We start from the raw sequence: 57,671 nt of genomic DNA, 5'->3' as shown, positions 1-57,671 counted from the left end.
GCTGGCAACGCTGGTTCTTTGCCGGCATTGCGATTGCTATTGTGGTTGCACTGCTGGTGATGATGTACCGTGGCAGCGTCAAGCAGAGGCTAAATAACATTGCGTATTCGCTGATTATCGGCGGCGCATTGGGCAATCTATTCGACCGGACATGGCACGGATTCGTCGTCGATTTCATCGACTTCTATGTCGGTAACTGGCACTTCGCCACCTTTAACCTGGCCGATACCGCTATCTGTATTGGTGCGGCGCTCATCGTACTGGAAGGGTTTTTCAGTACGCATGATGATACTGATACCGTTAAGCAGAAGGGTCACTGATGTCCGAGACTGTGCAGCACAACAGCGCGCTGCTGGTGCATTTTATACTGACGCTGGAGGATGGCTCTGTGGCCGAATCCACGCGTGAGCGCGGCAAGCCAGCGCTGTTTCGCCTCGGCGACAGTAGCCTGTCTGACGCGCTGGAACAAAATCTGTTGGGATTAAAGCGTGGCGATAAACGCAAGTTTACGCTGCCAGCTGAGTCGGCCTTTGGGCCGACTAACCCGAACTTGATCCAGTTCTTCTTGCGTCGTGATTTCGCCCAGACCGGCGTGCCGGATGTGGGCACGATCATGCTCTTCAGCGGCGTTGCCGGGAACGATATGCCGGGGATTATCCGCGATGTGACCGAAGAGTCAGTCACCGTGGATTTCAACCATCCTCTCTCTGGTCAGGCAATTACCTTCGATCTCGACGTGTTGGATATCGATCCCGTACAACAGGAGGTGTCCCATGCAGATCCTGCTGGCTAATCCGCGCGGCTTCTGTGCGGGTGTCGATCGTGCTATCAGCATAGTAGAACGTGCACTGGAGCTGTTTGGTACGCCGATCTATGTCCGTCATGAAGTGGTACATAATCGCTATGTGGTTAACGGATTACGCGAACGTGGCGCGATTTTTATTGAGCAGATTGAAGATGTACCGGATGGTGCGATTCTGATTTTTTCTGCACATGGCGTTTCGCAAGCGGTACGTAATGAAGCAAAAAATCGTGACCTGACGGTGTTTGATGCCACCTGCCCTCTGGTAACCAAAGTGCATATGGAAGTGGCCAGAGCCAGTAAGAAGGGCGTGGAAGCGATTCTTATTGGGCATGCCGGACACCCTGAAGTTGAAGGAACGATGGGGCAGTACAGCAATGCGGATGGCGGCATGTATCTGGTGGAGTCCCCTGATGATGTCTGGCAGCTACAGGTAAAAGATGAAAACAACCTGTGCTTTATGACGCAAACCACGCTTTCTGTTGATGATACCTATGCGGTGATTGATGCGTTGCGTGAGCGTTTCCCGCAGATTGTTGGCCCGCGTAAAGATGATATCTGCTATGCAACGACCAATCGTCAGGAAGCGGTTCGCCATTTGTCGGATAAGGCAGATGTCGTCTTTGTTGTGGGCTCTAAAAACTCCTCAAACTCCAACCGTCTTGCTGAATTGGCACAAAGAGCAGGGAAAGCCGCTTATCTGATTGATTCCGCGGACGATATTCAGGAGTCATGGTTAACGGGCGCTTCGCATGTTGGCGTTACTGCTGGCGCATCGGCACCGGATATTTTGGTACAACAGGTGATTCAGCGCCTGAAAGAATTAGGCGGCAAGGTTGCGGTTGAAATGCAAGGCCGTGAAGAAAACATCGTCTTTGAAGTGCCTAAAGAGCTGCGTGTTGAAGTCAAACAGATCGATTAGTCTGTTTCTGCGGTAGGGCTTCGGCCCTATCACTGCTATTCCCGTTCATCTTCCCCGCTGTATTCACCCATAAAAATGTTAATGCATAAAAATGAATTTTTATGCGTTACTCCATGTGGTTTATTTTTGACCTTTTTTGCTTGCCTTTAAATACCTTACGGTTTTTCATCGATTTCAGGTGTGATTCTAATGCCTGTGCTTAGACAGTTTTGCTGATTTTCTGCGGCTTCAAACAGTATTTTCTAATCTGGCCGTAAATCCACTGGCGATAGTGCTCAGTGCCCGTTAACCTGATGTTATTTTTATGTCGTCAGAATCAAAAAGAGAGAGACCTTATGAAGGATTCATCCATCCGTATTGCGGTTGTAGGCGCGGGCGGCCGTATGGGACGCCAGCTGATTCAGGCTATTGATCAAATGGACGGTGTGGTATTGGGCGCAGCGCTGGAGCGTTCTGGCTCATCCCTGCTAGGAAGCGATGCTGGTGAACTCGCCGGACTGGGTAAAAACGGTATTACCGTGAATGAAAGCCTGGATGCAGTACAGAATGATTTCGACATTTTGATCGACTTCACCCGCCCGGAAGGCACATTAGCGCATTTGGAATTTTGTCGTCAGCATCGTAAAGGCATGATTATTGGGACAACCGGCTTTGATGATGCAGGCAAAGCGGCGATTAAGCAGGCTGCGCAAGATATCGGAATTGTGTTTGCGGCGAACTTCAGCGTCGGTGTCAATGTCATGCTGAAGCTGCTGGAAAAAGCCGCCAAGGTCATGGGCGACTATACTGATATCGAAATCATTGAAGCACACCACCGCCACAAAGTGGATGCGCCGTCTGGCACCGCGCTGGCAATGGGCGAAGCGATTGCTGATGCGCTGGGACGCGATCTGAAGTCCTGTGCCGTGTACGCGCGTGAAGGTCATACAGGCGAACGCGATCCGAAAAGTATTGGTTTTGCTACCGTACGAGCGGGTGATATTGTCGGCGAACATACGGCGATGTTTGTTGATATTGGTGAACGCGTTGAGATTACCCACAAGGCATCCAGCCGTATGACGTTTGCCAATGGTGCAGTAAGAGCCGCAATATGGATTAACACGAAGGAAGCTGGTCTTTTTGATATGAGAGATGTGCTTTCTTTGGATGATTTGTAGTATTTTATTTTTTAATAAAAATCACATCTAGCTGAAAAAGGTGGATATTTTAACGTTCACCTTTGTTTTTATCTTGTTTGTTTCTATTTTGTTTTATCATGCCTTTTTATTTGTATTTTATTCCATTTTTTAGTGATGATTGACTCCTCTTACTCCTTAAATGCCTTTTACTGGTGATTCTCTAGCCTTATTTTAACAATATGGCTTCGCAACCGTTTACTTATCTGAGTTGATAGAGCTTTTTACGTCAGTGGGCGGTTATTTATTCCGGAAAGCATAAAAATAAGAGAAAAAAAGCGGTTTGGGTAGACAATTGGGAATACCATCATTAAAATGCGCCCAATTTGCCAAAAATTGGCCTTACAGGTAGTTTTTGCATTGATTTAGTTGCTCGAATCTGAATTAATATGCAAATAACGTGATTGTTTATTCCTTGGAGGGTGTTTTGATTAAGTCAGCGCTATTGGTTCTGGAAGACGGAACCCAATTCCACGGTCGGGCCATTGGGGCAGAAGGATCGGCAGTGGGGGAAGTGGTCTTCAATACGTCGATGACCGGTTATCAAGAAATCCTTACTGATCCTTCCTATTCCCGCCAGATTGTCACTCTCACTTATCCCCATATCGGTAATGTCGGCGCTAATGCCAACGATGAAGAATCCCCCTCAGTACAGGCTCAAGGTCTGGTTATTCGCGATTTACCTCTGATTGCCAGCAACTACCGTAGTGAAGAAAGCCTGTCTGAATACCTCAAACGCAACAACATCGTCGCCATCGCCGACATCGACACCCGTAAATTGACCCGCCTGCTGCGTGAAAAAGGCGCACAGAATGGCTGCATCATCGCTGGTGATGCGCCTGATGCTGTTGTGGCACTGGAGAAAGCGAAAGCCTTCCCTGGGCTTAAGGGGATGGATCTGGCAAAAGAAGTGACGACGGCAGAAAGCTATAGCTGGTTACAGGGAAGCTGGACGCTGGAAGGCGAATTGCCTGCGGCGAAAAACGAAAGCGAACTGCCTTACCACGTGGTGGCTTATGACTACGGTGTGAAACGCAACATTTTGCGTATGCTGGTGGATCGCGGCTGCCGCCTGACAGTTGTTCCTGCGCAGACACCTGCTGAGGACGTACTGAAGCTTAATCCAGACGGTATTTTCCTCTCTAACGGCCCAGGCGATCCAGAGCCGTGTGACTACGCGATTCGCGCGATCAAAACCTTCCTGGAAACGGATATTCCGGTATTCGGCATCTGTCTGGGTCACCAACTGCTGGCACTGGCGAGCGGTGCGAAGACCATCAAGATGAAACTGGGTCACCACGGCGGTAACCATCCGGTCAAAGATCTGGATAACAACTGTGTGATGATCACCGCGCAGAACCACGGCTTTGCGGTTGATGAAGATAATCTGCCTGACACGCTGCGCGTCACGCATAAATCCTTGTTTGACCATACGGTTCAGGGGATTCACCGCACGGATAAGCCAGCGTTCAGCTTCCAGGGGCACCCAGAAGCTAGCCCCGGCCCGCATGATGCCGCGCCGCTGTTCGACCACTTTATTGACTTGATTCAGACTTACCGTTCTTCAGCTAAATAATCAGGAGCGAGAAAATGCCAAAACGTACAGATATTAAAAGCATCCTGATTCTGGGCGCAGGCCCGATTGTCATCGGCCAGGCGTGTGAGTTTGACTACTCGGGTGCACAGGCGTGTAAAGCGCTGCGTGAAGAGGGTTACCGCGTTATTCTGGTGAACTCCAACCCAGCAACCATCATGACCGACCCGGAAATGGCCGATGCGACCTACATCGAGCCGATTCACTGGGAAGTGGTGCGTAAAATTATTGAAAAAGAGCGTCCAGATGCGGTGCTGCCGACAATGGGCGGCCAGACGGCGTTGAACTGTGCGCTGGAACTGGAACGCAAAGGCGTGCTGGCGGAATTCGGCGTGACCATGATTGGTGCAACGGCGGATGCGATTGATAAAGCAGAAGATCGCCGCCGTTTCGATGTGGCAATGAAGAAAATCGGTCTGGATACCGCACGTTCCGGTATTGCACACAATATGGAAGAAGCGCTGGCTGTCGCAGCTGACCTCGGCTTCCCGTGCATTATCCGTCCTTCCTTTACGATGGGCGGCACCGGTGGCGGTATCGCTTATAACCGTGAAGAGTTCGAAGAGATCTGTGAACGCGGACTGGATCTTTCTCCAACCAAAGAGCTGTTGATCGATGAATCACTGATCGGTTGGAAAGAGTATGAGATGGAAGTGGTGCGTGATAAGAACGACAACTGCATCATCGTCTGCTCAATCGAAAACTTCGATGCGATGGGTATCCACACCGGTGACTCCATCACCGTTGCGCCAGCGCAAACGCTGACAGATAAAGAATATCAAATCATGCGTAACGCCTCGATGGCGGTACTGCGTGAAATCGGTGTAGAAACTGGCGGCTCTAACGTTCAGTTCTCGGTAAACCCGAAAACCGGTCGCCTGATCGTTATCGAAATGAACCCACGTGTATCACGTTCTTCTGCGCTGGCGTCCAAAGCGACGGGCTTCCCGATTGCGAAAATCGCGGCCAAACTGGCCGTCGGTTATACGCTTGATGAGCTGATGAATGACATCACTGGCGGTCGTACGCCAGCGTCCTTCGAACCCGCTATCGACTATGTTGTTACCAAGATTCCACGTTTTAACTTCGAAAAATTTGCCGGTGCCAATGACCGTCTGACCACACAGATGAAATCTGTCGGTGAAGTGATGGCGATTGGTCGCACACAGCAAGAATCTTTGCAAAAAGCACTGCGTGGTCTGGAAGTGGGCGCAACGGGCTTCGATCCGAAAGTCGATTTGGATGACCCTGAAGCGTTGACCAAGATCCGCCGCGAGCTGAAAGATGCCGGTGCCGAGCGTATCTGGTACATCGCGGATGCTTTCCGCGCGGGTATGTCTGTCGATGGTGTATTTAACCTGACCAACGTTGATCGCTGGTTCCTGGTGCAGATTGAAGAACTCGTGCGTCTGGAAGAGCAGGTTGCAGAAAAAGGTATCACCTCGCTGGATGCGGATTTCTTACGTGCGCTGAAGCGTAAAGGCTTTGCCGATGCGCGTCTGGCAAAACTGGCTGGCGTGGCGGAAAGTGAAATTCGCAAGCTACGCGATAAATTCGACCTGCATCCGGTCTATAAGCGTGTCGATACCTGTGCGGCTGAATTCTCGACCGATACGGCGTATATGTACTCCACGTATGAAGAAGAGTGTGAAGCCAACCCGACTCAGGATCGTGACAAAATCATGGTACTGGGCGGCGGGCCTAACCGTATTGGACAGGGGATCGAGTTTGACTACTGCTGCGTCCATGCTTCTCTGGCGCTGCGCGAAGATGGTTATGAAACCATCATGGTCAACTGCAACCCTGAAACGGTTTCAACAGACTACGATACATCTGACCGCTTGTACTTCGAACCCGTAACGTTTGAAGATGTACTGGAAATCGTCCGTATCGAGAAGCCAAAGGGCGTTATCGTGCAGTACGGTGGCCAGACGCCGCTGAAACTGGCTCGCGAGCTAGAAGCCGCTGGAGTACCGGTTATCGGAACTAGCCCAGACGCGATTGACCGTGCAGAAGACCGCGAGCGCTTCCAGCAGGCCGTCAATCGTCTGGGGCTGAAGCAACCGTCTAACGCCACGGTAGCGACGATTGAGCAGGCGGTAGAAAAAGCGCGTGGCATCGGCTACCCGTTGGTCGTCCGTCCTTCTTATGTTCTGGGCGGTCGCGCGATGGAAATCGTGTATGACGAAATCGACCTTAAGCGTTATTTCCAAAACGCGGTTAGCGTATCCAACGATGCCCCCGTTCTGTTAGACCGCTTCCTTGACGATGCTATCGAAGTTGACGTTGATGCCATTTGCGACGGCGAACGTGTACTGATTGGCGGCATTATGGAACACATCGAGCAGGCAGGGGTTCACTCTGGTGACTCGGCTTGTTCACTGCCAGCTTACACGCTGAGCAAAGAAATTCAGGACGTGATGCGTCAGCAGGTTGAGAAACTGGCATTTGAACTTTGCGTTCGCGGTCTGATGAACGTGCAGTTTGCGGTGAAGGATAACGAAGTTTATCTGATTGAAGTGAACCCACGTGCTGCGCGTACCGTACCGTTTGTCTCGAAAGCGACGGGTGTCCCGTTAGCGAAAGTTGCCGCGCGAGTGATGGCAGGCAAAACGCTGGCTGAGCAGGGCGTCACCAAAGAAATCATCCCGCCGTATTACTCGGTGAAAGAAGTGGTGCTGCCGTTCAACAAATTCCCTGGCGTTGACCCGATTCTGGGGCCAGAAATGCGTTCGACCGGTGAAGTGATGGGCGTTGGCCGCACGTTTGCTGAAGCGTTTGCCAAGGCGATGCTGGGCAGCAGTTCACACATGAAGAAAACCGGACGTGCACTCCTGTCGGTACGTGAAGGTGATAAGGCTCGCGTGGTGGATTTGGCGGCCAAGCTGCTGAAGCACGGTTTTGAACTGGATGCGACGCACGGCACGGCGATTGAACTGGGTGAGGCTGGCATTAATCCGCGTCTGGTGAACAAGGTGCATGAAGGCCGTCCGCACATTCAGGACCGTATCAAGAATGGCGAGTACACTTACATCGTTAACACCACCGCAGGGCGTCAGGCGATTGAAGACTCTAAGCTGATTCGCCGCAGCGCGCTACAATACAAGGTGCACTACGACACGACGCTGAACGGCGGTTTCGCCACAGCCATGTCGTTGACGGCAGATCCGACGGAGAAGGTCACTTCCGTACAGGAAATGCATGCGATGATTAAGGGCTGATACCTTACTTCGATAGGGTTATAAGCTGAAAAATGAAGCCAGCGTTGGTAACAGCGCTGGCTTTTTTGTATTTTTTGTTTAGCCTGAAATCTTTTCTCCATCACTATGTTTCAACCCGATATTGAACAGATTTTTCATGCCCGAAGCGAAGGTAAGGTGATGTCCAGAACGCAGCGTTTACTCGATCTTTTACAGATATTACGCCATCACCGTTTTCCTGTAACGGGTGCGTATCTGGCTGAAAAATTAGGTGTGAGCCAGAGGACCCTCTATCGTGATATTGCCACGCTGCAATTGCAGGGAGCGCATATTGAGGGAGAAGCTGGATTGGGATATATCTTGCGTCCGGGGTTCATGCTCCCCCCGCTGATGTTTTCAGAAGAGGAAATTGAAGCGTTGGTGTTGGGTATGCGCTGGGTAGCTAGAAGGACGGATGAGCGTTTGGGGGAAGCGGCCCGTGATGCGCTGATGAAAATTGCTGCGGTATTGCCATCGGAACTGCGTGACGCGCTCGACTCTTCTGGATTATTAGTGGGTAAGGCGGAATTTACTCCATCTGTTGTGATCGATTTATCAGCCTTGCGCCATGCTATTCGGGCAGAGCGTCGCACGGAGATTGCTTATTGCGACCTTCAGGGCAATGAGTCTCTCCGCATTATCTGGCCGTTTGCATTGGGTTTTTTCGATCAAACGCATGTGATTGCTGCCTGGTGCGAACATCGCCAGCAATTCCGCCATTTCAGAACAGAGCGTATCCGTGGCATGACGGTTTTGGAGCAACGCTATCCTCGTCGTCGTCAGCAACTGCTAAAAGAATGGCATGAAAAAGAAGAGATTCCTCGGCAGTAATGACTACTGACAAAAATTGGCAGTAGTGCGTACTACGATGCATTCAGGCAAGCAGAAGCCTTCTGCTTATTACTCACCTGATTCAAGGGAATCTCTGATGAACGCACCAAATCTTGTCCTTTTATATGTAGAAGATGCCGTTACCAGTGAATGTTTCTATCGTGAACTCTTTGATTTTCAGCCCGTTGAGAAGTCGGAGAACTTTGCGATGTTCGCTTTTGACTCTGGGTTGCTATTGGGATTGTGGTCTAAGCATGAGGTTAAGCCGGTAACCCAACTGGCGGGCGGCGGTAGCGAATTAGCCATTCGTGTCGAGAGTGAGGATGCATTGAACACGATTTATGAAAGCTGGAAGGAACGGGGTATTACTATCGCTCAGGACATCATCCAAATGGATTTTGGCCTGACGTTCGTGGCACTCGATCCCGATCACCATCGGCTACGTGTTTATTATGCCAGCTACTGAGCTAGCGTAAGAATAAAATCAGCAACACCTTTCCAGTGAGAATTGGGAAGGTGTTTTTACATTAAGCCAAGTGGTTGTATATTAACCAGTACTTTACAGATATCAGCCCAACGCCACTTTGATACCTAACGCGATCAACACCGTTCCCAGTAGCTTATCGACCAGTTTCTGCACTTTAGCCAGTCCGCGGCGTACCGGTTCGCTTTGGAAAAGTACCACCAACAGCGGCCACCAGACGAGAGAGAGCAGCCAGATAATCATGGCGTACCACAGTTTTTCACCGATGCCTGAGTGAATATTCAGAACCTGGGTGAACATCGCCAGAAAGAAGAGTGTGGCTTTCGGGTTAAGCAGGTTACAGAGATAGCCTTGTAGGAACGCTTTTTTCAGGCTGACGCTTTGCTGTGTGAGGTTCGATACGTCCATTTTGCTTCCGCCGCGCGCGAATAGCGCTTGAATACCGATCCAGATCAGATAGGCGGCACCCGCATATTTCAGTACATTAAACAGCCACGGCGTAGTGGTGATGACGACAGCTAGCCCGGCGACGCAGTACGCCATGTGGGTTGCTACGCCGCAGATGACGCCAAAGGCGGTCATCATTGCAGCAGCACGTGGGTAGCGCGCCGCATTCCTGATGACGAGGAAAAAGTCGGGGCCGGGAGAGAGCATCCCCAGCGTGGCGATGGTCGCGACAAACAGTGATGTTTCTAACATGGTCATTCCAGGCAGTGAAAAAAGAGAGGGGCCGAGGGAAATCATAGCGCCAGAATAATGAATTAGCATCACACTTATTGGTTATTCGGCGGCGATATGTTAACAATTGTCCTTTAATTTTTTGTGGTTAATTTCAGGGGCGGGTTGAGATAACAACATGGTCAGTGAACGTGAGAACCGTGAACCATTATGTGGCGAAAAACGGATGGGTGAAGCGCCACAGCAGCGGGAAATAACCCGACTGTGCATCCAGTGTGCGCTGCTGCTGTTACAGCATGGCGCAGAAAGTATGGTCGTAGAGCAGTTGTCTTCAAGGCTTGGTGTGGCATTGGGGGCTGATAGCGTTGAGAGTTCAATCTCGGCAAATTCAATTGTCCTAACCACCATCATGCAAGGGCATTGCCTGACGTCGACGCGAAAGAACGTGGATCGCGGCATTAATATGCACGTTGTGATTGAAGTGCAGCATGCGGTCATCATGGCCGAGCATAAACTGCTGGATGTGGCGGGTGTGGAGAAGCGTCTGGGAAATATTAAGCCACTGCGTTACCCGCGTTGGCTGATGGTTTCCGTTGTCGCGCTCTCCTGCGGCTGCTTCAGCCGTTTGAACGGCGGTGGGTGGGATGCCTTTATTGTCACTCTGATTGCCAGCGGTCTGGCAATGTATGTCCGTCAGGTCTTTACCGGACGACATCTGAATCCGTTGATCAACTTTTGTATTACGGCATTTGTCGCCACGTCGGCGTCAGGGCTGTTGATGCGCTTGCCTGCTTTTTCTCAGACGTCGACGGTGGCGATGGCGGCAAGTGTGCTGCTGCTGGTCCCCGGTTTTCCTCTGATCAACGCCGTGGCGGATATGTTTAAAGGGCACGTGAATACCGGTCTGGCACGCTGGACGGTGGCTAGCTTACTGACGCTGGCAACCTGTATTGGTGTCGTGATGGCGATGTCGCTGTGGGGGTTACGCGGATGGGCTTAAGTTTACTGTGGGCACTTTTGCAAGATATGGTGCTGGCTGCGGTCCCTGCGTTGGGATTTGCGATGGTCTTCAACGTGCCGCTGAAAGTGCTGCCTTACTGTGCACTGTTGGGGGGCGTCGGGCACGGCGTACGATTTCTGGCGATACATTTCGGCATGAATATCGAATGGGCGTCATTTCTGGCGGCGATCCTGATTGGTATCACCGGCATCCGCTGGTCACGCTGGCTGCTGGCGCATCCGAAAGTCTTTACCGTGGCGGCTGTGATCCCGATGTTTCCCGGTATTTCTGCCTATACGGCGATGATTTCGGTGGTGGAAATTTCGCATCTTGGCTACAGCGAGGCGTTGATGAGCGTCATGATGACCAATTTCCTGAAGGCCAGCTTTATCGTCGGAGCGTTGTCTATCGGTTTGTCTTTACCGGGAATCTGGCTCTACCGTAAACGGCCGGGGGTATAAATCACGTCGGAGCACTCTTATATTACGTTTCGGTCTCGTCTCCATATCGACGAGTGAAAGGGCTTTCCGTATAGTGTCAGCAATTTTCTGACCTACAGGGTTTTTCACCATGGTTATTAGTTTGATTGCTGCACTGGCAGTGGATCGCGTGATTGGCATGGAAAACGCGATGCCGTGGCATTTGCCCGCCGATCTGGCATGGTTTAAGCGTAATACGCTTAATAAGCCGATTATTATGGGGCGTAATACTTTCCGCTCTATCGGTCAGCCGCTGCCCGGCAGACTGAACATTGTCGTCAGCAATCATCCAGGTGATGACGAGCGCGTGACCTGGGTCTCTTCGCTGGACGCCGCGCTGGCGGCAGCCGGTGAGGTTGAGGAAGTGATGGTGATTGGCGGTGGTAGTGTCTATCAGCAGATGCTGTCGCAGGCTAACCGTCTCTACCTGACGCATATTGATGCTGAAGTGGAAGGCGACACGCATTTCCCTGACTACGAGCCGGATGAATGGCAGTCTGTTTTCAGCGAATTTCATGATGCTGACGAGCGTAACTCACACAGTTACTGCTTCGAAATTCTGGAACGCCGCTAGGAGCACTTTCCTGCGATAACGTTCCGTCGGTAATACGACGAATAGCCCAAACCCGCCTCGCTGCGGGTTTTTTCGTTTTCTGGCTAGGTGTTAATCCACTACCTGACAGCTCTCCCAAATGGCTTTTCTCAGCCAGCGATGTGCAGGATCGCTCTCGCGACGCGTATGCCATACCTGCTGGAAGGCAAAATTGGGGATCGTGAACGGCGGCGGAAAAATGTGCAAATCTGGCGTATTTATTTGGGCCATGCTACGCCGCGCTGCGGTCAAAACCAGATCGGTACCGGCAATAAGATTGATGGCGGCATGCCAGTGGGGCAATGTCAGCACAACATTGCGCGTTCGGCCGCTTGCTGCCAGCGTGCTGTCAATTTCATTAGCCGAATCAGGATGCATTGTGACCAGAATATGTGGCCGCTCCAGCCACGCGTCAAACGACAGCATACCATTTTCCGGCAGTGTGGCACGGTCGGCCAGACAGGCAAAATGCTCTTCAAAAAGAACCTCGGCGTGTACCTCAGGCGGGCGCTCAGGGAATACGCCGAGGCTCAAGTCGATTTCTCCATCGATCAACTGTGCCAGCATCATTTCACGACCTGCATGGCTAACAGCCAGTGAAATGCCGGGAGCCTGCACGCGCAAATGCCGCATGAGCGTTGGCAACACTGCATTGGTACCGTAATCAGAGAGAGCCAAACGGAAATGTCGTGTGCTATGGCGCGGATCGAATGATGGGGTTTGTATCAGCACATTCAGCTGTTCAAGCGCGTGTTCCAGCGGGCCGAGTAGCGCCTGAGCTCGGGTCGTTAGCGTCAAACCAACCTCATGCCGGACTAATAGCGGATCGTTAAAAATCTGACGCAGCTGTGATAATGAATGGCTGACGGCAGGCTGGCTGCGGTGCAGGCGCAGCGCTGCTCGCGTGACGTGTTTTTCCGTCAGCAAAGCATGAAGCGTTAGCAGCAGATTCATGTCGATACGACGCAAATCATCCATTCTATGAATGCCTTCTGTATGAATTACGAATTTCCATCAGTTTAATGGATGCTTGAGTATTGGAACATCTCAATGACGTTGTGCATTTCATATTGTGAGCCAGGGGGTTCCATGTCGTTATTTTCTTCTTTTTCTCTCTCACTGCTATTACCGCTGGGTATTGCTGTGCTTGCTGGGAGCATTGTGCCTTTTCAGGCCGCTAGCAATGCGGCGCTGGGGCGTTCGTTAGGCCATCCGCTGTGGGCAACGCTGGTATCCCTGCTGGTTAGCATCTGCGTGCTGTTGCCGATCTTGTTTGCTGCTCGGGTACCCGTTCCAGCGGTTGGTACTGCCTTACAGGGATCGTGGTGGATCTGGCTGGGTGGGGTGGCTGGCGTTGTTTATATCACCGCCGCGCTATTGCTGACGCCAAAGCTCGGTGCTTCTGGTTTTATTGTCTGCGTGATTGTCGGTCAGGTTGTGGCATCGCTGATTATCGATCACTTCGGTTTGATGGGGCTGGCAGTCAAGCCCGCGACGCTGGGACGAATAGTCGGTGTCGCGTTAATTATCATGGGTATGCTGGTGGTGCAATGCTCCGCGACTTCTCAACCGCGGGTGACACAGGCTGTTGAATCTCAGAAGCCTCCATATTGAGGGGTACCTCCGAATGTGGGTCCATTTAGGCTCTTTTTTAGGGGAAAAACAGGGGGAGGTTCCCGTAGGGAGACCTCATCCCTGTGGTCACCCGTGTATCTCGTTCTTTAAACGACTGGCGTTAGGGCATATCTTCACTTTCCAACGCTTGCTGGTCACATTTCCGTCACCTGCCATCGTTAGTATAGAAACACGCTGTCGCTCGCGTAGTTAAATCGAAATATACCCGTAATACTTCAAGCTGCATGTGCGTTGGCCGCGCTCACTCACCCGAATCACTTACCTGAGTAAGCTCATCGGGATTCCTTCCCTTGCCGCCTTCCTGCAACTCGAATTATTTGGGGTATATAATTAAATTGAAATGTGGTTAATTCGAAATACATGTAAATCACTGTGTTTGATAGATGGAGGCAGTACATATGACAAACAGAAACAGCAATCTGAATACTGACCGTTTGAACGATCCACGCCGCCGCGAATTACCGTCAGGCGGTGTAGAGGCCGTTGGTCTGGCAGGGTTTCTTGGTGGCGGCATCTGGTCGATTCCCGCCGAGGCGTTAGCCGTTCCGTCATCCAAAAAGAGTCAGTCTGGGACGACCTTCCCCTTTCTATGACACTTTCCTCTTTCTGTGAGAATAGTACGGCTGGCGATGAGGTAAATGCATCCGTGCATCTACTTACTGAGTTAGAGCGTGATATCACCTGAGAGTTCGGTGTTTGATGAGAGTGACGGTTGCGTGAAATAACGCTTATCGTCCCAACGCAGCATGGTTAGTTCTCCCCCCCAACAGCACCCGGTATCCAGCGCATAAATGTTTTCCGGCGTGCCTTTCCCTTCCAATGATGCCCAGTGGCCGAACACAATAGCGTATTCCCCAGCGATCTGGCTTGGTAAATCAAACCACGGTTTTAGCAGAGAAGGTGCCTGATTAGGCGGCTCTTTGCAGAGCATATCCAACTGTCCGCCGGAGAAGCAGTAGCGCATACGGGTAAAGACGTTGGTGCTAAAACGCAGACGCGCCAGACCGCTAAGCTCTGGGCTCCAGTGGTTCGGCATATCGCCATACATGGCATCGAGGAAAAGCGGGTAGCTATCGCTGCTCAGGATCGATTCGACTTCGCGCGCGCACATGAGTGCTGTCGGCAGATCCCACTGTGGTGTGATGCCCGCATGCGCCATGACTAGCTTCAGATCGTCATCAACCTGCAAGATCGGCTGGCGACGTAGCCAGTTGATTAGCTCATCTGCGTCCGGTGCGGTGAGAAGGTCGTTGAGACGATCTTTCGGTTTATTACGGCTGATACCTGCATAAACGGCTAGCAGGTGCAGATCGTGATTGCCCAGCACCATACGGACAGATGAACCAAGAGAACGAACGAAGCGCAGAACCTGAAGTGAATCCGGCCCGCGTGCGACTAAATCGCCAGTTAACCAAAGCGTATCTTGCTCAGGATTAAAGGAAACTTGCGCCAATAGCGCTTTGAGTTCAACTAAACAGCCGTGAACATCGCCAACTAAATAAGTAGACATAATTAATGTATCAGTGAAGGAATTGCCAGTCGGAAGACGGGGATTGGAACCTGAAACGCTTTACCCTGATGGTCAACCATGTGGTAGTGGCCTTCCATCGTGCCGAGAGGCGTTTCTATGACTGCACCGCTGGTATATTGGAACTCGCCGCCAGGCTGGATAATCGGCTGTTCACCGACTACGCCTTCACCTTGAACTTCGGTCTGGCGGCCGTTACCGTTGGTTATTAGCCAATAACGCCCCAAAAGCTGGACTTCATGACGCCCCAGATTGCGAACCGTAATCGTGTAAGCAAACACGAAACGCTCTTCATCAGGCTCCGATTGTGATTCCACATAGAAGCTCTGAACCTGTAAACAAACACGGGGCGCATTAATCATGATGAACTCCAGTTATTCCTGTTTTGCCGGATGCTCGCTTAACCAGTTTGCCAATCGGCAGTATTGCTCAACGGTCACATTCTCGGCGCGGCTGGTGACATTGATACCCAGCTCGGTGAGCGTTTCTGGGGTGAACAGGTTGCCGAGACTGTTACGCAATGTTTTACGGCGCTGGTTAAACGCTTCCGTGGTGATGCGGCTCAGCACACGAATATCACTGACCGGGTGGGGGATTACGGCATGAGGTACAAGCCGCACTACGGCAGAATCGACTTTAGGCGCAGGCTTGAATGCCTCCGGTGGCACTTCAAGCACCGGAATTATCTGACAATAATACTGTGCCATAACGCTCAGGCGTCCGAAGGCTTTGCTGTTCGGCCCTGCCACCAAACGGTTAACCACTTCTTTCTGCAACATAAAGTGCATGTCGCGGATAGATTGAGTATAGGTGAACAGATGGAACATGAGCGGTGTGGAAATATTATACGGCAGGTTGCCAAAAACACGCAGTGGCTGCCCGGCCTGTTCAGCGAGCGCGGCGAAATCGATCGTCATGGCGTCTTGCTGAATAATCGTCAGCTTATCTTTTAGCGTCGGATGCTTTTCCAACCGTGCTGCCAGATCCCTGTCCAGCTCAATGACAGTAAAACGATCCATTCTGTCGCCGATCGGCGCCGTCAACGCGCCGAGCCCCGGACCGATTTCTACCACAGCCTGACCTGGCTGAGGATGGATGGCCGAAACGATGCTATCGATCACGAAATGATCGTTTAAAAAGTTTTGCCCAAAACGTTTACGGGCGAAGTGACCTTGGTGTACGCGATTATTCATTACTATTCTTTATCATTTTAATGGCAAGATTTAATGCCGTGATGAAGCTACCAGGCTCTGCGCTACCGGTTGCGGCCAGCTCTAGTGCTGTACCGTGATCGACCGACGTGCGGATAAACGGTAGCCCCAGTGTGATATTAACAGCGCGCCCGAAGCCCTGATATTTCAGAACCGGGAGCCCTTGATCGTGATACATCGCCAAAACGGCGTCAGCGTGTTGCAGATACTTTGGCTGGAAAAGCGTGTCGGCAGGCAACGGCCCAATCAGCGTGATGCCTTGTTGCCGAAGCTCGTCCAGTGCCGGATTAATCACATCCAGCTCTTCACGGCCCATATGACCGCCTTCACCGGCATGAGGATTCAATCCACAAACATAGATCTGTGGTTGAACGATGCCGAATTTTGTCTGCAAATCATGATGTAAGATCGTGATGACTTCATGCAGGCTCTGGCGGGTAATTGCCGCAGAAACGGCAGCAAGCGGTAAGTGCGTGGTCGCTAAAGCGACGCGCAACTCTTCCGTCGCCAGCATCATGACGACACGGTCACAGCTGCTGCGATCGGCGAAAAACTCAGTGTGCCCGCTGAAAGGGACACCAGCATCGTTGATAATGCCTTTATGTACCGGGCCGGTAATCAATGCGGCGAACTCGCCGTTCAAGCAACCATCACAAGCACGGGCTAATGTTTCAACGACATAAGCGCTGTTAGCCACATTCAATTGACCCGCAATGACGGTTGCTGGTGCGGCGATCGGCAGGATGGTGAGACTACCTGCCTGTTGTGGCTGTGCGGGCTGGCCAGATTGATAGTCACGCAGCGTCAGCGGCATAGACAGCTGCAATGCGCGAGTTAATAACAGGTCAGGATCCGCACAGATCACAAGCTCTACAGGCCAGGCCTGCTGCGCCAGAGCAATCACCAGATCGGGGCCAATCCCGGCGGGTTCGCCGGGGGTGATCACAACGCGTGGTGTATTGCTCTTAGTCTGCATTAGTTAGTGGCGCCATTAATCACTTTGACATAAGCCGCTGCACGCTGTTCCTGCATCCAGGTTTGCGCTTCTTCAGCGAATTTACGATTAAAGATCATACGGTACGCTTGCTCTTTTTGTGCCGCGTCAGTTTTATCAACCTGACGGGTGTCCAGCAACTGAATCAGGTGCCAGCCAAAAGAGGAGTGAACGGGTTGGCTGATTTCGCCTTTCTTCAGTTTCAGCAACGCATCACGGAAGGCCGGATCGTACATATCTGGAGAAGCCCAGCCAAGGTCGCCGCCCTGATTGGCCGATCCCGGATCCTGAGACAGCAGTTTGGCTTGTGCCGCGAAATCGGTGCTGCCGTTTTTGATCTGCTGTGCAACGTCGGCCAGTTTGGCTTGCGCCTGGCTGTCCGTCATCACGACAGACGGTTTGATCAAAATATGGCGAGCATGCGTTTCAGTTACCGAGACGCTTTTGTTACCGCCGCGAATATCGTTAACTTTCAGAATGTGGAAACCCACACCAGAACGGATCGGGCCGACGACTTGGCCCTTCTGCACCTGTGTTAAGCGTTCAGCAAACAGCGTTGGAATTTCCTGCAACTTGCCCCAACCCATTTGGCCGCCTTTCAGCGCCTGAGAATCAGATGAATAGGTGATGGCCAGCTTACCGAAATCTGCCCCTTCACTGATTTGTTTCACCAGTGACGTAGCCAGATTTTCCGCCTCATCAACCTGCTGTTGAGTCGGGTTTTCCGGTAATGGGATCAGAATGTGGCTTAGATTCAACTCATCATTCTCGCCTGTCTGGTTAGCAATTTGCTTCGCTAACGTATCGACTTCCTGCGGCAGCACGGTAACGCGACGGCGGACTTCGTTGTTGCGCACTTCCGAAATCAGCATTTCTTTGCGAATCTGGCTACGGTAAGTGTTGTAGTTCAGACCTTCATAAGCCAACTGACTCTTTAACTGGTCGATAGACATGCGGTTCTGACCGGCAATATTAGTGATTGCCTGATCCAACTGCTCATCCGTCACCTGGATACCCATCTTCTGCGCCATTTGCAGGATGATATTATCCATGATCAGGCGATCGGTAATCTGATGACGCAACGTGGCATCATCCGGTAACTGTTGCCCGGCCTGCTGGGCGTTCAGTTTCACCGACTGCAAAAGACTGTTTACATCACTTTCCAGTACGACGCTGTTATCGACGACTGCTGCGACTTTATCAACCACCTGTGGTGCTGCGAACGCGGTAGAGGCACTCAGTGCCAATCCGAGAATAAGCGTTCTCCAGTTCTTCATACCTTTCCCATTATTTCATCCGCAAGGCGGGTTAAAGTTCCAACATTTCCGTAAGACAGACTGTTTGTGTTTATCGGCTCAGCACTCTGGATGACATCAGAACGCGCGCTGGTAAGGCAAAATACCCGAGCGCAGCATTTTGTCGGAACCCAGGCTGTAATTACTGCTTAAACCACGTAATTCGATATTAAATGACACTTTGTTGTCGTATTCGCTGCTGCGGCTGGCGCTGTTCCAGTCGGTAATTTTACGTTCATAACCGACGCTCACCGCCCAGCAGCAGGTATTGTACTGTAAGCCAATAAGCTGGTTTGCTGGCTGATTGGCCTTGGTGTCGTAATAATAAGCACCCACAACAGCCCAACGTTCGACGATCGGCCAGCTAGCGGTAACACCTACCTGAGAAATACCTTGCTGAGAACCCTGATTGGTCACGTTCGGCAGCATGTCGCGAATATATTCAGGGCTGGCGTAACGGTAGTTTAACTGCACCAGCCGTTCCGCATCGCGACGGTATTCTAACACGACGTCGCCCAGTGCGACTTCGTTCAGGCGATTGTCATATTGCAGACCGCCGCGAACGCCCCAACTGTCATCGATTTTCAGGAAGGAATCACCGGCCCACACCTGGCTGCCGTTGTTATCACTTTTATCGAGTGACGTGTTGCGGTCACCCGTGCGTGGACGATCGAAGTAATAGATTTGACCAATAGAAGCGTTAAAACGTTCAACTAACGCATCATCATAAATACGCGTGGTGACACCGGTCGCAATCTGATTCGCGGACGCGATGCGATCCAGGCCGCTGTAGCTGCGATCGCGGAACAGGCCAGAATAGTCGGTCTGCATCAATGTCGAGTCATAGGTATGAATGCTGCTTTGATCGCGATAAGGCACGTACAGGTATTGCGCGCGAGGCTCCAACGTCTGGGTATAGGCCTGTGACCAGTCCATTTCGCGTTCAAAGACCATTTTGCCATCGACTTTATATTGCGGCATAACGCGGTTAACTGAACTTTTGAGCGCATTTTTATTCACGTCACTGACATTCGGATCTGCACGGTAACGTTCCAGATTATCCTGTTGGTAGTGCGTTGCTAATAGCTTGGCTTCGGTGTTCAGGCTGGCCCAGCGGTTTGCCAGCGGAAGATTCAGCGTAGGTTCAACGTGCAGACGCGTCGCTTCTGGCCGATTGTCGTTGACGTTGGTAAATTTTACCGCCTGACCATAAAGGTGCATATCAACCGGGCCGATATCATTCTGGTAATAATTGATATCAAGCTGGGGCTCTGCGCGGTACACATCACGGCTGGTCACATTGGAAAAGACCTGAAACTGTCTGGTGGACAGTGTGGTATTCCAGTTTTGGTTCGCATAGCCCGCACTGAGTTTTTGGGTAACGTAACCATCGGTGGTTGAACCGTAATGCGAATCCAGATCGGTAAAGTAGCGGTCGTCGCTGACTTTTGTGTAGTCTGCGTTAAAACGCCACACCTGATCCATCACGCCGCTGTGACCCCAGTGGAACAACCAGCGGGTATCATTATCGTCTTGCGGTGAGGTTTTGGCGTATTCACTGTCGTTAGGTAGCCAGTCGAACTGAATAACGCCAAGGCCCGGTGTGGTCAGATAGCGGAATTCGTTCTGCCACTGCATGCCACGTTTGGTTTGCAGATGCGGCGTGATGGTGGCGTCAAAATTAGGGGCGATATTCCAGTAATAGGGCGTCAGCAGTTCAAAGCCATTGCTGCTACCATATTTCGCATTGGGGATTAGAAAGCCAGAGCGTCGTTTATCGCCGATAGGAAGTTGTAAATACGGGCTGTAGAACACCGGCACGCCACCAATCTTGAAGCGCGCGTTCCAGATTTCAGCAACCTGTTCTTCTCTGTCTTGAATTACTTCCGAACCGACGACACTCCAGCTATTATCTCCCGGCAGACAGGAAGTGAAGGAGCCGTTTTCCAGAATGGTGTAGCGATTGCTATCACGCATTTTCATTTTGTCGGCGGAACCACGCCCTTGACGGCCCACCATCTGATAGTCGCCTTCATAGACGTCGGTATCTTTGGTGCTCAGGTTGGCCCAGGCTTTAGGGCCTTTCAGGATGACCTGATTGTCGTTGTAGTGGACATTTCCCGTCGCAGTAATGGTACGCGTAGGCGTGCTACCCTGCGTTGTCGGATCCAACTGGTTCAGCTCCACCTGCTCGGCGGTCATAACGCTGTTACCCTGCTGGATGTTAACATTGCCAATGAATTTGGCATTGTCGGGATAGTTGGCTTCGGTTTTGTCGGCCTGGATATTGACCGGCAGCTGATTGGGATCGCCGGTTACCAGTGGTCTGTTGTACGTAGGTACACCCAGCATGCACTGTTCAGCGAGATCGGCCAGCGCGTGCTGGCTGTAAAGCGCCGACCAAACCAGAGTGGCCAGCAGAGTTGGGAAACTTTTTTTCATACGTGGTATCAGGTGTTCCGTCATCAGGGGCATCATGCCGGCAAACGGTCAGAGACTATATCACTCGTTAGCGTTGCGCCAGTGTTAAATCCCCACCGCCTATACGCACCGCCGTTAGGTGCAAAGATAAATGACAGGTATGATAAAGCAATTTTTGGCTGACGGCATGAGGATTTGAGGAGTATATGCGGTATTGGGGAAAGTTGCTGGGGTTGGCGCTGGGAATTGTCTCAAGTGCTGGCATCTGGGGAATGATCATGGGTTTACTGATGGGGCATTGGATTGACAGAGCCCGGGCATCACGTCGCCGTGATTATTTCTCTGCTCAGTCCACCCGTCAGTCATTGTTCTTTCTCACGACCTTTCAGGCTATGGGGCATCTGACCAAATCCAAAGGTCGGGTGACGGAAGCGGATATCAAGATCGCGACCAAAATGATGGATCGCCTTGAGCTATTTGGTGAGGCCAGAGCTGCCGCTCAACGGGCTTTCCGCGATGGAAAGACCAGTCATTTCCCTTTGCGAATAAAATTACGCAAGCTTCGCGATGCCTGTCTGGGGCGTTTTGATTTAATTAAGATGTTTCTGGAAATTCAGCTTCAGGTCGCGTTTGTCGACGGTGTTCTGCATCCGAATGAACGTCGTGTGCTGTACGTGATTGCTGATGAACTGGGCGTGACGCGTGAGCAGTTTGAGTTTTTTCTGCGAAATATGGAAAGCCCCACGGGGCAGCAGTCTCGGCAGAATCAGTCACGCCAAAACGGTAAATCGCATCAACGGCGCAGCAATAATTATTCCAGCGGCGGCTACTCTAACGGACACTCTTATGGCGGCCAACGCCCGCCCTCTCCGCCACGTGGACCAACGGTCGAAAGTGCCTGTCGTACGCTGGGTGTGCGCAGTAGTGATGATGCCGCGACGATTAAACGCGCCTATCGCAAACTTATGAGCGAACACCACCCTGACAAGCTGGTCGCCAAGAAGCTTTCACCGAGGATGATGGAGATGGCCAAACGCAAAGCGCAGGATATTCAGGCTGCTTATGAATTGTTGAAAAGCGCGAATCAGACAAAATAATCCGGATTCTTTCCCCTTCATTGCTTCCCTATTTTACCGCGCCACATTTTATCGCCCCACCAAGCCCGACTTGAAAATACCAACCGCGTGTTTATCTCAGAAATCCGCTTCGCAGCGAAAGTGCATCGGGGTATTGAAAGCTGGATGCGTGATAGCCAACTCTTGTGCGTGCAGTAAAAGGCGGGGTGCCATTGCTTTGGCATCGGGGTGCGCATAAAACCCATCGCCGAGGATGGGGTGGCCGAGTGCGAGCAGGTGGACGCGCAGTTGATGAGAGCGACCGGTAATCGGCATCAGCTTGACACGTGTTGTGCCGTCATCGTCACGTGAGAGCACCTGATACTCCGTCTGTGCTGATTTTCCTGTTTCAAAGCAGACTTTCTGTTTCGGACGGTTTGGCCAGTCGCAGATCAGTGGCAGATCGATGACGCCTTCATCCTGTGCCATATGTCCCCAGACGCGGGCAAGGTAGGATTTCTTCGGTTCGCGTTCACGAAACTGGCGCTTTAATTCGCGTTCAGCGGCTTTCGTTAGTGCGACGGCAATCACGCCGCTGGTTGCCATATCCAGACGATGAACGGATTCGGCCGTTGGGTAGTCAACCTGAATACGGTTCATCACGCTGTCTTTGTGTTCTGGCGCGCGGCCGGGAACCGACAGCAGACCGCTGGGTTTATTCACCACCATGATGTGCTGATCCTGATACAGAATGTGCAACCAGGGATCGGTAGGCGGATTATAGGGTTCCATTCACGCTCCAAAATACGCAAAAACAGGGACGTCGTTGCTGTTTGATCGAGATACACGGGCCTATCACGGGGCGAGGTGTTCCTGCGGAAACCTCATCCCCGTGCTTTCCCTAATATGCTGCTATCCGTACGCTGAAAAACCTGGCTGCCCATACTACGCATAACGCATAGGACGGGCGGCACATTACTGATGCGTCACCACGACCAGACGGATCGCATCCAGACGCCAGTTGGCTTCGTGCAGATTGCTCAGCACCTGCTCACGCTGATTTTCCAGTGCGGTCAGCTCATCTTCACGAATGTTTGGATTGACGGCTTTCAGCGCCTCCAAACGTTCCAACTCGCGGCGCAGTTGCAGATCGGCCTGCTGTTGGGCTTCGGTGATGAGCTGGCGCGCCTGCGTTTCCACTAGCGCTTCCGCCTGTTGCAACATGGCGTGAACATCGGATTGCACTGCATTCACCAGCTTGCTGGAAGTATGACGGTTTACCGCGTTGAGCTGACGGTTGAAGCTCTCAAACTCAACCTGTGCTGCCAGATTCGTGCCTTTACGATCCATCAGCAGGCGAACCGGCGTGGGTGGTAGGAAGCGAGTCAGTTGCAAGTGTTTTGGTGCCTGAGCTTCCACAACGTAAACCAGTTCAGCCAGCAACGTGCCGACCGGCAGCGCTTTATTTTTCAGCAAAGAAACCGCACAACTTCCGGTATCACCGGACAGCACTAGATCGAGCCCGTTACGGATGAGCGGGTGTTCCCAACTGATAAACTGTGCGTCTTCGCGGGAGAGTGCCTGATCGCGATCGAAAGTGATCGTACAACCGTCCTGCGGCAGACCAGGGAAGTCCGGCACCAGCATATGATCGGATGGCGTCAGAATGATCAGGTTATCGCTGCGATCTTCCTGATTGATGCCAACGATATCAAACAGATTCAGAGCAAATGTCACCAGATTGACGTCATTATCCTGTTCGGCAATCGCCTGTGCCAACAGCTGAGCTTGTTCGCCACCGTTAGAATGCATTTCCAGCAGGCGATCGCGACCTTGTTCAAGCTGCTGCTTCAGGCTGTCGTGCTGTTGGCGGCAGGTATGGATAAACTCATCCAGTCCCTGTTGTTCACCAACGGTCGTCAATCGCTCGATCAACTGCGTATGGTGGGCATCATAGATGGTGCGGCCTGTCGGACAGGTGTGCTCAAACGCATCCAGCCCTTCGTGATACCAGCGTACCAACAAGGCCTGCGCAGTGTTTTCCAGATAGGGCACCAGAATCTGAATTTCTCTGGCCTGCCCGATACGGTCCAGACGACCAATACGCTGTTCCAGCAGATCGGGGTTGAACGGCAGATCGAACATTACTAAATGGCTAGCAAACTGGAAGTTACGGCCTTCCGAGCCAATCTCTGAACAGATCAGCACCTGTGCGCCTTCTTCTTCAGACGCAAAATAGGCGGCGGCGCGGTCACGTTCCAGAATCGACAACCCTTCGTGGAAGACGGCGGCGCGGATCGCTTCACGCGTGCGCAGCACTTGCTCCAACTGGAGCGCTGTCGCTGCCTGTGCGCAGATCACCAACACTTTTTCATCACGGTTGGCGGTCAGGTAGTTCAGCAGCCATTCCACGCGCGGATCGAAGTTCCACCAGGTGGCATCGTCCCCTTCGAGCTGTTGATAAATTTGTTCCGGGTACAGCATGTCGCGCGCGCGGGTTTCCAGCGGCTTATTCGCATTCATAATGCCAGAAACTTTGATTGCTGTTTGATACTGCGCTGGCAGCGGCAGGCGGATTTGATGCAGGACACGCTGCGGGAAGCCTTTAACGCCTTGGCGCGTATTGCGGAACAACACGCGGCTGGTGCCGTGGCGATCCATCAGCATGGTGATCAGTTCCTGACGCGCCTTCTGATTGTCATCGCTGTCGCTATTGATGGCTTTCAGCAACGGCTCGACGTCCTGTTCACCCAGCAGATCGCTCAGCGCATTCAGTTCAGCCGTTTGGGCTTTTTCGCCTGCTAATAACAGTGTGACGGCGTCGGCGACTGGGCGGTACTGCTGCTGTTCGGCAACGAATTCCTGATAGTCGTGGAAACGGTTGGGATCGAGCAGGCGTAAGCGCGCAAAGTGGCTCTGTTGGCCGAGCTGTTCCGGCGTTGCGGTTAATAGCAGAACGGCGGGGGTGGCGCGTGCCAGTGTTTCAATGGCCTGATATTCCGGGCTGGGGCTTTCTTCACTCCAAACCAGATGATGGGCTTCATCAACCACCAGCAGATCCCAGTCGGCGTTGACTAACTGGGCAAAACGCTGGGCGCTGCGTTGAACAAATCCCAGCGAGCAGATCACCAACTGTTCGGTTTCAAACGGATTACTGCTGTCCAGCTTGGCTTCGGCATAGCGCCCGTCGTCAAACAGTGAGAACAGCAGGTTAAAGCGGCGCAGCATTTCGACCAGCCACTGATGTTGCAGGGTTTCCGGTACGACAATCAGCACGCGACTGGCACGACCCGCCAGCAACTGCTGGTGGATGATCATACCAGCTTCAATGGTTTTCCCCAGACCAACTTCGTCCGCCAGCAAAACGCGTGGTGCGTGGCGTTGGCCGACTTCATGCGCGATGTGAAGCTGATGGGGGATAAGGCTGGCACGCATGCCGCGCAAACCGCCCCATTGTTGCAGTGCCTGCTCGTTCTGATGCTTGCGGGCGCGATAGCGCAGGGCAAAGCGATCCATACGATCAATCTGTCCGGCGAACAGGCGGTCTTGCGGTTTGTTGAACGTCAGTTTGCTGTCCAGAAAGACTTCGCGCAGTTCCGCCGGTGTTTCATCGTCCAGGCGTTGGCCGCAATACACCAGCAACCCTTTTTCTTCTCGCACGTCATCAACCTTGAGCTGCCAGCCTTCATGGCTGGTGACGGTGTCGCCGGGATTGAACATCACGCGGGTGATGGGGGCGTCACTGCGGGAATAAAGTCGGTTTTCACCGCTGGCAGGGAAAAGCAGCGTTATCATACGCGTATTGACGGCAACAACCGTTCCCAGTCCAAGTTCGCTTTCCGTATCGCTGATCCAGCGCTGACCAAGTGTAAAAGGCATAAATTCTTAGCTCGATGTCGTTTGTGTCGGGGGAATGTCTGATTACATTATCGGGTGCCAATAATGCTGCTGATGCAAATTCAGAAAGGGCGTTATGGTAATGGATGATGGCGCGTTCGTCACCTCTCAAACTTGCTGTACTGTGAATTAACCGCTTTCATTTAAGATCATCCCATCCAGGCATTTAAAATAATCCCATCTGACCTGTCACCAGTGTAGCAAAATCGTCATGAAGGAAAGGAAGAATGGCGTCCGCGACGGGCTGGAGCTGACGTTCTACATAATGCTGGTAATCCAGATGTGAATGCTGGGTTTCCAGCGGCTCAGGGCCATTGACGGTCATCACATAGCTGATCCAGCCACCGTTTTGGTATTGCAGCGGCCGCCCTTGCTGGCGGTTATAGTCATCGGCGATTTTCGCGGCTCTGGCGTGTGGCGGCACGTTGCGCTGATAATCATCAAGCTTGCGACGCAGCCGTTTACGGTAGATCAGCAGATCGTCAAAATCACCGTTAAGAGTATGGTCGACATAATCCCGCAGCCAGTCTTGATAAGGCTGCTTTTGAAAAATCAGCAGATAGAGTTGTTGTTGAAATTGCTGTGCCAGCGGCGTCCAGTCGGTACGCACGGTTTCCAGTCCTTTGAACACCATCTTTTCGCCTTGTGGCGTGTCAATCAAGCCAGCATAGCGTTTTTTACTGCCTTGTTCCGCGCCGCGAATGGTTGGCATCAGGAAGCGGCGAAAATGCGTTTCAAACTCCAGCTCCAGCGCACTGGTTAACTGCTGAGTATCTTGCAAATGCTGTGTCCACCACTGATTAACGTGTTGCACCAGTGATTTTCCAATCTTTGCGGCTTCCTCTTCGCTATGTGCGTGCTTAAGCCAGACGAACGTGGAGTCGGTATCGCCATAAATCACCTGATAGCCTTGTTCTTCGATCAGCTCACGCGTTTTACGCATGATCTCATGGCCGCGTAGGGTGATAGAGGAGGCGAGGCGCGGATCGAAGAAGCGGCAGCCTGTGGCACCCAGAACACCGTAAAAGGCATTCATGATGATCTTCAACGCCTGTGATAGCGGCTTATTGTTGGTGCGCTTCGCTGCTTCACGCCCTTGCCAGATTTGCTCGACAATCGCAGGTAAACAGTGCTGTTCGCGGGAGAACCATGCCCCGCGAAAACCGGAGACGGCATGCTGAGCGTCTGGGTTCTGTGTTCCTACCGCCAGTCCGACTGGGTCGATCAGAAAGGTGCGTATAATCGAGGGGTAGAGGCTCTTGTAATCCAGTACTAAGACCGAATCATATAGGCCGGGACGCGAATCCATCACAAACCCGCCAGGGCTGGCTTCAAGTGCGACTTCGCCCAGATTAGGGGCGACATAACCCATGCGGTGCATGCGTGGTAAATAAAGGTGGGAAAATGCCGCGACGGAGCCGCCGCTGCGGTCTGCCGCCAGCCCAGTGACGCTAGAACGTTCCAGTAAGAAAGGCAACAGCTCGGTCTTGTCGAAAATACGCGTGACTAATTCGCAATCTTGCAGATTATAGCGAGCGAGTGCGGGCTTATCTTCGGCAAAGCGGCGGTCAATTTCATCCATCCGCTGATAGGGTGTATCGATGGCTTTGCCTTCTCCCAGCAGCGACTGCGCGACAAACTCCAGACTGAATGAGGCAAAATTCCACGTTGCAGATTTGAGCGCTTCAATGCCGTCAATAATCAGACGGCCGGTTGCGCTAGCAAAGAAATGTCCCTGCTTAAAGCCGTGTTCCCGCCACTCCAGTGCGTGTCCATTACGCCCCAACTGGAGCGGAATGTTGTAGCGCTCGGCATGTTTCTGCAAAACGCGCAGGTCAAACTGCACCAGATTCCAGCCGATGATGGCATCGGGATCGTGCTGTTGCATCCAGGTGTTCAGTTTTTCCAGCAGTAGCGGACGGCTGGCGACGTATTCAAGCGTGAAATCATCGTTTTCGGCAGGCGTACCGTTCGGCGGGCCGAGCATGTAAACCTGGCGCTGTCCGCAGCCTTCCAGCCCAATGCAGTAAAGCTCGCCGTGGCGGGTGGTTTCGATATCCAGCGACACCAGCCTGAGCGTCGGGCGATAGTCGGGATTGGGTTTCATGCGAGCCTGCGTCAGCAGATTACCTGACGTAGGTGTGCCACTCAGCCACACGGGTGCGGTGATAAAGCGTTCCATCAGAAAGCGTTCCGGTGGGCGAATATCCGCTTCGTAGATCTGAACACCGCCTTCACGTAGCAACTTTTCCAACCGCATCAGCTGCCGGTATTGTGGGCAATACAGTCCCAACAGCGGTTGATGATGGAAATCCTGCATGGCGAGCGGCTTTAACTGCCAGCGTTTTTCCTGCTGTAAGAGTGTTCTTGCGCGGGCTTCCTGCTGTGCAGGAATAAAGGCAATGGCCTCTTGTATCGGCAGCCGTGCGAGCAGCGGGCCCTCATCGGTAGCCAGCCAAAATTCAACCTGCGTGCCTGCTGGCGTATCGTTCCAGTGGCGGGTCAGTAGAAACCCCTGACGAACCTGAGTCACTAAGCGGCCTTTTATAGCAAGCGAGATAAGGGAGGAGAGTAATACTAAGTATGGTTATTTATACAGGTAATGTCCAGAGACATCACCTGTATAAAAGACAGAGGGAAATTGGGGTTAATATTCGTCGTGTACGGCAGAAACCACGCGGTTACGGCCTTCCTGCTTGGCTTGATACAGGGCTTTATCTGCCAGCTTGAAAGTATGTTCGATTGATACATCGCTGACGGCCGGTTGCCACAGCGCTACACCCAATGAGATCGTAACACTTCCCACAACAGGAATGGTTGATTCCTGTGTGCGTTGCCGCAGCCGTTCGGCAATGTCGAGTGCCATATCCAGCGTGGTTTCTGGCAGCAGTATCAGGAACTCCTCGCCGCCGCTGCGGCACAGAATATCGGAATCGCGCGAGTTGGTACGAATCAACTGCGACAAATAACGAATGACGTTGTCCCCCACGTCGTGCCCGTGGGTATCATTGATGCGTTTGAAGCGGTCGATATCCAGTGCGATGACGGCAAAGCTTTTCTGCCCCATTTGCCAATAGCGGAGAGCGCTATCCAATCCACGACGATTGAGCAGTTCGGTCATCGGGTCTGAGTGTGCCTCAGAGCGTAATTTACCGATCTTACGCTGGAGTAAATCGATACCCAGTAACATCGCCTGTTTGAGCTGTGAGGCTTCAAAATACCAGGAATGGATATTTCTAATATCGTCGGAAACGTCCGTCGCATCCATCTTATTGGCGCTGCGTGCCAATAGCCAAAGCGGCTGCGCGATGAGCCGGGCAAGTAGCCAGACGCAGAATATGGTTAAAAGCGCTAGCGGGAGCGTGTGGCGCAGAACGTTCAGCATCAGGCCATCCAGTGGTTTCAGCGTAATTTCTGTCGGGCGTAGAGCCACAATCTCCCACTGTGAGGTGGATTCAACGGCATAGCCCGCGAGCATTTTTTCACCCAGATAGTTCACCATATGCTGGCTGCCATTATCTTCGTGTAGCGCGTCGATCTTCAGGTTATTGGTTTCTGTTTTGCCAATGCGCTCTATATCGCGGTGATACAGCATTTTTTTGTTTTTATCAGTGACGTAGATATAAGAGCCGTCGCGGTAATAGTGTTTATCTAATAGCGTATTGAGAACGCTAGGCTGCTTAAGATAAATCGATCCGCCAACAAAGCCTTTGTATCGCCCATCCCGAGTGAAAATTGGTGTAGATATCAGCACGATGAAGTTATTGGCGGCAGACATATAGGGTTGGCTAATGAGAGGCCGCTTTTCTTTCAAGGCTTCGAGTGCACCGTCTGTTGTCAGGCTTTTCCCGATTAACTGAAAGGTATCGGGTGATGTGGCTCTGATGATACCTTTTTCATCGGCAATGACGACAGAGTTGAAATTGCTGGTCTGCAGCCGCAGGCGGTCAGCTTCTTTAAACAGACTGACCTTATCATCCATCAGGGGGGCGACAATATTTGCACTGTAGGCTAACTGCTGCTGTGATTCTTTAAAGAAAGAATGGGTCATTGCTGTGAGCTTGGTGGCGTAAACGCGATTGGCCTCAAGCGTGTTATCAATCAGAAGCTCTCGTTGGACGCGATAGCTGGCATAAAAGCTGTTTGCCAGCGTCACCAATGCGCTTGCCACTGCCAGTAATAGGATAAGGCGTCGTAATCCGAAATGTTTGAGTAGTTTAAAAAACATAGTGGCAGTGCGGTACAGTGGCAAAAAATGACCGCTATCATAAGTGTAGATGCCCGTCGGTGCAAAAGAATTGACCAGAAAAATACATTACTGAAGTAGGGCTAACGGCTTGAATTAGAAAATGATATTACATGCCTCTTTATAAGACGAATAGTTGATATTTATCAAAACGCATGGGGTCTTTTGTCTGAAACACAGAGCGTGTTTCAACCCTGGATAGATAAATCGCGCTACATATTTTCAGCAGGATATTGCTGGGCTTTTACATTAACCACATCGGATGAAGCGGAAAAATCAGGAGTTGACGGCTTCTGCTATGATCCAGACAATCCTTGTTTTTATAAAGTACGGGTAGGTTTTATGGAAGCGTGGCTGGATCATCTGGTTACTCAATCACTCGCGTATTCACTGATCGCCGTCATGCTGGTTGCCTTTCTGGAATCTCTGGCTCTGGTGGGGCTGCTGCTGCCGGGCACTGTGATGATGGCAACGCTGGGGGCGCTGATCGGCAGCGGACAAATGGGGCTGTATCCAGCGTGGGCGGCTGGAATTATCGGTTGCCTTCTAGGGGACTGGATTTCTTATTTTATTGGCATGCGTTTCAAAGCGCCGCTGCATAATTGGTCTTTCCTGAAAAAGTATCAGGCGTTACTGAACAAAACCGAATATGCCCTGTATCAACACCCGATGCCGACAATATTGATCGGGCGTTTTGTTGGTCCAACGCGGCCATTAATCCCGATGGTGGCGGGAATGCTGGGGTTGCCGCCGTATAAATTCGCGGTGCCGAATATCATCGGCTGCCTGCTGTGGCCACCGGCCTATTTCTTACCCGGTATTCTGGCTGGGGTGGCGATTGATATTCCTGCTGGGACGAACAGCGCGGGCTTTAAGTGGTTATTGTTGGCAACCGCCATCGTGGTGTGGGTCGCAGGCTGGTTAAACTGGCGTTGGTGGCGCAGCGATCAGCGTAAACAGCAAGATTGGTTTAGCAAAAAGCTACCGCTTAGACGTCTGCGTTGGGTGGCTCCCGTGGTATCTGTGGCGGCGGTTGCATCGTTGATCGTGCTGATTCAGCACCCGCTGATGCCGGTTTACCGTCATCTGTTATGGCAGGTGTTAAACGGGTGAGAGTGGGCAGGCCGGGCAAGACCCCGGCCACGCCATCTAGCAGTAAAACTCGGCGACCTGCTCGAAAATACGCATTTCTTCCCCGTGACGACGCACCTGAAGGACGTCTTCCAGTTTTTCCACCTGACTGATCATCTGCTGTAGTCGCTGGTCATCTTTGACGAGTAGCCAGATTCGGCTTTCTTCACCGTTTGCCAGTGGCATACAGAGAATGCCTTCCACGTTAAATGCCCGGCGGGCAAACAGACCACAAACGTGTGACATCACGCCGGGATGGTTGCGTACAGAGAGTTCTAGCGTGACCTGATTTGACGTTGGTTGAGTTTGCATAGTCATTAATCTCCGATCATATCGATGTTCGCTGCGCCCGGTGGCACGATGGGGAAAACTTTTTCATTGGCGTCAATACGTACGTGGATTAACGCCGGGCCCGGCTGGTTAAGCGCTTCTTTCAACGCGGCTTGCGGGTCGGTTGCTGCATTCAGATCGCAGGTTGCAAAGCCGAAACCTGCGGCAATCGCGAGAAAATTGGTGTTGTAGCGGTAATCGGCGGCGAAGATGCGCTGCTGGAAAAACATATCCTGCTGCTGGTGGACCAGACCAAGCGACTGGTTGTTCATCAGGACGATTTTTACATTGAGTCCTTCTTCCGCTGCGGTCGCCATTTCCTGAATATTCATCATCAGGCTGCCATCACCCGAGAAACACACCACGGTACGATCGGGTTCAGCCAGCGCTGCACCAATCGCCGCAGGCAAGCCAAAGCCCATCGTGCCAAATCCGCCGGATGTCAGCCACTGGCGCGGACGACGCAATGGATAAGACTGAGCGACCCACATCTGGTGTTGACCAACATCAGTCGTGATGATGGCATCATCCGTCAGCGCCTGCGCCGTAGCCTGAACCAGACCATAATGGCTTAACGGATCGTCAGCATTCGGCATGCTGAAGGGGAATTCTTGTTGCAGCCCGCTAACGGTTGCACGCCATACGTCACGCTGCTGTGGGGTGATGTGTGGCAGCAGATGATCCAGTGCCTCAGCGACATCCGCATTGATCGCTACGTGCGGCTGGCGGATCTTGCCCAACTCGGCCGGATCAATATCGATGTGAATGATGCTGGCCTGTGGGCAGAACTGTTCCGCTTTACCAATGGCACGATCGTCAAAACGCGCACCCAGCACAATTAACAAATCCGCCTGTTCTAAGATCAGATTGGTTGATCGTGCGGCGTGCATCCCCAACATACCGAGCGACAGGGGATGATCGACTGGCATGGCACCCAAGGCCATCAGCGTCATGGTGGTTGGCAGGTTAGCGCGTTCTGCCAGTTGAACCGCCTGTTCGTGTGCGACACCGCTAATAATTCCGCCACCCAAATAGAGAATCGGACGCTGAGCTGCGTTAATCATAGCCGCAGCCCGTTCAATGTCCTGTTGGGCAACAGTGGGTGGCGTATCGAGAGGGAAAATGCCCAGCAGTTCGCTCAGTTCAATGGTCGCGTTCTGAATATCTTTTGGAATATCGATCCACACGGGGCCGGGACGACCCGATTGTGCGATACGGAAGGCCTCTGGGATCACGCGCGGCAGTTCGTTGATATCACGAACCAGATAGTTATGTTTGGTGACGGGAATGGAGATGCCGTAAGTGTCGACTTCCTGAAATGCATCGGTACCGATCATGCTAGAAGGCACCTGACCGGTAATACATACCAGCGGGATTGAATCCAGTTTGGCGTCGGCGATGGCGGTAATCAGGTTGGTCGCCCCTGGTCCGCTGGACGCCATACAAACCGCGGCGCGTCCGCTGGCTCGCGCCATGCCTTGTGCCATAAACCCCGCACCTTGCTCGTGGCGGGCAAGAACATGGCGGATAGTCTGACTTTGGCTCAGAGCATCATATAACGGCAGTGCTGCGCCGCCGGGGATGCCCGCTACGGTGGTGATACCCTGCTGTTCGAGCAGCCGAACAATTAACTGAGCGCCTGTATAACGCATGCTTACATCCTTCATCAGGGCCGGTGCGGTGTCGGAGCGGGGAGGGTAGAAACAAGAAACCCCGCTCGGCTGGCGCCGGCGGGGTTTGAGAATCTTCGATTCGGAACCCGTTACGGCGCGCTGCCGACGACGACCACGACGACCACGCGCACGACGACGACCGCGTCAACATGCGCGGTGTTTAGTAGTGCTGAAGTGGAAGAAGAGTAGTGCGTCACGGGAATCCTAATTTATGTTCGGGTTATTTACATTCGGGCGCTTTATGGTTGAGCGTTGTGTTCGAATGAGTAATCAATCGCCAATCCATATAAGCACAGCAGTACAAAAAGACACAATACCTACAAGGGATAAAAACGGAATATGTCGAATTGGTCACAATATATTGATATTTCACTGCGCGATTACCGCTTAAGTTTTCATCTAAAAGCCGGAGAATCGTGACTGTTTTCACAACTGGAACACGGTTTCAATGTTATAAAATATCAAATAATCATTGAGATAGTGGGGTAGCAATAAATGAGTATCTCCCGAACGATGGGAAAAGGCGCGCTAAGCGGTATTTTGCTGATGGCGATGGGGATAAGCCAGGCGATGGCCTGTCAGGCTGGCCCTGCCAACGAGTGGATGCGGGGTATTGAACAGCAGCGTCAGGCGGATTTGGGTAATGGCTGCTACCTCAACCCTATCATTGCGGGCGATCATCCCGACCCTACGATTATCAAAGATGGGGAGGATTACTACATGACGTTCTCGTCATTTGACGATATCCCCGGACTGTTAATTTGGCACTCGCGCGATTTGGTGAACTGGCAGCCGCTTGGCCCCGCGATAACGACGCCCGTTGACGCGATTTGGGCTCCAGATCTAGTGAAGTACAACGATAAATATTACCTCTACTTCACGACGAACCGGATTATCGATGCTAAAGGGACGAAAAAGAAAACGCTGTATGTAATTACTGCCGATGATATTCGCGGCCCGTGGACGCCGCCGAAAGATACCGGCCTGAAAAATCCGGCCAGCGATCCCGGACATGTGGTGGGAGAAGACGGTAAGCGTTACATCTTTATGTCTGGCGGCAATCGTGTGCAGTTAACGGATGACGGGCTGTCGACGGTCGGTGAAATGGAGGTGGTCTATCAGGGATGGCAGTACCCAGAAGAGTGGGATGTGGAAAGCTTCTCGCAGGAAGGGCCGAAGATGCTGCGCCACGGCGATTACTTCTACATGGTGCTGGCGGAAGGCGGCACGGCTGGGCCACCAACGGGACACATGGTGATTGCTGCTCGATCGAAGTCGATCAACGGGCCGTGGGAAAACTCACCGCATAATCCGATTATTCGCACGCAGGATCGTTCAGATAAGTGGTGGTCGCGCGGTCACGCGACACTGATCGAAGGGCCTGATAAAAACTGGTACATGGTGTATCACGGTTATGAAAACGGCTTTATGACGCTGGGACGGCAGGCGATGCTGGAGCCAATTGTCTGGGGCGATGACGGTTGGTTTACCTCTGCTGGATTCGATACTGGCAAACCGATTCGTAAACCGGAAGGTGGCGAGGCGGTGCCTCATGGTATCGGCTGGTCCGATAGTTTTACCGACGAGAAATTTCCAGCCCGCTGGCATTTCTACCGTGCCAATGCGGAAGAGCTAAAGCGGGTTACGCTCACCGACGGCAAGTTGCACCTGAAAGCAAAAGGAACATCGCCAAAAGACAGCGCACCGCTGACGATGATCCCCGGCGATCAGGCTTACCAAATTGAAGTCACGGCGAATTTCGCCCCCGGAGCACAGGCTGGTTTGCTGTTGTTCTACAATGCGAAACTTTACGTCGGGCTGTCGTTTAATCAGGATGGTACGGTGATGCACCGCTATGGGCTGGAAAGGGCGGAGAAGAAACTGCCGCACATTGCGGGCAATGAGGTGCAAATTCGGATGAAAAATGATCGTCATATCGTGACGTTTTACACCCGAACCTCTGATCAGGAACCGTGGAAGAAATATCCGGTGCAGATGGAAGTGTCTGGCTACCATCACAACGTGGCGTACGACTTCCTCAGTTTGCGGCCAGCGTTGTATGCGTCGGGCGAAGGCGAGGTCACGTTCAGTAACCTGCGCTATCAGGCTCTGCCTTAACTTCTCAACTCGAAGACGGGCGTGAAATTCCCAGGATGGCGGCAGCATCGGCGCTGCCATCCTGTAACGCCTGAGTCGGCCCATCATAATAAATTTTCCCGTCTACGATCAGTACCGTACGTTTTGCGATCCGCATGGCATCATCCAGATTGTGGGACACCATCAGCAGCGTAAACTGGCGTTCCTCACACACGCTTTCAACCAGATCGAGCATCTCCTGACGTAGTGCGGGATCGAGTGCCGAAAACGGTTCATCCAACAGCAGAATGGGCTGGTGACGCACCAGACAGCGTGCTAATGCCGCGCGCTGACGCTGTCCGCCGGACACCTGCGAGGGCAGACGATCCAGAAGATCGGTTAATCCGACCCTGTCGGCAATTTGCCGCAGCGTTTCGCGCTGTGCCGCATTGAGCCGCAGACCAGGGTGCAACCCCAGCGCGATGTTCTGCCCAATCGTCAGGTGAGGAAACAGGTTATTTTCCTGAAACAGAATCGAAACCGGCCGTTTGGCTGGGGGCGTCTCGCGGTGAGATTCGCCGTTAAGCCTCAATTCGCCGCTGTCTGCCATCAGGAAGCCAGCCACCAGATTTAACAGCGTGCTTTTCCCCGCGCCGCTGGGGCCGAGGATGGCGATGCGCTCTCCCGGTTTGACGTGAAAATCAAAACGCATGGGTAAGTGCTGATAGAAGTAGGTCAATTTCTCAAGCGCGATCATGACGGCCTGCCAGTTTCTCAATCAGGGTAAATAACATAAAGCACAGCAGCATCAACAACAGTGCCGTGACTGCGCCGTCGGCGCTGCGATAGGAGCCAATTTGCTGGTACAGGTAGAACGGCAGCGTGCGGAATTGCTCATTGCCGAATAGCGCGATAACGCCGAAATCCCCGATCGACAGCACGCAGGCAAAGGCTAACGCTTGTGCGAGCGGCTGTTTCAGCGCGGCGAGTTCGATCAACTTCAATCGCTGCCAGCCGCGAATATCCAGTGAAATACAAAGCCGGTTGTAGCGCTCAGCAACGTCCAACATGGGGTTTTCCAGCACCTTAATGGCATACGGAATTGCCATCAGCGCATTCGTGAACACGACCAGCGCGTAGGGGGATTGCGGCAACCCGATGCTGTTATTCAGCAACAGGAAAAAGCCGGTTGCCAGCACAATACCCGGCATGGCGAGGATGAGCATACCGCTCAGGTTCATCAACTGCCCGTAGAGTGGCTTCTGGCGTAACTTGAGTTCGCGACTGCTCCAAAGCAGCATCATGGTCAGCACCAGACAGAGTAATCCTGCGCCTAAGGCAATGCGTAGCGAGGTAAACAGCGTTTGCCAGAGCACAGGCTGTTGCAGCACGGAAACCAATGAGCGGTTCACGCCATCAACGACCACGGCCAGCAAGGGGGGAACAACCAATAACAACAGTGCGCCGATCAGCAGGCTGTCAGTAAGACGGCTTAAGGCGCTATCCTGCGGGTTACGCCAGGCAAGCTGCTGCGTACTGCCGACAGGCAAAATACTCCCCAACCGCTGGCTCAACAGCACCAAACCGAGACAACAGACCATCTGAATTAATGCCAGCAGTGCCGCGCGTGCCGGATCGTAATCAAAGCTCAATGCCTGATAGATAGCCAGTTCAATCGTGGTCGCCTGCGGACCACCGCCTAGCGACAGAACGGTGGCAAAACTGGCAAAGCAGAGCATAAAAATCAGCGCGCCAGTGGGTAAAATCTGCCTGCGCAGCGCAGGCCATTCCAACAGACGGAAATGCTGCCAGCTGTTCATGCCCAGATTGGCGGCTAACTGACGCTGCTCGGTGGCAATGCCTTCCAGTGACTGCAACAACAGCCGAGTTGCCAGCGGCAGATTGAAGAACACATGCGCCAGCAGGATGCCTTGCAATCCATAGGGCGAAAAGGTGTATTTCAGGTCAAGCCAGCCCAGCGCAGAGGCCAGCCAGCCTTGTCGGCCATACACGCTGAGCAGGCCAAAAACGGCGACCAGTACGGGCAGCACTAGCGTCATTGCGCACAGGCGCAGTAGCCAGCGGTGGCCGGGGAAGCGCCGTCGATACAGCGCTCTGGCAAGAAAAATCGCCGGAACGGTAGAAAATAGCGCAGAGAGAAAGGCCTGCCAGAAGGTAAACCGAATGACATGCCAGAGATAGCTGTCATGCCATAGCGTGCGCCACTGGCTTTCTGGCGCCTGTATCCACAGTGCACCAAAAGCCAGTACGGCAACGGAAATTAACAGCGTGGTGGCCAGTAGCCCTGGCCACAGACGTCCGCCGATCAGTGGCTGACGGCGCGTTGCCATGCCTGAATCCACTGCGTCCTTTGGTCGGCAACATCCTGCGCGCTGAACTGCATGGCTTTCTCAGGAACCGTGAGCGTCGCGAAGCCTGCTGGCAGTTCGGTTTTAATGGCCGGATACATCCAGTTGGTGGTGGGAATAGCCTGCTGGAAGGTTGGGCTCAGGATGAACTGCATAAAGCGTTTTGCCAGCTCGGGATTTTTGCTGGAAGCCAACTGTCCGGCGATTTCGATTTGCAGATAATGCCCTTCGCTAAAGGTGGCTGCCGCGTAGTTGTCTTTCTTCTCTTCGATAATGTGATAGGCCGGTGACGTGGTATAGCTCAGCACCAGATCCGCTTCCCCTTTAAGGAACAGACCATAGGCTTCGCTCCAGCCTTTGGTCACGGTAACTGTTTTTTTCGCCAGCTTCTGCCAGGCTTGCGGCGCATCGTTGCCGTACACTTTCTGCATCCACAGCAGCAGACCTAACCCTGGCGTGCTGGTACGCGGGTCCTGATAGATCACTTTCCACGGTGCGTTGCTGTCCACCAGTTCATGCAGGCTTTTCGGTGGGTTCTTCAGCGTGTCTTTGTTATACACAAACGCGAAATAGCCGTAGTCGTAAGGGATGAACGTTTTATTGCTCCAGCCGCCCGGCACCGTGACGGCGCTGGTGTCCTGACCGTGTGGCGTAAACAGGCCAGTTTGCTCAGCAGCCTGCAACAGATTGTTGTCCAGCCCAAGAATGATGTCCGCTTTGCTGTTTTTGCCTTCCATACGCAGACGGTTCAGCAGCGATGCACCATCCTCCAGTGCGACGAAATTCAATTCGCACTCGCACTCTTTTTCAAACGCGGTCTTGATGACGGGGCCTGGGCCCCATTCTGAAGCGAATGAGTCATAGGTATAAACGGTAAGCGCGGGCTTGGCGAAGGCGGATGCTGAGAGCAGTAATAGACAAGGCAGGCTGGTTTTCAGCACGATGGCTGAACGATGTAATAATTGATTTAACACTTTGCACTCCTGAGAATCATAGGGTGGCAAAGGACTTCGAGGCAGCAATAAGCCGCACTCTCAAATCCCTTCGCCGGTATTAACCGGATCAGGTTCGACGGGTATCTTCTCAGCGAAAAATTTTCCGCACCCCGTTGAGAACGGCTCATTGTAAAGGGTTAAGTCGGGTAGCGAAAGGCTCTCCGTGTTCCGGCGACGCGAACCTGGCTTATATGCACACTTGGACGCCGCAGTACGTGCGCAATTTCGCTTAACGTGATGGCTGTTGTTGTCCTGTCTGTGGACATTCACCATTTCACGGCTTCCTTCTCGATTAGCGCGGTACACCAGTCGATAAAGGCGCGGATAGCTGGCGAGAGGTGGCGGCTTTGCGGGTAGAGGATGAAAATAGGTTCACGCGGTGCTTCGATATCAGGAAGCAGCCGGACAAGATGCCCATCAGAAAGTTGCTGGCGTACCATATAACTGGCAATGCGTAGTAGACCCAGACCCGCTACGCCAGCGGTGAGATAGGCATCGGTGTCATTTACGCTGATCTGTCCTGCTAGCGGAATCGCTACGGTGTGTGCCTCATCGTGAAACCCCCAGCTCGTCGAACGACCAGTCCGGCTGTGGATATACCCTACTGCGGTATGTTCTTTGAGCGAGTCCAACGTTGTGGGGTATCCATGCTGTTCGAGATAGCGTGGGGAAGCGCAGATAGTCCACTGGAACGTACCGAGGCGCCGTGCGACCAGCCGCGATAACGGCGGTTCTCCGGTTCTGATGACACAATCGATACCCTGCTGGACAATATCCACGGTGGCATCACCTAGGTGGAAGTCTAACCTTATTCCCGGATGACGTTTGCAGAAGTCGGGCAGTGCCGGGATAAGGAAATTTTTGACCAGAGAAGGTGTCGCCCCGATTCTGATCGTTCCCTGTAGTTCCTCCTTTTGCTGTGCCGTTACGCTTTCCGCCGCATGTACATCCCGTAAGATCGCTTTGCAACTGTCGTAATAGCGCAGGCCAACATCCGTAATACTGAGTGCTCGCGTTGTTCGGTTGAGTAACCGAGCGCCGAGATGTGATTCGAGTTCTTTGATGCTACGGGTGACGGTGGATGGCAGAACATGCAGGGTTTCCGCCGCTTTTTTGAAACTACCCGCATCGACCACACGGATAAATGTTTCCATGGCCTGAAACCGATCCATACGATGATGTCTCCCCATTTGCGATGAAACGTTGATAAGACGTACTGCCGTATTAGCAGCTATATCACCTTATCGTTTGATTTTTTCAAATTATGAAGTGATGTGGCTGAATCTTATCATCTGCACATTTTTGTATAACATGATACTCGAATTCTGAATGTCCTTATTCTGACAAGAATTATTAGACGTTGGGTCATGTTAGCACACTGAATGTATGGGGGCGTTTATCACTCCTATGATAGAGATAATTTGAAATTTTGAAGGAGTTAAGGCGTGAATGGCAGCGGAACAGTATTGAAAGATATTCTTGTACTTGGCGCAGGGCAACTCGGTATGGCGGTATTGCGTGCTCTTGCACCGCGTGCGCGAGCCTTGCCGTTGTCGGTTACGGTACTCGTCTCGCCGGATACCGTTAACGATCCGTCGGAGCAGGGTATGGCTACACTGACCGAACTTCGTGCATTAGGGGTTGACGTTATCGGGTTTGATCTGGCCTCTGATGAATACGCTCTGACGGAGCTTTTCAAGCATTATAAGACGGTATTGAACTGTTCGGGATTCGTAGCAGGGCCGGGCACTCAAATGAAAATAACCAGAGCGGTGTTGGCTGCCAACGTCGCGCGCTATTTCCCTTGGCAATTCGGTGTTGATTATGACGTCGTGGGTCGAAAAAGCGGCCATCCGGTTTTTGATGAACAGTACGACGTGAGACAGTTGCTACGTAGCCAACAGAGTACCGAATGGGTGATTGTTTCGACTGGTATGTTCACGAGTTTCCTGTTTGAGCCCGCCTTCGATGTGGTGGATCTGGAGCGCGGAATCCTTCACGGTCTGGGAAGTTGGGATACTAAAGTGACCGTGACGATCCCCGAAGACATTGGTTGGCTCACGACTGAAATCGTGCTGGCCGAACCACGATTGGCTAATGAGGTTGTCTACGTGGCAGGTGACACGATCTCATACGGGCAACTTGCCGATGTCGTTGAACGTATCACGGGGAAGATTTTTGAGAAGACACTATGGACTCTGGACAAATTGCGCAGGGATCTGAAGGTGGCTCCAGATGACGCAATGGCGCGCTATCGGGCCGCGTTTGCTTTGGGGGAGGGGATGTGGTGGGACAAATCCGGCACGTTCAATGAACGTAAGGGTTACGAGACGGTCGACGTCGAGCATTTCTTACGGATGCAGTTGCAAAAATAGGCAGAAACGTGCGGAGCGATTCAACGCGCCCCGCACTTTTTCCAAATGCAGTTAGTGTTCCGGCGGTGCAAACCAGGCGGATTTAAAATCAAACCAGCCCAGCATATTCATCCTGACGCCGCGCATGCTGCGCTGCCCTTGAAGTTGTAGCCAGTGATGCAATAACGGATGCAGTTGCCCACTCTTGATGAGTCTTTCACTCCATTCCGCCATCGGGAGCGTGTGATTACGCCACTGTTGTGCGTCTGTCGCTAGATCGTCATTCAGGCAATGCTGCACGAGTGGCAGCTCATAAAGCATGGCAAACAGAGAGAATTCGAGCGGCAGATAACAATTCAGGCTGCCAAACCAGATATCGCTTTCAGCATTGCCCTGATACCAGTCTTCGTAGCTGATAGTTTGAACGTGCAGAGTGACGCCCTGTTGTGCCAGCAGCGTGCGCATAATCTCGCTTAATATCCGGTACTCTGGGTGTTCCTGATAGAACGTGAGCGTGACGTCGGTTAGCCCATCGGGAATGGGCTGTGGCGTATCGGGATGATGGTGGTGCCAGCGCGGCAGTAGGCTATAGGCGGGCGACCAGTCGCGCTGGTTGCTGGTATTGGCGTGGCTGAGTAGCGAAATAGGGTTAAATACCTGTCTGAGCCACTGCAGCGCTTCTGGACGCTGGTTCAGCGGCGAGCGTTTGTCGAATAACAGGAAATAACCCCCTTCTTCCATTCGGCTTTCCAACTGCTCATGGTGAGAATCATCAGACTGGAATTGGACAGACACCGGCATTTCTTCCGGCTCGTCCGGCAAGACCCAAATGTTGACCTCATCAATCAGCGCCCGATAGCCAAAATAATCATCGAAGGCACAAATTTTCAACTGGTTGCTGTTGTTGCGTACCACCGCGTAAGGCCCGGTGCCAATCGGGTGTTGGGCGAAATTCGGCAGCGTTTGCCACTCCTGCGGCAAAATCATGGCGTGCACGCTGGCCAAGAGCCACGGCAGCCATTTATCTGGGGTGCTCAGCCTGATATCAATCACAAACGGCATCGGTGAGGTCACGGTTTCAATGTGAGAGAACAGCGGGAGCGGAGTGAGCCGTGATAATGATGTGGTGATATCGTCCATCGTGAGTTCACGACCGTGATGAAAACGGATGGCCGGACGTAGATAAAAGCGCCAGTGCAGGGGAGATAAACTCTGCCAGTGATGAGCTAAATCGGGTTTCAGTTCCCCATTTTCCTCATTTATATTGGTCAGCCCGCTGAAAATTTGCCGTGCAATATGCATTTCCGAGCGTCGTAGTGCTGAACTGGGCAGTAAATTGCGTAATGGGCGGTAATAGAGAATACGAAGAATGTGCTTTCCCTGCCGGAAACTCCGCCCAAGGTGAGCTAATAGCATCTGGCGCACGGCTTCTTTGTCACCGACCAACTGCACCAACTGCTCAATGCGATCCTGTTCTAGCAAATCTTCGGCACGCTGTTGTTGTAGGGCTAATCCGGTATACACAAAGGAGAGTTGCGAGCGTTTTCCTCTTCCCGCTTCTGCCTGCCAGATGAGCCAGCCAGCCTGCTGCATCGCATTCAGCAATGAACGAATATGGCGGCGTGAGCAGTTCAGTACCCCCGTTAGCTCTTGCAGCGTGGTGTCGACGGTTTGTCCCTGAAAGTGTTGCCACAGGCGGATGAACTGTTGTTGCAATCGAGGCGAAGACATAAAAGAGGAACTCCCTGCACTAAAGCCATCAATTTATCTTTCCCTATATTACGTCGATACTTTCTAACAAGGAAAGAGAGGAGGTGGCTCATGACAATTTCCCGTTTGTCCCAGTTCTATCGAACCTACTTATCGACTTGTAAAGCGAAGTGGTTGCGATGGATGTCTACCCAACAGCGCGTTGCATTATTGCAGCAGGCGACGCAGTGGCACCTGAACGAAATGTCCGACGATGAATACCGTCATTGGCTCTAGGTGGTGCTAGGAAATGTATTCTGAGTAATGGTGATGTTTCACCAACCAGCGAGTTTTCTCGCTGGTTTTTTTTATGGTGCAGATCTGCTTACCGCGTTTGGGTTGTCGCTGATGGTTTGAGTGATGAAAGGGATCCGCTTAGAAGCCATCAAGCAGGAAATCAACGGCGTCTTTGATTGTTTTTCGGTACATCTGCGCATCCATAACTTCATGACCACATTGCGAGCGGCGGACGCTCGCCATTTCATGGGTCATTATCAGATAGTCATCGCCTTCGACAGTGATTATCGGCGTTAGCCTTCGGGCTGGTGCCTTGGTAATTTTGTTCAGTGGAAATAAAGGTATCACCAGTCGGGTATGTAATTCCCCGATGATGTCACTTTGGACATTGAGCAGGTAGGGGTATGAGTTGCTGTTACCGTTATTACGGTAAATTTTATATTGCATGCTTAAAACGTCCTGTCATCGTCGGACAATAGGCCGTGTTTATCTGTAATGTGGTTTAGTTCCTGCAATGCTTTTTGGTTCTGTTGCTTCCATTTTTCTCCCTCTGAAAGGCGAATTTCTCTCTTCAGCGCTTCGGTGAGTATTGCGGATAGATTAATTCCGGCTTCACGTGCCTGCTGAAGCAACATGGGTTCCAGTGTCACACTGACTGTTTTTTTATGACGAACACTTGTTACGGGCATAGTGCCTCCAAAAAATTACACGTGTAATAGCACGTGTAATGATTATGCGTTTGGTTCTGTCATATCGCAACCCTTGTGAGAATGAAATATACCCGCTTATTTCTCTGAAAATTAAACGACGTGATGAGTTTGCGTGCGGTTTCGCAAAAGCAGGTTGAGAAGAAGAGAGGAAGTCTGCCTGCAGAGGGCGGTATGCAAATAGTGCTAACGTGAAGATGATTTAATACCAAAAATAAAATATTAGAATGGAATCCATTGTCATTAAAATTAAACAATTCTATGAATGTGTTTCTATACTAATAATGACGTGTAGTAGCCAAGATAATTCGATAACCTTATGTAATAGTTTATGATTTGAACTGTTTTTAATTGAAATGATTATCGTTGAAATAATGCTTTTCGTGATGGCGATCTTGTAGATAGAATTATTTTTAGAGGTTCCTATTTTTTCTCTCGCACTTAACGCGCGTTGTTATAATATTTAAATAATGTGTAACACGTGGTGGCGTTTTATTTTTCCTTGTTTACCTGAAATTTACTTCACAGCAACTTTCTGAATAACTCGACGGATGTAAAAATGAGCGATGTACCGTATCAGTCAATAGCGCTTTACGAAAAACCAGAACCTTGGCACTCCTCCCCTGGAGTACATAATATTAAGTTGACGCCTCTTTTTATTATTGTTTTTTCTGGTGTTTTACTGCTCTTTGCCGTTGCTGTCGCAACATCATCCTACTTTTTAAAGCAGGCGGAGTTGTCATTAAATGAATCAACTCTGGAACTGAATGTTCGGATGGAGTTAGTTGATAGCGCTAACCATATGCGTGCGGCGCGTATGAATTTGCTGCATGCCGTGAACCATTTACATAATGGTCTTACTGACAATTACAACGCCAGCATGAAAGCCGCAGAAGAACGGTTGGTGATGTCGCAGCAAATGTTTAACGGATATCAAAATAGAGCGGCCCGTTCTGATGTTGAACTCGCCCGTGATAATGAACTAAAGGCGCGTTATAGCGATTATGTTGAACGGGGCACTAAGCCCATGTTTGACATAGCGAAAAAAGGCAATGTTGAGGAACTCAATGCGTTTGAGTCGACGACCATGTCTAAATTGGATGATGAGTATGATGTACCGCTGAAAGCGTCTTACCTTTATCGGGTTGATATGGCCAAAAACATTAATTTGACGGCTGAAAGACATTCAACGCTGGGATACACGCTCATGACGGGCGCATTTATTCTTGCCATCGTGTTAACAGGTATGACGTTCTTATTAATTCGCCGAGTTATTATTAACCCAATTCAGTATTGGGTATCGCGTATACAGGCGATCGCGCAGGGAGACTTAACGCGCGCGCGTGCGGATGTGGGGAGAAATGAAATCGGCATTTTGGGGGACAATATCCAGCAAATGCAGGATTCACTCTCAGAGACAGTAGGCTCGGTGCGCGATAGTGCGGAGTCGATTCACAGTAGTTCGACGAAAATCGCTGCCGGCAATACAGATTTGTCCGCACGAACAGAGCAGCAGGCTGCGGCGCTGGCAGAAACGGCTGCCAGTATGGAGCAGCTCACAGCGGCGGTGAAACAAAATACCGATAATGCGCATCATGCCAGTAAGGCAGCGACGGATACGTCATCTAAAGCGGTGAACGGTGGCGGCATTGTGGAACAGGTTGTCGGTTCTATGGATGACATTGCCAAGAGTTCAGGCAAAATTTCTGAGATTATCTCGCTCATCAATGGGATTGCATTTCAGACCAATATTCTGGCGCTGAATGCGGCAGTAGAAGCTGCCCGTGCGGGTGAGCAGGGCAAAGGATTCGCGGTAGTTGCAGGAGAAGTGCGTAATCTGGCACAGCGCTCTGCTAACGCAGCAACGGAGATTGCCGCATTGATTAAAGAATCTGAAGCCAGAGTGACGGAGGGAACGACGCTGGCCTCTGAAGCGGGTAAAGCGATGGCTGAGATTGTCGCTGAAATTAATAACGTCACCCGAATCATGAATGAGATTGCGCTGGCTTCCGATGAGCAAAGCAGCGGTATCAATCAGGTGTCGTTAGCGATATCAGAAATGGATCGGGTCACGCAACAAAATGCGACGCTGGTGTTGGAAGCCTCCTCGTCTGCCGCATCGCTGGAGCAGCAGGCTGAGCTGTTAAATCTTGGGGTATCCCGGTTTCACCTGATGTAATCCCGTTGGTAGAAAATCCAGAGATGTATCATTGAACGCCGGCGGCTTGTGTCGCTGGCTTTTTTTTCGACGTTTTTCCAGCATGGGATGTTAATCCGCTTCTGATAGAATCAATGAAACAGGTACACTGTTTCTGGATGATGAAGCTTCGCTATTGCTACTCTGCCAGAGCAATTTTGTACAAACGACAAGAGGATTGATGCGTGCATAAAAAGCCGGTTGCGCAAGAGCAGACAAACTTCAGGCACCTTGACGCACTCGGCGGTCTGGATATGTTGCAGGCGCAGTACTACCAGCAGCGTTTTCCTCGTCATGTTCATGATACCTATTGCATCAGCGTGATTGAGCAGGGTGCTCAACGCTTTTATCGTTCAGGTGCAGAGCACGTTGCGCCGAAAGGCGACATCATCCTGGTGAATGCGGACGATGTGCATACGGGAAGTTCTGAGGTAGAAACCGGCTGGGCCTATCGAGCCATTTATCCTCATCCCGATCTTTTTCGTTCGATTAATCAGGATATTCACCGCTCAAAGGACGCCATTCCATGGTTTCCTGATGCCGTTGTTCACGACCCCGGGCTGGCGGATCAGTTACTGATGACGTTCAATATGCTTGCTCAACCGGGCAATATGCTATTGAAAGAAACGCTGCTGCTGTCTTCATTAACCTGGTTGACGATGCGCTATAGCAAGACTCGCCTGACGCCACAGATGCTTCCCATTGCGACTCAAAACATATTGAATGTTAAAGCCTTTATGGACAGCTATCCTGAGAGAGAACTGGCTCTTGTTGAACTGGCAGAACTCGCTGAACTGAGTGTGTGGCACTTCTTACGGCAGTTTAAAGCGGTTGTTGGTATTACACCTCACGCTTACTTGATTCAAGCGCGTCTGCGCAAGGCTAAAGGCCTATTGCGTAAAGGCAATACTATTCTTGATGTGTCGGTGCAGTGTGGGTTTACCGACCAGAGTCACTTCCATCGTCATTTCAAAAATTCGTTGGGGCTGACGCCAGGCGAGTTTGCTAAAGGCAACGCATAACCCGTCATACTTCAAGTTGCCTGTGCGTTGTTCAAAACGTTAACGTTTTGTCCTGAAACTCGAATTATTTAGGGTATTAATAGGCTCGTTCTCTATTCTGAGGCGCAGCAACTTTATCCAATACTATTAAAAAACGTTTTGTTAATTTCCCGCTATCGATTTATTTATGGTAGTGCAAGGTTATATGGAAAACACCGTAACTCGTTCATCGTCGGCAGCTACAGACACGGTTAGCCCGTGGAAGCACTTTATGACTGGCGTGGTTGAAATGCTTCCTCTCTGTTTATCGGTTGTGCCCTGGGGGATTCTTGCTGGCTCGATGGCTATCCAATCGGGATTATCCGTCGGGCAAAGTATCGGGATGTCCGCCATTATTTTCGCGGGAGCGGCGCAATTAGTCTCGTTAGGGTTGCTCATGTCTGGGGCGAATGTCGCGACGCTATTAATCTCCGTTTTCTTTATCACCGCACAGCACCTGATATATGGCCTGACGTTGCGAGAATACGTTTCAACCTTGAAATTAAGAAAACGACTGCCTATTGGGTTTTTATTATCAGATGAACTTTTTGCGCTCAGCGAAAAGAAAGATAGAAAAAACAATGTCAGCGCCAGTTATTTAATCGGTGCAGGTGTCACCTTTTATATTTTTTGGAATATCTTTAGCATTCTTGGCGTGCTCATGGCGTCTGCAGTGCCTGACTTAGATAAGTACCACCTTGATTACTCTATCGTTGCTACGTTCATCACCATCGTTGTGCCGATGATCAAGACGATCAGTACTTTCTCTGGCGTTTTGTTCTCTCTGCTGCTGTCGATGTTATTGACCTATTTCAAGATAGAAGGTGCCATCGCGATTGCCGGTGTCGGTGGTATGTTTTTCTCGGTGTTCATCGCATCTGTGCTTAAGGAAGAAAAATGAGTTGGTTATTGATATTCGTTCTGTCGGGGATCGTATTTTTTAATCGCTATATTTTTCTTGAGCCTGCCGTACCGGTAAAAATCCCTGTTTTACTCCATCGTGCTTTAAAGTATTCCGCACCCTGTTTACTCACTGCGATTTGTGGGCCGATTATTTTAATGGAGCACGGCGTTATTCGCGCCTTTCCTGATAATCCTTATTTCCTCGGCGCAATCGTGAGTATCGTGATTTCATTTTTTATCAGAAATATTGTGATCGCAGTGCTTCTGAGTATGCTGGCCTTTTATATGATAGCCTCGCTGCTGTAATCCCCCATTCTTCCAAAAGAAAAAGCCCGCAGTAAAGTGCGGGCTCTGACTGTTGATAAACCTATTTGCCGAACGAAAACGGGAGTAACGGAATAGAAGAGTAAAGCGTTTGCGCCATGGATGGCGCAAGCCGAGCGCACAGGGATGTGTTTACAGCGTCTTTACGATCTATCCGTTACTGCCGCTCGATGGACTTTGTTAGCCCCGAAGCCCGCAATAAAGCATGGGCTTCGGGCTATCTGTAATCTTGAATCAGTTCAAAAATGCAGGCTGATTCTTTTCATACTCGGTAATCGATGCTTCGTGTTGCAGCGTCAGGCCGATGCTGTCTAACCCGTTGATCATGCAGTGACGGCGGAAGCTGTCGATTTCAAACGGATAGCGTTTGCTGCCCGCCTGAACAACCTGATTTTCTAGATCGACCGTGAAGTTAATTCCTTCCTGCCCGTCCACCAGCTTGAACAGCTCATCCACTTCCTCGTCGCTCAACTTCACTGGTAACAGTTGGTTGTTAAACGAGTTGCCATAGAAAATATCGGCAAAGCTTGGGGCGATAACGACGCTGAAGCCGTAATCGGTCAGCGCCCACGGTGCGTGTTCACGGGAAGAGCCACAGCCGAAGTTTTCGCGTGCCAGCAGAATGCTCGCCCCTTTGTAATGCGGTTGGTTCAGCACAAACTCAGGGTTGGGCTGTTGACCAGCATCGTCCAGAAAGCGCCAGTCGTGGAACAGATGTTGGCCGAAACCAGTACGCGTCACCTTTTGCAGAAACTGCTTGGGGATGATGGCATCGGTATCGACGTTAGCGGCATCCAGAGGAACCACCAAACCAGTGTGTTGGGTAAATTTAGCCATGTCGGTTTCTCTCTTAATTCAACTCGCGGACGTCGGCAAAGCGACCCGTCACCGCCGCAGCCGCAGCCATTGCCGGGCTGACCAGATGGGTGCGTCCAGCGCGCCCCTGACGGCCTTCAAAGTTACGGTTGCTGGTTGATGCACAACGCTCGCCGGGGTTCAGGCGGTCATTGTTCATCGCCAGGCACATAGAACAGCCCGGTAAGCGCCATTCAAAACCGGCTTCGATGAATACTTTATCCAGCCCTTCCAGCTCCGCCATGGTTTTTACCGGGCCGGAGCCGGGTACGACGATAGCCTGAACGCCTGCGGCAACTTTACGCCCTTTGGCGATTTCTGCCGCCGCACGCAAATCTTCAATACGCGAGTTGGTGCAAGAACCAATAAAGACTTTATCGATCTTCACGTCGGTCAGTTTAATGCCGGGTTGAAGATCCATATAGGCCAGCGCTTTGGCAGCAGAGGCGCGTTCTACCGGATCGCTGAAAGAATCAGGGCTAGGGATTTCCTGATTAACGGCGATAACCTGACCGGGGTTGGTGCCCCAGGTGACCTGTGGTGCAATTTGCGCGGCGTCCAGCGTGACGATAGTGTCGAACTGCGCGTCATCATCGGATTTCAACGTGCTCCAGTATGCAACGGCGGCATCCCAGTTCGCGTCTTTCGGGGCAAACTGGCGACCTTTCAGGTAATTGAAAGTGGTTTCATCCGGTGCAACCAGACCTGCCTTCGCGCCCATCTCAATGGCCATGTTGCACAGCGTCATACGGCCTTCCATGCTCAGCGCACGAATGGCTTTACCACAGAATTCAACTACATGACCGGTGCCGCCTGCGCTACCGGTTTTACCGATGATCGCCAGCACGATGTCTTTCGCGGTGATGCCGTGTGCAGCATCGCCGGTGACTTCAATCTTCATGGTTTTGGCGCGACCCTGTTTCAGGGTTTGCGTCGCCAGCACATGTTCCACTTCCGACGTACCGATGCCGAAGGCCAGTGAGCCAAACGCGCCGTGTGTTGCGGTGTGTGAGTCACCGCAAACGATGGTCATACCTGGCAGCGTCATCCCTTGTTCAGGGCCAATAACGTGAACGATACCTTGATACGGGTGATTCAGGTCATACAGCTGAACGCCAAATTCCGCACAGTTCTTGATTAGCTCCTGCATCTGAATGCGAGCCATCTCGCCACTGGCGTTGATGTCTTTGGTCTGCGTGGACACGTTGTGGTCCATGGTCGCGAAGGTTTTCCCCGGTTGACGAACCTTGCGGCCCATCGCGCGCAGGCCGTCGAACGCCTGTGGAGAAGTCACTTCGTGCACCAGATGCCTATCGATATACAGCAGCGGTGTTTCGTTCGGCGCTTCATGAACGATGTGCGCGTCGAACAATTTTTGATATAACGTCTTACCCATGGTTATGCCCCTTGCGCCACGAAACGCGCAATAACGTCGCCCATTTCACTGGTACCGATCGCGTTGCTGGCGCTTGCCAGATCGGCGGTGCGGTAGCCTTCAGCCAGCGCAGTATTGACGGCTTTTTCGATTGCCTCTGCGGCATCATCCGCCCCCAGGCTGTAACGCAGCAGCAGCGCCAGCGACAAAATCTGTGCAATCGGGTTGGCAATGTCTTTACCCGCGATATCCGGTGCGGAACCGCCAGCAGGCTCGTACAGGCCGAAGCCTTGTTCGTTCAGGCTTGCGGAAGGCAGCATGCCCATTGAACCGGTAATCATGGCGCACTCGTCGGACAGAATGTCACCGAACAGGTTAGAACACAGCATCACGTCAAACTGAGACGGATCTTTAATTAATTGCATCGTCGCGTTATCGATATACAGATGGGACAGCTTCACATCTGGATAGGCTTTAGCGACTTCCGTAACGATCTCGCGCCACAGAATGGAGCTTTGCAGCACGTTGGCTTTATCTATAGAGGTCACGATGCTGCGACGTTTACGTGCGGATTCAAACGCGATGTGCGCGATGCGCTCAATCTCAAAACGGTGATACACCTCGGTATCGAAAGCGCGCTCATATTGACCGCTACCTTCACGGCCTTTCGGCTGACCGAAGTAGATTCCGCCCGTCAGCTCGCGGACGCACAGGATATCAAAGCCTTTCGCGGCGATGTCGCTACGCAGCGGGCAAAATGCTTCCAGCCCCTGATACAGACGCGCAGGACGCAGGTTGCTGAACAATTTGAAGTGCTTACGCAGAGGCAGTAACGCACCGCGCTCTGGCTGCTCTGCCGGTGGCAAATGTTCCCATTTCGGGCCGCCAACGGAACCGAACAGGATCGCATCGGCCTGCTCACAGCCTGCGACGGTCGCTTGCGGCAACGGTGTGCCCTGACGGTCAATGGCGATACCGCCAACGTCGTATTCGCTGGTGGTAATGCGAATGCCAAAACGCTGACGTACCGCATCCAGTACTTTATGGGCCTGTGCCATTACTTCTGGGCCAATGCCGTCTCCGGGTAAAACGGCGATATGGTAGCTCTTTGTCATCACACTGTTTCCTGACTGTTTTGTTGTTTGCTATCGTTTTGTTGTTGGTTATTGTGCTGTAGGCGCTGAATTTCTTTTTCTACCTGCTGAGCACGTTTGATGTTGTTTAATACATTTACCATTGCCTGTGCGGAAGATTCAACGATATCCGTTGCCAGACCGACGCCATGGAAACGACGTCCCTGGTAATCCGCGACGATATCAACCTGGCCCAGCGCATCGCGCCCCTGACCTTTGGCCGTCAGTTGGTATTTGACCAGCGAAACCTGATAACCCGTGATGCGGTTGATTGCCTGATAAACGGCATCCACTGGGCCATTACCCGTCGCCGCTTCTGACTGCGTTTCTTCGCCGCAGATCAGTTTGACTGAGGCCGTTGCCATTACGCTGGAACCAGACTGAACGCTGAAGTAATCCAGATGGTAGAACTCAGGCTCTTCCTGCTGGCGGCTGATAAAGGCCAGCGCTTCCAGATCGTAATCAAATACCTGACCTTTTTTATCCGCCAGTTTCAGGAAGGCAGAGTACAGATCGTCCAAATTGTAATCGCTGTCCTGATAGCCCATCTCTTCCATACGGTGTTTCACCGCCGCACGACCAGAGCGGGAAGTCAGGTTCAACTGCACTTCTTTCAGACCGATGGATTCCGGCGTCATAATTTCGTAGTTTTCACGATTCTTCAGCACGCCATCCTGATGAATACCAGAAGAGTGGGCGAAAGCGTTGGCACCCACGACCGCTTTGTTGGCAGGGATAGGCATGTTGCAAATCTGGCTGACCAGTTGACTGGTGCGGTAGATTTCCTGATGGTTGATGTTGGTATGGACATTCAAGATGTCATGACGGGTTTTTATCGCCATGATCACTTCTTCCAGTGAACAGTTACCAGCACGTTCACCGATACCGTTCAATGTGCCTTCTACCTGACGCGCACCTGCGTGAACCGCTGCCATTGCGTTGCCGACGGCCAAACCCAGATCGTCGTGAGTGTGAACAGAAATGATGGCTTTATCGATATTGGGAACATGTTGGTACAGCGAGGCGATGATATTACCGAACTCATGGGGCATGGTGTAGCCGACGGTGTCCGGGATATTAATGGTGCGAGCTCCGGCATTGATTGCGGCCTCAACCACGCGACACAGATCTGGAATGGGGGTCCGACCCGCATCTTCGCAGGAGAATTCAACGTCGTCTGTGTAGTTACGCGCGCGTTTGATCATGTAAATGGCGCGTTCAATGACTTCGTCCAACGTGCTGCGCAGCTTGGTAGCGATGTGCATCGGTGAGGTGGCAATAAAGGTGTGGATACGGAAGGCTTCTGCGACACGCAGTGCTTCTGCAGCGACATCGATATCCTTTTCGACGCAGCGAGTCAGACCGCACACACGACTATTTTTGATGTTGCGGGCAATCGTCTGAACGGATTCAAAGTCACCGGGAGATGATACGGGAAAGCCAACCTCCATGACATCAACGCCCATACGCTCCAGCGCGAAGGCAATTTGCAGCTTTTCTTTTACACTCAAACTCGCCTGTAAAGCCTGTTCGCCATCGCGTAATGTGGTATCAAAAATAATGACTTGCTCGCTCATCGGTTTATTTCCTTGTCGTATCTATTTGTACTTAGCGCTCGGCGAGTAAAAAAAAACCCGCGCATCAGCGCGGGTTTTTGTATCGTGTGGCGAGAAACTTAGTTCTGAACTCTGCCCACAAACCTACCGCGCAAGAAGGATGCGTTTAGTAGTAGGCTTAGTAGGACAGTAAACTTGAACATAGTGTCGTGTCTCGTCATCTAAAATTCGGTGTTGCATTATTGGTACGCGATTATCAGGGTTATGTCAACTTTTGATTGGTGTGACGTGCGTCAAGTAAACCAGCGATAGCCAACGGCGAATGAACGAAAGATCGTTGCGGTTTTGAACAATGACGGTAGACTGCACGCCAAATAATGTACAGCTGTACGCTGAAACGCTGTCAAATTCATTCCCCTTAGAAATTCTTTTACAGATGAATAATCATTTACAGCCATACCATGTGGTTCACCGGGTTCAAGATCAGATCAATCACTGCGCGGGTCGCATTACTTTGCGCGAGTGGACGCCTGCGGGCGAACAGCAGCTCACCTGGACTCAGGCTGGGCAGCGCATCCAACGCATTGCCAGTGGGTTATTGGCGCTAGGGCTGGATGTTCAGGAACGGGTCGCGATTTTCTCTCATAACTCAATGAATTGGTCGCTCGCCGATCTGGCACTGCTGCACCTGCGTGCGATCAGCGTGCCAATCTATGCCACGAATACGACAGCGCAGGCGGCATTCATCATCAATGATGCCGATATCCGTACGATATTCGTCGGTGGTCAGGAACAGTTGGATGCACTGCTAGCGCTGCGCGATACCTGCCCACAGTTGCGAAATATCATCGTGATGGATAAATACGTCAATCTGCGTGGTAGCGATATTGTGCAATCGCTGCATGAGTTTGAAGCGCAGACCGTAGACGATTTTTGGCGTGATGAATGGCAGACGCGCATCGACAGCCGCGATCTCAACGATTTGTTTACGCTGATTTATACCTCTGGCACCACTGGTGAGCCGAAAGGCGTCATGCTGGATTACACCAACATGGCGATGCAACTTAAGCTACACGACGATCGCTTAAGCATGTCCGCAAATGATGTCTCACTCTGCTTCTTGCCGCTTTCCCATGTCTTCGAGCGCGCCTGGAGTTTCGTTGTTATGCACTGTGGCGCACAGAACGTGTACCTCAGCGATACGAATTTAGTGCGTGGTGCGATGCTGGCGGTGAAACCTACTGTGATGTGCGCCGTACCGCGTTTTTATGAGAAAGTTTACAGCGCAATCCATGAAAAAGTGGCTCAGGCTCCTTGGTATCGTCAGCGGCTATTCAACTGGGCTATTGCGCAGGGGCAACGCGCTTTTCTGGCTAGCAATACTACGAAAAAGGGCGGACTTTTTCGCCGCGTCATGCATCACTATGCTGACAGACTGGTACTAGGAAAACTGCGCCAGCTTCTGGGGGGCGAGATCCGCTTCATGCCCGCTGCGGGCGCACGACTGGATGACAATATCATTCTGTTTTTCCGGTCGATCGGGATTCGCATTATCTATGGTTACGGCATGACCGAAACCTGTGCGACGGTTTCCTGCTGGGAAGAAGGCCGATTCCGCTTGGGCTCTATTGGTACGCCGTTACCGGGTATTGAGGTTCGGATTGGCGAGGAAAACGAGATCCAGGTGCGTGGCGCAACCATCATGCGGGGTTATTTCCATCGTCCGCAGGAAACCGCAGAAACCTTTACCGAAGACGGCTGGTTGAAAACCGGCGATGCGGGAGAGCTGGATGCCAACGGTAACCTGTTTATTACCGAACGGTTGAAGGATCTGATGAAAACCTCGGGCGGTAAATATATCGCACCGCAGCATCTGGAAGGCACGCTGGGGCAGGATCGTTTCATCGAACAGGTTGCTATTATCGCGGACACACGTAAGTACGTGTCTGCGCTGATCGTTCCCTGTTTCGAGGCGCTGGAAGAATACGCTCATTCCATAAACCTGAAGTACCACGATCGTCTGGAACTGCTGCGGCATAGCCATATTATTGAACTGTTCGAGCAGCGCCTGCGGGAAATGCAGAAAGAGCTTTCCCGCGTTGAGCAGGTGAAGAAATTCACGTTATTGCCTGTGCCGTTTTCGATGGCAGAAGGGGAGCTGACGCCAACGCTCAAGCTACGTAGGAAGATCATCAACCAGCGTTATCAGTTGGAAATTGATGCGATGTACGTAGAGTCTTGATGATGTCGTAGGCCGAGAAGCTCGTTTCCTGAAAAGAAATGTGGTTTTTCGGCCTCAAGATTTCATTCTGTAATTTATGTCCTTTATGGACGATCTCTCAGGTCTGAAGGTTCCCAGTTAGTATTTTATCTCAGTTCCTTTTTCCCTCACGTTCGATTCCCCCTAGTCCCGATTAAGGGCGGTGGTTTTTTGCCGTTTGTCTGCGTCATAATCTGGCGTTATGTTAATGGGTTATTAGCAATCCCTATAATATTTCGTATTGTTGTCTATCCGTCATACTTCAAGTTGCATGTGCGTTGGCTGCGTTTAGTCACCCGAATCACTTACTTGAGTAAGCTCATCGGGATTCCTTAGCTTGCCGCCTTCCTGAAACTCGAATTATTTAGGATATACTAAAAGTTAACAGTATTAACACAACATGAGCGCGGGGATTTCCCCCCGGTCAATACAGAGGCGGATTCCGCTTTCTGAACAAAAGAGGCAGATCCATGGAGATGTTGTCAGGCGCCGAAATGGTGGTCCGATCGTTGATCGATCAGGGCGTAAAACATGTGTTCGGTTATCCGGGCGGTGCGGTGCTGGATATTTACGATGCCCTGCATACGGTTGGCGGTATCGAGCATATTTTGGTGCGGCATGAGCAAGGTGCGGTACATATGGCTGATGGCTATGCGCGTGCGACAGGTGAGGTCGGCGTCGTGCTGGTCACTTCCGGTCCCGGTGCGACAAACGCCATCACGGGTATCGCCACTGCGTATATGGACTCCATTCCTATGGTGGTGTTGTCCGGTCAGGTTGCCACCTCGCTGATTGGCTATGATTCCTTTCAGGAGTGCGACACGGTGGGCATTTCCCGCCCTATCGTGAAACACAGTTTTCTGGTCAAGAAAGCTGAAGATGTCCCGACGATCCTGAAAAAAGCCTTTTATCTGGCATCGACCGGACGTCCGGGACCTGTGGTCGTCGATCTGCCGAAAGACATCATGAATCCGGCGAATAAACTGCCTTACGTTTATCCTGAAAGCGTCAGCATGCGTTCTTATAGCCCAACGGTTCAAGGACACAAAGGTCAGATTCGCCGCGCGCTGCAAACCCTGCTAGCGGCAGAAAAACCGATTATCTACAGCGGTGGTGGCGTGATTAACGCAGAGTGCCACGAAGAGCTGCTGACACTGGCGGAAAAACTTAACCTGCCAGTGACAACCTCCCTGATGGGGCTGGGGGGCTTCCCAGGAACGCACCGTCAATGCCTCGGTATGCTGGGGATGCATGGGACGTATGAAGCCAACATGGCTATGCATAACGCCGATGTGATTTTTGCAGTAGGGGTGCGCTTCGACGACCGTACGACGAATAATTTGGCGAAGTACTGCCCGAATGCGACGGTGTTGCATATTGATATCGATCCCGCGTCGATTTCCAAAACGGTAAACGCTGATATCCCGATTGTTGGCGATGCTAAACAGGTGCTAAGCCTGATGCTGGAGTTGCTGGCACAGGATGGCGCACCGCAGCAGTTTGATGCGCTACGCGACTGGTGGCAGGGTATCGAACAGTGGCGTGGGCGTCACTGCCTGAAATACAACACCGAAAGCGACAAGATTAAACCGCAGGCAGTGATTGAAACGCTGCATCGGCTGACCGAAGGTAAAGCCTATGTGGCATCGGATGTTGGCCAGCACCAGATGTTTGCTGCGCTGTATTATCCTTTTGATTTACCGCGCCGTTGGGTGAATTCCGGTGGCTTGGGCACAATGGGCTTTGGCTTGCCTGCGGCATTGGGCATCAAGCTTGCGCTGCCGGAAGAAACGGTTATTTGTGTAACGGGTGACGGCAGCATTCAGATGAATATTCAGGAGCTTTCTACGGCACTGCAATATGATCTGCCAGTTGTGGTGATCAACCTGAACAACCGTTTCCTCGGCATGGTGAAGCAGTGGCAGGACATGATTTATTCTGGCCGCCATTCCAGTTCTTATATGGAGTCGTTACCGGATTTCGTCAAGCTGGCTGAAGCGTACGGTCACGTCGGGATTTCTATCGATACGCCGGACGAACTGGAAAGTAAGCTGTTGCAAGCCCTGGCGCAGAAAGATCGTCTGGTGTTTGTTGATATCAACATCGATAGCAGCGAGCATGTTTACCCCATGCAGATTCGCGGCGGAGCGATGGATGAAATGTGGTTGAGCAAAACGGAGAGGACCTGATCATGCGTCGGATTTTATCGGTATTACTTGAGAATGAATCAGGCGCCTTGTCCCGTGTTGTCGGCCTGTTTTCTCAGCGCGGTTACAACATCGAAAGCTTGACGGTAGCGCCAACCGAAGACCCTACGTTATCTCGTATG

The 57,671-nt window shown here is 51.8% G+C and carries 51 protein-coding genes and 1 riboswitch (1 of these 52 running past the window's edge); of the genes, 25 read left to right on the top strand and 26 right to left on the bottom strand.

Annotated elements, in window-relative coordinates; all coding sequences use genetic code 11:
- The 8 genes from lspA to A0G03_RS15510 form a co-directional block, all read left to right on the top strand.
- Window positions 1-320, top strand: the 3' portion of a protein-coding gene (lspA, locus tag A0G03_RS15545) for a signal peptidase II (protein ID WP_101749522.1). 196 nt of this gene lie to the left of the window's left edge; only the last 320 of its 516 coding nucleotides appear in the window; the start codon falls outside the window, past its left edge; it ends in the stop codon at window positions 318-320.
- Window positions 320-793: an FKBP-type peptidyl-prolyl cis-trans isomerase gene (fkpB, locus tag A0G03_RS15540; protein ID WP_048262423.1), complete on the top strand. Its 474-nt coding sequence runs from the start codon at window positions 320-322 to the stop codon at window positions 791-793. Before lspA ends, fkpB begins: the two co-directional genes overlap by 1 nt.
- On the top strand, window positions 774-1,724 hold the full coding sequence (ispH, locus tag A0G03_RS15535) for a 4-hydroxy-3-methylbut-2-enyl diphosphate reductase (RefSeq protein ID WP_048262422.1): 951 nt from the start codon (window positions 774-776) through the stop codon (window positions 1,722-1,724). The genes fkpB and ispH overlap by 20 nt, the downstream gene beginning before the upstream one ends.
- Before the next feature lie 335 nt (window positions 1,725-2,059).
- A complete protein-coding gene (dapB, locus tag A0G03_RS15530; protein ID WP_048262420.1) occupies window positions 2,060-2,881 on the top strand; it encodes a 4-hydroxy-tetrahydrodipicolinate reductase in 822 nt (273 codons plus the stop codon).
- Between the two features lie 445 nt (window positions 2,882-3,326).
- Window positions 3,327-4,475 carry a glutamine-hydrolyzing carbamoyl-phosphate synthase small subunit gene (gene carA / locus A0G03_RS15525; protein ID WP_048262497.1) on the top strand — a complete coding sequence of 383 codons (1,149 nt, stop codon included), beginning with the start codon at window positions 3,327-3,329 and terminating at the stop codon, window positions 4,473-4,475.
- A 14-nt stretch (window positions 4,476-4,489) separates the two neighbouring features.
- Window positions 4,490-7,714, top strand: coding sequence for a carbamoyl-phosphate synthase large subunit (gene carB, locus A0G03_RS15520; RefSeq protein WP_048262419.1), 3,225 nt, complete (start codon window positions 4,490-4,492; stop codon window positions 7,712-7,714).
- Between the two features lie 159 nt (window positions 7,715-7,873).
- Entirely contained in the window at window positions 7,874-8,563 is a 690-nt protein-coding gene (locus tag A0G03_RS15515) for a helix-turn-helix transcriptional regulator (RefSeq protein ID WP_048262494.1), read from the top strand.
- 97 nt (window positions 8,564-8,660) lie between these two features.
- Window positions 8,661-9,029: a VOC family protein gene (locus A0G03_RS15510; RefSeq protein WP_048262418.1), complete on the top strand. Its 369-nt coding sequence runs from the start codon at window positions 8,661-8,663 to the stop codon at window positions 9,027-9,029.
- 102 nt (window positions 9,030-9,131) lie between these two features.
- On the opposite strand, the gene A0G03_RS15505 is transcribed toward A0G03_RS15510, so the two are convergent.
- On the bottom strand, window positions 9,132-9,746 hold the full coding sequence (locus A0G03_RS15505) for a LysE family transporter (RefSeq protein ID WP_010681757.1): 615 nt from the start codon (window positions 9,744-9,746) through the stop codon (window positions 9,132-9,134).
- A gap of 205 nt (window positions 9,747-9,951) precedes the next feature.
- Here A0G03_RS15505 and A0G03_RS15500 point away from each other — a divergent pair, with 205 nt between their 5' ends.
- The 3 genes from A0G03_RS15500 (at window position 9,952) to folA (ending at window position 11,778) form a co-directional block, all read left to right on the top strand.
- Window positions 9,952-10,725, top strand: a complete 774-nt coding sequence (locus A0G03_RS15500; protein WP_143485672.1) for a threonine/serine exporter family protein — start codon at window positions 9,952-9,954, stop codon at window positions 10,723-10,725.
- Window positions 10,716-11,186 carry a threonine/serine exporter gene (locus A0G03_RS15495; RefSeq protein ID WP_048262415.1) on the top strand — a complete coding sequence of 157 codons (471 nt, stop codon included), beginning with the start codon at window positions 10,716-10,718 and terminating at the stop codon, window positions 11,184-11,186. The genes A0G03_RS15500 and A0G03_RS15495 overlap by 10 nt, the downstream gene beginning before the upstream one ends.
- 109 nt (window positions 11,187-11,295) lie before the next feature.
- The gene (folA, locus tag A0G03_RS15490) at window positions 11,296-11,778 is read left to right on the top strand and encodes a type 3 dihydrofolate reductase (protein ID WP_011095362.1); all 483 of its coding nucleotides are present in this window, start codon (window positions 11,296-11,298) and stop codon (window positions 11,776-11,778) included.
- 90 nt (window positions 11,779-11,868) lie between these two features.
- On the opposite strand, the gene A0G03_RS15485 is transcribed toward folA, so the two are convergent.
- Window positions 11,869-12,774 carry a LysR family transcriptional regulator gene (locus A0G03_RS15485; RefSeq protein WP_048262413.1) on the bottom strand — a complete coding sequence of 302 codons (906 nt, stop codon included), beginning with the start codon at window positions 12,772-12,774 and terminating at the stop codon, window positions 11,869-11,871.
- Between the two features lie 111 nt (window positions 12,775-12,885).
- On the opposite strand from A0G03_RS15485, the gene A0G03_RS15480 reads away from it, so the two are divergent.
- Together A0G03_RS15480 and A0G03_RS15475 are read left to right on the top strand one after the other, a co-directional pair.
- The gene (locus A0G03_RS15480) at window positions 12,886-13,410 is read left to right on the top strand and encodes a DMT family transporter (RefSeq protein ID WP_048262411.1); all 525 of its coding nucleotides are present in this window, start codon (window positions 12,886-12,888) and stop codon (window positions 13,408-13,410) included.
- A 419-nt stretch (window positions 13,411-13,829) separates the two neighbouring features.
- Window positions 13,830-14,024 carry a hypothetical protein gene (locus A0G03_RS15475; RefSeq protein WP_048262410.1) on the top strand — a complete coding sequence of 65 codons (195 nt, stop codon included), beginning with the start codon at window positions 13,830-13,832 and terminating at the stop codon, window positions 14,022-14,024.
- 71 nt (window positions 14,025-14,095) lie between these two features.
- On the opposite strand, the gene apaH is transcribed toward A0G03_RS15475, so the two are convergent.
- The 6 genes from apaH to lptD form a co-directional block, all read right to left on the bottom strand.
- The gene (gene apaH, locus A0G03_RS15470; RefSeq protein WP_048262408.1) at window positions 14,096-14,941 is read right to left on the bottom strand and encodes a bis(5'-nucleosyl)-tetraphosphatase (symmetrical) ApaH; all 846 of its coding nucleotides are present in this window, start codon (window positions 14,939-14,941) and stop codon (window positions 14,096-14,098) included.
- Window positions 14,942-14,943: 2 nt separating this feature from the next.
- The gene (apaG, locus tag A0G03_RS15465) at window positions 14,944-15,321 is read right to left on the bottom strand and encodes a Co2+/Mg2+ efflux protein ApaG (RefSeq protein WP_039305665.1); all 378 of its coding nucleotides are present in this window, start codon (window positions 15,319-15,321) and stop codon (window positions 14,944-14,946) included.
- 12 nt (window positions 15,322-15,333) lie between these two features.
- Window positions 15,334-16,152 (bottom strand): 16S rRNA (adenine(1518)-N(6)/adenine(1519)-N(6))-dimethyltransferase RsmA, encoded by an 819-nt coding sequence (gene rsmA / locus A0G03_RS15460; protein ID WP_048262407.1) that lies wholly within the window; start codon window positions 16,150-16,152, stop codon window positions 15,334-15,336.
- Window positions 16,145-17,146 (bottom strand): 4-hydroxythreonine-4-phosphate dehydrogenase PdxA, encoded by a 1,002-nt coding sequence (gene pdxA, locus A0G03_RS15455; RefSeq protein WP_048262405.1) that lies wholly within the window; start codon window positions 17,144-17,146, stop codon window positions 16,145-16,147. Before pdxA ends, rsmA begins: the two co-directional genes overlap by 8 nt.
- Window positions 17,146-18,441: a peptidylprolyl isomerase SurA gene (gene surA, locus A0G03_RS15450; protein ID WP_048262404.1), complete on the bottom strand. Its 1,296-nt coding sequence runs from the start codon at window positions 18,439-18,441 to the stop codon at window positions 17,146-17,148. The genes pdxA and surA overlap by 1 nt, the downstream gene beginning before the upstream one ends.
- Window positions 18,442-18,537: 96 nt before the next feature.
- Window positions 18,538-20,901 carry an LPS assembly protein LptD gene (gene lptD / locus A0G03_RS15445; RefSeq protein ID WP_048262492.1) on the bottom strand — a complete coding sequence of 788 codons (2,364 nt, stop codon included), beginning with the start codon at window positions 20,899-20,901 and terminating at the stop codon, window positions 18,538-18,540.
- A 185-nt stretch (window positions 20,902-21,086) separates the two neighbouring features.
- Between lptD and djlA the strand changes: the two genes are divergently transcribed.
- Window positions 21,087-21,977, top strand: coding sequence for a co-chaperone DjlA (djlA, locus tag A0G03_RS15440; protein ID WP_048262402.1), 891 nt, complete (start codon window positions 21,087-21,089; stop codon window positions 21,975-21,977).
- A 96-nt stretch (window positions 21,978-22,073) separates the two neighbouring features.
- On the opposite strand, the gene rluA is transcribed toward djlA, so the two are convergent.
- The 4 genes from rluA to A0G03_RS15420 form a co-directional block, all read right to left on the bottom strand.
- Complete coding sequence (rluA, locus tag A0G03_RS15435; RefSeq protein ID WP_048262400.1) at window positions 22,074-22,727, bottom strand: bifunctional tRNA pseudouridine(32) synthase/23S rRNA pseudouridine(746) synthase RluA; 654 nt, start codon at window positions 22,725-22,727, stop codon at window positions 22,074-22,076.
- Window positions 22,728-22,910: 183 nt separating this feature from the next.
- Window positions 22,911-25,814 (bottom strand): RNA polymerase-associated protein RapA, encoded by a 2,904-nt coding sequence (gene rapA / locus A0G03_RS15430; protein ID WP_048262399.1) that lies wholly within the window; start codon window positions 25,812-25,814, stop codon window positions 22,911-22,913.
- A gap of 184 nt (window positions 25,815-25,998) precedes the next feature.
- Complete coding sequence (locus tag A0G03_RS15425) at window positions 25,999-28,365, bottom strand: DNA polymerase II (RefSeq protein WP_048262397.1); 2,367 nt, start codon at window positions 28,363-28,365, stop codon at window positions 25,999-26,001.
- A 114-nt stretch (window positions 28,366-28,479) separates the two neighbouring features.
- A complete protein-coding gene (locus A0G03_RS15420; RefSeq protein ID WP_048262490.1) occupies window positions 28,480-30,060 on the bottom strand; it encodes a sensor domain-containing diguanylate cyclase in 1,581 nt (526 codons plus the stop codon).
- 360 nt (window positions 30,061-30,420) lie between these two features.
- Between A0G03_RS15420 and A0G03_RS15415 the strand changes: the two genes are divergently transcribed.
- A complete protein-coding gene (locus A0G03_RS15415) occupies window positions 30,421-31,191 on the top strand; it encodes a DedA family protein (RefSeq protein ID WP_048262395.1) in 771 nt (256 codons plus the stop codon).
- Window positions 31,192-31,227: 36 nt separating this feature from the next.
- Here the strand turns inward: A0G03_RS15415 and ilvN (A0G03_RS15410) are convergent, their stop codons facing one another.
- From ilvN (A0G03_RS15410) to A0G03_RS22125, 3 genes are all read right to left on the bottom strand, one after another.
- Window positions 31,228-31,521 carry an acetolactate synthase small subunit gene (ilvN, locus tag A0G03_RS15410; protein WP_011095347.1) on the bottom strand — a complete coding sequence of 98 codons (294 nt, stop codon included), beginning with the start codon at window positions 31,519-31,521 and terminating at the stop codon, window positions 31,228-31,230.
- Window positions 31,522-31,526: 5 nt separating this feature from the next.
- Window positions 31,527-33,191 carry an acetolactate synthase large subunit gene (gene ilvB / locus A0G03_RS15405; protein WP_048262393.1) on the bottom strand — a complete coding sequence of 555 codons (1,665 nt, stop codon included), beginning with the start codon at window positions 33,189-33,191 and terminating at the stop codon, window positions 31,527-31,529.
- Between the two features lie 110 nt (window positions 33,192-33,301).
- Window positions 33,302-33,421 carry an ilvB operon leader peptide IvbL gene (locus A0G03_RS22125; protein ID WP_072062064.1) on the bottom strand — a complete coding sequence of 40 codons (120 nt, stop codon included), beginning with the start codon at window positions 33,419-33,421 and terminating at the stop codon, window positions 33,302-33,304.
- A gap of 286 nt (window positions 33,422-33,707) precedes the next feature.
- Between A0G03_RS22125 and A0G03_RS15395 the strand changes: the two genes are divergently transcribed.
- On the top strand, window positions 33,708-35,330 hold the full coding sequence (locus A0G03_RS15395; RefSeq protein WP_048262392.1) for a family 43 glycosylhydrolase: 1,623 nt from the start codon (window positions 33,708-33,710) through the stop codon (window positions 35,328-35,330).
- Between the two features lie 4 nt (window positions 35,331-35,334).
- Here the strand turns inward: A0G03_RS15395 and thiQ are convergent, their stop codons facing one another.
- The 4 genes from thiQ to A0G03_RS15375 all read right to left on the bottom strand — a co-directional run bounded on the left by thiQ (window position 35,335) and on the right by A0G03_RS15375 (window position 39,824).
- Window positions 35,335-36,045 (bottom strand): thiamine ABC transporter ATP-binding protein ThiQ, encoded by a 711-nt coding sequence (gene thiQ, locus A0G03_RS15390; protein ID WP_048262390.1) that lies wholly within the window; start codon window positions 36,043-36,045, stop codon window positions 35,335-35,337.
- Complete coding sequence (gene thiP, locus A0G03_RS15385) at window positions 36,032-37,639, bottom strand: thiamine/thiamine pyrophosphate ABC transporter permease ThiP (protein WP_048262388.1); 1,608 nt, start codon at window positions 37,637-37,639, stop codon at window positions 36,032-36,034. The genes thiQ and thiP overlap by 14 nt, the downstream gene beginning before the upstream one ends.
- Window positions 37,615-38,598 (bottom strand): thiamine ABC transporter substrate binding subunit, encoded by a 984-nt coding sequence (gene thiB / locus A0G03_RS15380; RefSeq protein WP_143485671.1) that lies wholly within the window; start codon window positions 38,596-38,598, stop codon window positions 37,615-37,617. Before thiB ends, thiP begins: the two co-directional genes overlap by 25 nt.
- A gap of 80 nt (window positions 38,599-38,678) precedes the next feature.
- A riboswitch (TPP riboswitch) is annotated at window positions 38,679-38,775 on the bottom strand.
- A 143-nt stretch (window positions 38,776-38,918) separates the two neighbouring features.
- Complete coding sequence (locus A0G03_RS15375; RefSeq protein ID WP_048262384.1) at window positions 38,919-39,824, bottom strand: LysR family transcriptional regulator; 906 nt, start codon at window positions 39,822-39,824, stop codon at window positions 38,919-38,921.
- Window positions 39,825-40,097: 273 nt separating this feature from the next.
- Between A0G03_RS15375 and A0G03_RS15370 the strand changes: the two genes are divergently transcribed.
- Window positions 40,098-41,027 (top strand): aromatic alcohol reductase, encoded by a 930-nt coding sequence (locus tag A0G03_RS15370; protein ID WP_048262382.1) that lies wholly within the window; start codon window positions 40,098-40,100, stop codon window positions 41,025-41,027.
- 51 nt (window positions 41,028-41,078) lie between these two features.
- Here the strand turns inward: A0G03_RS15370 and sgrR are convergent, their stop codons facing one another.
- A complete protein-coding gene (sgrR, locus tag A0G03_RS15365) occupies window positions 41,079-42,737 on the bottom strand; it encodes an HTH-type transcriptional regulator SgrR (RefSeq protein WP_048262380.1) in 1,659 nt (552 codons plus the stop codon).
- A gap of 90 nt (window positions 42,738-42,827) precedes the next feature.
- On the opposite strand from sgrR, the gene sgrT reads away from it, so the two are divergent.
- Window positions 42,828-42,992: a glucose uptake inhibitor SgrT gene (gene sgrT / locus A0G03_RS15360; RefSeq protein WP_048262378.1), complete on the top strand. Its 165-nt coding sequence runs from the start codon at window positions 42,828-42,830 to the stop codon at window positions 42,990-42,992.
- A 138-nt stretch (window positions 42,993-43,130) separates the two neighbouring features.
- Here the strand turns inward: sgrT and A0G03_RS15355 are convergent, their stop codons facing one another.
- Both A0G03_RS15355 and A0G03_RS15350 read right to left on the bottom strand, forming a co-directional pair.
- Window positions 43,131-43,439, bottom strand: coding sequence for a CcdB family protein (locus A0G03_RS15355; RefSeq protein ID WP_048262376.1), 309 nt, complete (start codon window positions 43,437-43,439; stop codon window positions 43,131-43,133).
- Between the two features lie 2 nt (window positions 43,440-43,441).
- Window positions 43,442-43,681 (bottom strand): type II toxin-antitoxin system CcdA family antitoxin, encoded by a 240-nt coding sequence (locus A0G03_RS15350; RefSeq protein ID WP_048262374.1) that lies wholly within the window; start codon window positions 43,679-43,681, stop codon window positions 43,442-43,444.
- Window positions 43,682-44,258: 577 nt separating this feature from the next.
- On the opposite strand from A0G03_RS15350, the gene A0G03_RS15345 reads away from it, so the two are divergent.
- From A0G03_RS15345 to A0G03_RS15330, 4 genes are all read left to right on the top strand, one after another.
- Entirely contained in the window at window positions 44,259-45,878 is a 1,620-nt protein-coding gene (locus tag A0G03_RS15345; RefSeq protein WP_048262373.1) for a methyl-accepting chemotaxis protein, read from the top strand.
- 203 nt (window positions 45,879-46,081) lie between these two features.
- Complete coding sequence (locus A0G03_RS15340) at window positions 46,082-46,918, top strand: AraC family transcriptional regulator (protein ID WP_048262372.1); 837 nt, start codon at window positions 46,082-46,084, stop codon at window positions 46,916-46,918.
- Window positions 46,919-47,102: 184 nt separating this feature from the next.
- The gene (locus tag A0G03_RS15335) at window positions 47,103-47,837 is read left to right on the top strand and encodes an AzlC family ABC transporter permease (protein WP_048262370.1); all 735 of its coding nucleotides are present in this window, start codon (window positions 47,103-47,105) and stop codon (window positions 47,835-47,837) included.
- Entirely contained in the window at window positions 47,834-48,145 is a 312-nt protein-coding gene (locus tag A0G03_RS15330) for an AzlD domain-containing protein (RefSeq protein WP_048262368.1), read from the top strand. The genes A0G03_RS15335 and A0G03_RS15330 overlap by 4 nt, the downstream gene beginning before the upstream one ends.
- Before the next feature lie 252 nt (window positions 48,146-48,397).
- Here the strand turns inward: A0G03_RS15330 and leuD are convergent, their stop codons facing one another.
- The 4 genes from leuD to leuA are packed head-to-tail and all read right to left on the bottom strand — an operon-like array spanning window position 48,398 to window position 53,103.
- A complete protein-coding gene (leuD, locus tag A0G03_RS15325; protein ID WP_048262367.1) occupies window positions 48,398-49,000 on the bottom strand; it encodes a 3-isopropylmalate dehydratase small subunit in 603 nt (200 codons plus the stop codon).
- Between the two features lie 13 nt (window positions 49,001-49,013).
- Complete coding sequence (gene leuC / locus A0G03_RS15320) at window positions 49,014-50,414, bottom strand: 3-isopropylmalate dehydratase large subunit (RefSeq protein ID WP_048262365.1); 1,401 nt, start codon at window positions 50,412-50,414, stop codon at window positions 49,014-49,016.
- Window positions 50,415-50,416: 2 nt separating this feature from the next.
- Window positions 50,417-51,508: a 3-isopropylmalate dehydrogenase gene (gene leuB / locus A0G03_RS15315; protein ID WP_011095330.1), complete on the bottom strand. Its 1,092-nt coding sequence runs from the start codon at window positions 51,506-51,508 to the stop codon at window positions 50,417-50,419.
- Complete coding sequence (leuA, locus tag A0G03_RS15310) at window positions 51,508-53,103, bottom strand: 2-isopropylmalate synthase (RefSeq protein WP_048262363.1); 1,596 nt, start codon at window positions 53,101-53,103, stop codon at window positions 51,508-51,510. Before leuA ends, leuB begins: the two co-directional genes overlap by 1 nt.
- A 415-nt stretch (window positions 53,104-53,518) precedes the next feature.
- On the opposite strand from leuA, the gene A0G03_RS15305 reads away from it, so the two are divergent.
- The 3 genes from A0G03_RS15305 to ilvN (A0G03_RS15295) form a co-directional block, all read left to right on the top strand.
- Entirely contained in the window at window positions 53,519-55,324 is a 1,806-nt protein-coding gene (locus A0G03_RS15305; protein ID WP_048262488.1) for an AMP-dependent synthetase/ligase, read from the top strand.
- A gap of 488 nt (window positions 55,325-55,812) precedes the next feature.
- Window positions 55,813-57,531 (top strand): acetolactate synthase 3 large subunit, encoded by a 1,719-nt coding sequence (gene ilvI / locus A0G03_RS15300; RefSeq protein WP_048262361.1) that lies wholly within the window; start codon window positions 55,813-55,815, stop codon window positions 57,529-57,531.
- 2 nt (window positions 57,532-57,533) lie between these two features.
- The coding region (gene ilvN / locus A0G03_RS15295) for an acetolactate synthase small subunit (RefSeq protein ID WP_208619530.1) at window positions 57,534-57,671 on the top strand (138 nt) is incomplete at its 3' end.

Origin of the sequence: Pectobacterium peruviense, from assembly GCF_002847345.1 — a bacterium.
Lineage (GTDB): Bacteria > Pseudomonadota > Gammaproteobacteria > Enterobacterales > Enterobacteriaceae > Pectobacterium > Pectobacterium peruviense.
Note: the sequence above shows the minus strand (reverse complement) of the source record. Positions and strands in the feature narration are given on the sequence as shown.

What these genes read in the sequence shown, in the direction of transcription:
- fkpB (WP_048262423.1), top strand. Translation starts at nt 320, where the DNA reads ATGTCCGAGACTGTGCAGCACAACAGCGCGCTGCTGGTGCATTTTATA.
- ispH (WP_048262422.1), top strand. Translation starts at nt 774, where the DNA reads ATGCAGATCCTGCTGGCTAATCCGCGCGGCTTCTGTGCGGGTGTCGAT.
- dapB (WP_048262420.1), top strand. Translation starts at nt 2,060, where the DNA reads ATGAAGGATTCATCCATCCGTATTGCGGTTGTAGGCGCGGGCGGCCGT.
- carB (WP_048262419.1), top strand. Translation starts at nt 4,490, where the DNA reads ATGCCAAAACGTACAGATATTAAAAGCATCCTGATTCTGGGCGCAGGC.
- A0G03_RS15515 (WP_048262494.1), top strand. Translation starts at nt 7,874, where the DNA reads ATGTCCAGAACGCAGCGTTTACTCGATCTTTTACAGATATTACGCCAT.
- A0G03_RS15510 (WP_048262418.1), top strand. Translation starts at nt 8,661, where the DNA reads ATGAACGCACCAAATCTTGTCCTTTTATATGTAGAAGATGCCGTTACC.
- A0G03_RS15505 (WP_010681757.1), bottom strand. Translation starts at nt 9,746, where the DNA reads ATGTTAGAAACATCACTGTTTGTCGCGACCATCGCCACGCTGGGGATG.
- A0G03_RS15500 (WP_143485672.1), top strand. Translation starts at nt 9,952, where the DNA reads ATGGGTGAAGCGCCACAGCAGCGGGAAATAACCCGACTGTGCATCCAG.
- A0G03_RS15495 (WP_048262415.1), top strand. Translation starts at nt 10,716, where the DNA reads ATGGGCTTAAGTTTACTGTGGGCACTTTTGCAAGATATGGTGCTGGCT.
- folA (WP_011095362.1), top strand. Translation starts at nt 11,296, where the DNA reads ATGGTTATTAGTTTGATTGCTGCACTGGCAGTGGATCGCGTGATTGGC.
- A0G03_RS15485 (WP_048262413.1), bottom strand. Translation starts at nt 12,774, where the DNA reads ATGGATGATTTGCGTCGTATCGACATGAATCTGCTGCTAACGCTTCAT.
- A0G03_RS15480 (WP_048262411.1), top strand. Translation starts at nt 12,886, where the DNA reads ATGTCGTTATTTTCTTCTTTTTCTCTCTCACTGCTATTACCGCTGGGT.
- A0G03_RS15475 (WP_048262410.1), top strand. Translation starts at nt 13,830, where the DNA reads ATGACAAACAGAAACAGCAATCTGAATACTGACCGTTTGAACGATCCA.
- apaH (WP_048262408.1), bottom strand. Translation starts at nt 14,941, where the DNA reads ATGTCTACTTATTTAGTTGGCGATGTTCACGGCTGTTTAGTTGAACTC.
- apaG (WP_039305665.1), bottom strand. Translation starts at nt 15,321, where the DNA reads ATGATTAATGCGCCCCGTGTTTGTTTACAGGTTCAGAGCTTCTATGTG.
- rsmA (WP_048262407.1), bottom strand. Translation starts at nt 16,152, where the DNA reads ATGAATAATCGCGTACACCAAGGTCACTTCGCCCGTAAACGTTTTGGG.
- pdxA (WP_048262405.1), bottom strand. Translation starts at nt 17,146, where the DNA reads ATGCAGACTAAGAGCAATACACCACGCGTTGTGATCACCCCCGGCGAA.
- surA (WP_048262404.1), bottom strand. Translation starts at nt 18,441, where the DNA reads ATGAAGAACTGGAGAACGCTTATTCTCGGATTGGCACTGAGTGCCTCT.
- lptD (WP_048262492.1), bottom strand. Translation starts at nt 20,901, where the DNA reads ATGAAAAAAAGTTTCCCAACTCTGCTGGCCACTCTGGTTTGGTCGGCG.
- djlA (WP_048262402.1), top strand. Translation starts at nt 21,087, where the DNA reads ATGCGGTATTGGGGAAAGTTGCTGGGGTTGGCGCTGGGAATTGTCTCA.
- rluA (WP_048262400.1), bottom strand. Translation starts at nt 22,727, where the DNA reads ATGGAACCCTATAATCCGCCTACCGATCCCTGGTTGCACATTCTGTAT.
- rapA (WP_048262399.1), bottom strand. Translation starts at nt 25,814, where the DNA reads ATGCCTTTTACACTTGGTCAGCGCTGGATCAGCGATACGGAAAGCGAA.
- A0G03_RS15420 (WP_048262490.1), bottom strand. Translation starts at nt 30,060, where the DNA reads ATGTTTTTTAAACTACTCAAACATTTCGGATTACGACGCCTTATCCTA.
- A0G03_RS15415 (WP_048262395.1), top strand. Translation starts at nt 30,421, where the DNA reads ATGGAAGCGTGGCTGGATCATCTGGTTACTCAATCACTCGCGTATTCA.
- ilvN (WP_011095347.1), bottom strand. Translation starts at nt 31,521, where the DNA reads ATGCAAACTCAACCAACGTCAAATCAGGTCACGCTAGAACTCTCTGTA.
- ilvB (WP_048262393.1), bottom strand. Translation starts at nt 33,191, where the DNA reads ATGCGTTATACAGGCGCTCAGTTAATTGTTCGGCTGCTCGAACAGCAG.
- A0G03_RS15395 (WP_048262392.1), top strand. Translation starts at nt 33,708, where the DNA reads ATGAGTATCTCCCGAACGATGGGAAAAGGCGCGCTAAGCGGTATTTTG.
- thiQ (WP_048262390.1), bottom strand. Translation starts at nt 36,045, where the DNA reads ATGATCGCGCTTGAGAAATTGACCTACTTCTATCAGCACTTACCCATG.
- thiP (WP_048262388.1), bottom strand. Translation starts at nt 37,639, where the DNA reads ATGGCAACGCGCCGTCAGCCACTGATCGGCGGACGTCTGTGGCCAGGG.
- A0G03_RS15375 (WP_048262384.1), bottom strand. Translation starts at nt 39,824, where the DNA reads ATGGATCGGTTTCAGGCCATGGAAACATTTATCCGTGTGGTCGATGCG.
- sgrR (WP_048262380.1), bottom strand. Translation starts at nt 42,737, where the DNA reads ATGTCTTCGCCTCGATTGCAACAACAGTTCATCCGCCTGTGGCAACAC.
- sgrT (WP_048262378.1), top strand. Translation starts at nt 42,828, where the DNA reads ATGACAATTTCCCGTTTGTCCCAGTTCTATCGAACCTACTTATCGACT.
- A0G03_RS15355 (WP_048262376.1), bottom strand. Translation starts at nt 43,439, where the DNA reads ATGCAATATAAAATTTACCGTAATAACGGTAACAGCAACTCATACCCC.
- A0G03_RS15350 (WP_048262374.1), bottom strand. Translation starts at nt 43,681, where the DNA reads ATGCCCGTAACAAGTGTTCGTCATAAAAAAACAGTCAGTGTGACACTG.
- A0G03_RS15345 (WP_048262373.1), top strand. Translation starts at nt 44,259, where the DNA reads ATGAGCGATGTACCGTATCAGTCAATAGCGCTTTACGAAAAACCAGAA.
- A0G03_RS15335 (WP_048262370.1), top strand. Translation starts at nt 47,103, where the DNA reads ATGGAAAACACCGTAACTCGTTCATCGTCGGCAGCTACAGACACGGTT.
- A0G03_RS15330 (WP_048262368.1), top strand. Translation starts at nt 47,834, where the DNA reads ATGAGTTGGTTATTGATATTCGTTCTGTCGGGGATCGTATTTTTTAAT.
- leuD (WP_048262367.1), bottom strand. Translation starts at nt 49,000, where the DNA reads ATGGCTAAATTTACCCAACACACTGGTTTGGTGGTTCCTCTGGATGCC.
- leuC (WP_048262365.1), bottom strand. Translation starts at nt 50,414, where the DNA reads ATGGGTAAGACGTTATATCAAAAATTGTTCGACGCGCACATCGTTCAT.
- leuB (WP_011095330.1), bottom strand. Translation starts at nt 51,508, where the DNA reads ATGACAAAGAGCTACCATATCGCCGTTTTACCCGGAGACGGCATTGGC.
- leuA (WP_048262363.1), bottom strand. Translation starts at nt 53,103, where the DNA reads ATGAGCGAGCAAGTCATTATTTTTGATACCACATTACGCGATGGCGAA.
- A0G03_RS15305 (WP_048262488.1), top strand. Translation starts at nt 53,519, where the DNA reads ATGAATAATCATTTACAGCCATACCATGTGGTTCACCGGGTTCAAGAT.
- ilvI (WP_048262361.1), top strand. Translation starts at nt 55,813, where the DNA reads ATGGAGATGTTGTCAGGCGCCGAAATGGTGGTCCGATCGTTGATCGAT.